We start from the raw sequence: 57,671 nt of genomic DNA, 5'->3' as shown, positions 1-57,671 counted from the left end.
CAGCCCGGACACCAGTACGTGGGCCGTTCCCGGGAGCCGTCACCCTGGTCGGCCTCGCGGACCGGGGTCCGGCAGCGAAGACAGGGGCGGGGGGCTCGGCCGTACACGAACAGGTCCTGACCGCGCAGGCCGGTCGTGCTGCGTACCGGTCGCTCGCGGTTGGCCTCCAGGAGCTTCCTGGCGAGCGCGGGCAGAGTCGCCGCGCGGTCGGGGAGCAGCGCGCCCACCGGGAGCCAGGGGGTGGCGCCGAGCAGGAAGCAGAGCTCGCTCTTGTAGACGTTGCCGATGCCGGCCAGATTGCGCTGATCGAGCAGGGCCTCGCCGAGCGGGCGGCCGGGATCGGCGAGAAGGTTGCTCAGGGCCAGTCCGGGGTCCCAGTCAGGGCCCAGCAGATCGGGGCCGAGATGGCCGACCACCCGGGGCTCGTCGGCCGTGCGGAGCAGATCGAGGACCGGGAGGCGGTACCCCACCGCGGTGCGGTCCTCGGTGCCGAGGATCGCGCGGATCTGGTGAGCCGGGCCGCCGCGCCAGCGCTGGCCGCTCCCGTAGACCTTCCACGAGCCGTCCATCCGCAGATGCGAGTGCAGCGTCAGGCCACCCTCGATACGCGTGAGCAGGTGTTTGCCCCGGGGGGTGACGTCCAGGACCGTGCGTCCGGTGAGGTCGGCCGTGGCATACCTCGGCACCCGGAGATCACTGCGGGTCAGCACGCTGCCCGCGAGCGCCTCGTGCAGCCGCCTCGCGGCCTGCCAGACCGTGTCACCCTCGGGCATGAGGCCCTCCCGTCTGCACCGTGCCGGTCATGCTCTGAGCCGCAGTCCGCGCGGGGTCGCGATGAAACCGGCACCCTCCAGGAGGGCGCCCAGCGGGGAGGTCAGGGACGCGGCGCCGTTGACCCGCTCCACCGTGACCGTGCCGAGGGCACCGGCGCGCGCGGCGGCCGCCAGGGACTCGGCGGCGGCCCGCAGGCGGGGATCGTCGGCCGGTGCGCCCTCCGGGTCGGCGGGCCAGGCCAGCAACGTCTTGCCGCCACGCTCCATGTAGAGCGTCAGCTCGCCGTCCACCAGCACGACCAGCGAGCCCGCCTTGCGCCCCGGCTTGTGCCCGGCCCCGGTCGGCGGCTCCGGCCACGGGAGAGCGGCTCCATAGGCGTTGGCCGGGTCGGCCGCGGCGAGGACGACGGATCGCGTGTCGCTCCGGGTGCCGACGGCCGGGGTGCGGCTACGCCGGTCGCCATGGCCCTGCGGGGTGGCGGGACCGCCGTCACCCGGTGAGGTGAAGTCGCGGGGCGAGACATAGTCACCGGGGACGGCCGGGAAGGGGGAGTCGGGCGGCCCGAAGTAGTCGCCGTCGGCCGGGTCGAAGCCTGCTGGGCCGCCGTTCCCGAAGCCCGCCGGGTCGGCACCGGTGAAGCCCGGGGACGGGCCCGCGCCCCGCTCGCGGGCGTTGGACACCGCGCGCAGACGGTCCACGGCGCCGTCCATCGCGAACTGGGCCGCGCCGAGGCCCTCCACCACGTACCCGCGCCGCGCCTGGCCGAGTTCCTCGAAGGCGGACAGGATGCGGTACACCCCCGAGAAGCCGCCCTCGACGCCCTCCGCGGCCACGGCTCCCCGGGTCACCACTCCGTGCCGGTCGAGGAGCGTGCGCGCCAGCGCGTGTGCGCGCACGGTGGGATCCGGCTCCTGCCGGGGAAGCAGGGACCAGCGGCCCGCGACGGTCGGCGGGCCGGTGCGCGATGCCGGACGGGCGGCCGCAGTCAGGGAGCCGTAACGCCCCCGCGGCACCGCCCGCTTGGCGCGATGGGCCGTGGCGCCCGCCGTACGACCGGAACCCAGCAGCGAACGCATCGGCGCGAGGGTGTCGTTGGTGAGCCGGCCGGACCAGGCCAGGTCCCAGACCGCGTCGGCCAGTTGGGGATCGGTGGCCTCGGGGTGGGTGGTGGCCCGGACGTGGTCGGCGATCTGCCGGAAGAACAGGCCGTAGCCGCCGGAGAGCGCGTCCAGGACCGACTGGTGGAGGGCGGTCAGCTCCAGGGGGTGGGGCGGCGGCAGGAGCAGGGGCGCCGCGTCGGCCAGATAGAGCCCCACCCAGCCGTCCTTGCCGGGCAGCGCGCCCGCCCCGGCCCACACCACCTCGCCCGCGGCGGTCAGCTCGTCGAGCATCGCCGGGGTGTAGTCCGCCACCCGTGACGGCAGGACCAGCTTCTCCAGGGCCGACGCGGGCACGGACGCGCCCTGTACCTGCTCCACGGCGCGCACCAGTCCGTCGACGCCACGCAGACCGTGCCCCTTGCCGATGTGCTGCCACTGCGGCAGGAACTGCGCCAGCGCCGGCGGCGGCACCGGCTCCAGCTCGTGCCGCAGCGCCGCCAGCGAACGCCGGCGCAGCCGGCGCAGCACGGTCGCGTCGCACCACTCCTGACCGATTCCCGCCGGGTGGAACTCGCCCTGTACGACCCGTCCGCCCGCGGCGAGCCGGTGCAGCGCGCCGTCGGTCACCGCCGCGCCCAGTCCGAATCGGGCGGCCGCGGCCGCCGAGGTGAACGGGCCGTGCGTGCGGGCGAAACGGGCGAGGAGGTCACCGAGGGGATCCTTGACGGGCTCGGTGAAGGCCTCGGGGACGCCGACGGGCAGCGCCGTGCCCAGGGCGTCACGCAGTCGGCCCGCGTCCTCGATCGCCGCCCAGTGGTCGGCGCCGGCGATCCGCACCCGGATGGCCCGGCGGGCGGCGGCCAACTCCCCGGCCCAGCCCGGCTCGGCGCCCCGCTCGGCCAGTTCGGCCTCCGTGAGCGGGCCCAGCAGCCGCAGCAGGTCGGCGACGCCCTCGACGTCCTTGACGCGGCGGTCCTCGGTCAGCCACTGGAGCTCCCGCTCCAGCTCGGCCAGTACCTCCGCGTCGAGCAGCTCGCGCAGCTCCGCCTGTCCCAGCAGTTCGGCCAGCAGCCGTGAGTCCAGGGAGAGCGCGGCGGCACGGCGCTCGGCGAGCGGCGAGTCGCCCTCGTACAGGAACTGGGCCACGTAGCCGAACAGGAGCGAGCGCGCGAACGGGGACGGCTCGGGCGTGGTGACCTCGACCAGTCGCACCTTCCGGGACTCGACATCACCCATCAGCTCCACCAGGCCGGGGACGTCGAAGACGTCCTGGAGGCACTCGCGCACCGCCTCCAGCACGATGGGGAACGAACCGAAGTCGCTCGCCACCTGGAGCAGTTGGGCGGCCCGCTGGCGTTGTTGCCACAACGGGGTGCGCTTTCCGGGGCTGCGCCGCGGCAGCAGCAGCGCGCGGGCCGCGCACTCACGGAACCGGGACGCGAACAGCGCCGAACCGCCGACCTGCTCGGTGACCATCTGGTCCACCTCGCCCTTGTCGAACGTGACATCCGCCGCCCCGACCGGGGCCCGCTCGCCGTCGTACTCGGCGCCGGGCCTCCCCGGATCCTGGTCCAGCAGGTCGAGGCTCATCAGGTCGGCGTCCGGCAGCCGCAGCACGATGCCGTCGTCGGCGTGCATGACCTGGGCGTCCATGCCGTACCGCTCGGACAGCCGGGCGCCCAGGGCGAGCGCCCACGGGGCGTGGACCTGCGCGCCGAAGGGAGAGTGCACGACCACCCGCCAGTCGCCCAGCTCGTCGCGGAAGCGCTCCACGACGATCGTGCGGTCGTCCGGGACATGACCACAGGCCTCGCGCTGCTCGTCCAGATAGGACAGGACGTTGTCCGCGGCCCAGGCGTCGAGTCCCGCGGTCAGCAGCCGCAGCCGCGCGTCGTCCTTCGACAGCGAGCCGACCTCGCGCAGGAACGCCCCCACCGCGCGCCCCAGTTCCAGCGGGCGGCCGAGCTGGTCGCCCTTCCAGAACGGCAGCCGCCCGGGCACCCCGGGCGCGGGGGAGACCAGAACACGGTCGCGTGTGATGTCCTCGATGCGCCAGGAACTGGTGCCCAGGGTGAAGACGTCGCCGACCCGGGACTCGTAGACCATCTCCTCGTCGAGTTCGCCGACGCGGCCGCCGCCCTTCTTCGGATCCGCTCCGGCCAGGAACACCCCGAACAGGCCGCGGTCCGGGATCGTGCCGCCGGAGGTGACGGCGAGGCGCTGCGCCCCCGGCCGACCGGTGATCGTCCCCGTCACCCGGTCCCACACCACGCGCGGGCGCAGCTCGGCGAACGCGTCCGAGGGGTAGCGGCCCGCGAGCATGTCGAGGACCGCCGTGAACGCCGACTCGGGCAGTGCGGCGAAGGGCGCGGCCCGGCGCACCGTGGCGAGCAGGTCGTCGAACTGCCAGGCGTCCAGCGCCGTCATCGCCACCAGCTGCTGCGCCAGGACGTCCAGCGGGTTGGCGGGCACCCGCAACGACTCGATGGAGCCGGAGCGCATACGCTCGGTGACCACGGCCGCCTGGACGAGGTCACCGCGGTACTTCGGGAAGACCACGCCCGTGGAGACCGCCCCCACCTGGTGTCCCGCGCGGCCGACCCGCTGGAGGCCGGAGGCCACCGACGGCGGGGACTCCACCTGCACGACCAGGTCCACCGCGCCCATGTCGATACCCAGCTCCAGGCTGGAGGTGGCCACCACGGCGGGCAGACGGCCGGCCTTCAGGTCCTCCTCGACCAGGGCGCGCTGCTCCTTGGAGACCGAGCCGTGGTGGGCACGGGCGATGACCGGCGGCGCGCCCCGCCCCGCGCCCGAGCCGCCCATCAGCTCGGCGGGCGAGTGATGCTCGTCCAACGGCTCGCCGGTGGCGCGCTCGTAGGCGATCTCGTTGAGCCGGTTGCACAGCCTCTCGGCGAGGCGGCGGGAGTTGGCGAACACGATCGTCGAGCGGTGGGCCTGGACCAGGTCCGTGATCCGCTCCTCGACATGCGGCCAGATCGACGGCCGTTCCGCGCCCTCCTGGCCGTCGGCCACCGGGGAGCCGCCCAGTTCGCCGAGATCCTCCACCGGGACGACGACGGAGAGATCGAACTCCTTGCCGGACGGCGGCTGGACAATCTCCACCCTGCGGTGGGGGGAGAGATAGCGGGCCACCTCGTCGACCGGGCGGACGGTCGCGGAGAGTCCGATGCGGCGAGCGGGTTTCGGCAGCAGCTCGTCCAGCCGCTCGAGGGACAGCGCCAGATGCGCGCCGCGCTTGGTGCCCGCGACCGCGTGCACCTCGTCCAGGATCACCGTCTCCACGCCGGTCAGCGCGTCGCGCGTGGCCGACGTCAGCATCAGGAACAGGGACTCCGGGGTGGTGATCAGGATGTCCGGTGGGCGGGTGGACAGGGCGCGGCGCTCGGCGGCCGGGGTGTCACCGGACCGGATGCCCACCTTGACCTCGGGTTCGGGCAGGCCCAGCCGCACCGACTCCTGCCGGATACCGGTGAGCGGGCTGCGCAGATTGCGCTCGACGTCCACCGCGAGCGCCTTCAGCGGTGACACGTACAGCACACGGCAGCGCTTCCTCGGGTCGGCCGGCGGGGGAGCCGAGGCGAGCCGGTCCAGCGCGGCGAGGAACGCGGCCAGTGTCTTCCCGGAGCCGGTCGGCGCCACCACCAGCACGTCCGAACCCTCACCGATGGCTTGCCACGCGCCCGCCTGGGCCGCGGTGGGCGCGGAGAACGCCCCCGTGAACCAGCCGCGGGTCGCGGGGGAGAAGCCGTCGAGGGCCCGATGCGCGGAGCTGACCATGCGTCCATCCTGCACCCGGACACTGACAATCCCGCCGACCTGCGAGGACTCGGTCCGCTCCGGGAGGGGGCGCGGGGTGGCCGGTACCGCGGACCACCAGGCGTCGGCCTCCCGCGCCTCCCCGTATCACCCCACGAACCGGCCGTACGCCCTGAGTGTGCGCAGGGCCTCGATCGTCGCCATGGGGCGGGTCTCCAGGACCGTGCCGGGCGCCCACGGGCGCCGGTGCACCGGCCAGCCGCCGTCCTCACGCTGCTCCCCGGCGAGGAAGTCCAGGGAACGCGCCATCTCCTCGTCCGTGAACCACGCGCGCGCGAGCGAACGAGGTGTTCTCGCGAAGTCGTGCGGGAAGCGGTGCTCGCCCAGGGCGTATCCGGGCGCGACCGGGTAGTCCTCGAGCATTCCGGGGTCCAGAGCCGCGATCCGCTGCTCACGGACCATGCGGCCCAGCCGGTCCGCGGAGGCCTCCGCGCGCGGGCGGTCGGGCACCGAGTCCAGGAAGGCCACGGCGGCCTCGATCTCGTAGGGGTGGGACTTCTCCAGGGCGTCCACGGCCTGCCAGCAGAAGTCGGTGGCCCGGAACAGCCAGGCGTGCCACACGTCGTTGCGGTGCAGCAGGCCCACCACGGGCCCGGTGGCCAGCAGCTCGCTCGGCGGGGCGTCCACGATCGGCACGGACGGAGCCGCCGGATAGCCGCGCTGGCTGGGGTCGACCGCCGGCAGGGCGCCGTCCGCGGTGGACACGGACGTCAGATAGCGGCACACCCGCTCCACCCGCTGCCCCCCGCACCGCCCGATGGCGTCCAGGACGCGCAACGCGTGCCCGGTGTGCGGCGGCTGGCTCACCGGTCCGCGCAGATCGGGGTCGAGCGCGTGGCCGTATCCGCCGTCGTCATTGCGGTAGGCGTCCAGCGCGACCTCCACCGGCTCGGCGCCACCGTTCAGGAAGTGGAAGGCGAACAGGCGCTGTTCCAGCACGCGCGCGGTGAGCCAGACGAACTGTTCGGCGCGGAAGAGCGGGGAGCGCGCCGTGGACGGGTCGAGGAGTGGGCGGGGGAGTGGGGAAGCTCCTGTTTCGGGCATGCGTCAGACCGTAGGACGGAAAGCGGTCTCGGCAAGCGGTCCCCGGGCAGGGCCCACCCCCAGGAGCGGGATACTGGTGTCATGCGGTTGACGGTCTTCTGGCAGCGGATGGCGGAACACTTCGGTCCGGGGTACGCCGACACCTTCGCGCGCGACCACGTGATGACGGAGCTCGGCGGGCGCACGGTGCACGGGGCGCTGGACGCCGGCTGGGATGCCAAGGACGTGTGGCGCGTGGTCTGCGCCGTCATGAACGTGCCCGGGGAAAAGCACTGAACGGCCGCGAGGAGGCACGGGGGCGGCGCGCCGTCGGCGGCGTGGGCGAGACTTGCCCCGTGGCACCCACTGACGACACCGGGCAGACAGCCCCGCACACATCCCCGTTCGGTACGACGCCGCCCGCCCGGCCCCCGGCCGACGGCGCCGCCGGGCCGGTCGCGCGCATGCCGCGCTGGCTGCCGCGTGCCATGGTGCTCGCGCTCGCCCTCATCGCCTGCTTCCAGCTCGGCAGCTGGGCCTTCCACCAGCTGACCGGTCTGCTGATCAACATCCTCATCGCGCTCTTCCTGGCCCTCGCGATAGAGCCCGCGGTCAGCTGGATGGCCGCCCGGGGAATGCGCAGGGGGTTCGCCACCTTCCTGGTCTTCCTCGGCCTGGTGGTCGTGACTGCCGGGTTCGTCACCCTGCTCGGCTCGATGCTCGCGGGCCAGATCATCAAGATGATCGAGGGATTCCCCGGCTATCTCGACGCGTTGATCAACTGGGTCAACCAGAGGTTCCACACCGACTTCAGGCGTGTGGACGTCCAGGAGGGACTGCTCCACTCCGACTGGCTGCGCAAGTACGCGCAGACCAGCGCCGCGGGCGTGCTCGACGTCTCCGCCCAGGTGCTCGGCGGCCTGTTCCGGCTGCTGACGATCACGCTGTTCTCGTTCTACTTCGCGGCCGACGGGCCGCGGCTGCGCCGCACCGTGTGCTCCGTGCTGCCGCCCGCCCGGCAGGCCGAGGTGCTGCGCGCGTGGGAGATCGCCGTCGACAAGACCGGCGGCTACCTCTACTCGCGCGGGCTCATGGCTCTCGTTTCCGGAGCCGCGCACTACATCCTGCTCCAGGCGCTGGGCGTGCCGTACGCGCCCGTGCTGGGTGTCTGGGTGGGCCTGGTCTCGCAGTTCATCCCCACCATCGGCACGTACCTGGCGGGCGCGCTGCCCATGCTGATCGCGTTCACGGTCAACCCCTGGTACGCGGTGTGGGTGCTGGTCTTCGTGGTCATCTACCAGCAGTTCGAGAACTATGTGCTTCAGCCGAAGCTGACCTCCAAGACCGTCGACATCCACCCGGCGGTCGCCTTCGGATCGGTCATCGCGGGCACCGCGTTGCTCGGTGCCGTCGGCGCCCTCATCGCCATTCCCGCGGTCGCCACGCTGCAGGCGTTCCTGGGCGCGTATGTGAAGCGGTACGACGTGACCGACGACCCCCGGGTGCACGGTCACCGCACACCCGCGGCGGGCGGACCCGGCCCGTTCGCCCGCGTGCGGAGACTGTGGACCGCCCGGCCCGGGACCGGCGAGCCCGTCGCGGCGGCCCCGGAGGAGAGCACTTCCTGAGCGGGGGCCGCGGGCAGCGCTTGACACGAAAATCGAACATCTATTCTCATTGGGGTTCGGGCGAGGCTCTCGGACGGGATTTCGGCACGCTTTGGGTGGAAAAGTACCCGAGTTATCCACAGGCCGGACCGGCGTCGGGGCGCATTGTCAGTGGCAGGCGTTAGCGTCTTTGACGTGAAGCGATCGACACAAGCAAACCGGGTGGAACCCATGGCAGGAACCGACCGCGAGAAGGCGCTCGACGCCGCGCTCGCACAGATTGAACGGCAGTTCGGCAAGGGCGCGGTCATGCGCATGGGCGAGCGCTCGCTGGAGCCCATCGAGGTCATTCCGACCGGGTCGACCGCGCTCGACGTGGCACTCGGTGTCGGCGGCCTGCCGCGCGGCCGCGTCGTGGAGGTCTACGGCCCGGAGTCCTCCGGCAAGACGACCCTGACCCTGCACGCCGTGGCCAACGCGCAGAAGGCCGGTGGCCAGGTCGCGTTCGTGGACGCGGAGCACGCCCTCGACCCCGAGTACGCGCGCAAGCTCGGCGTCGACATCGACAACCTCATCCTCTCCCAGCCCGACAACGGCGAGCAGGCCCTGGAGATCGTGGACATGCTGGTCCGCTCCGGAGCCCTCGACCTCATCGTCATCGACTCCGTCGCCGCGCTCGTCCCGCGCGCGGAGATCGAGGGCGAGATGGGTGACAGCCACGTCGGTCTCCAGGCCCGCCTGATGAGCCAGGCCCTGCGCAAGATCACCAGCGCGCTCAACCAGTCGAAGACGACCGCGATCTTCATCAACCAGCTCCGCGAGAAGATCGGCGTGATGTTCGGCTCCCCGGAGACCACGACCGGTGGCCGGGCCCTGAAGTTCTACGCCTCGGTGCGCATCGACATCCGCCGCATCGAGACCCTGAAGGACGGCACGGACGCGGTCGGCAACCGCACCCGCTGCAAGGTCGTGAAGAACAAGGTCGCGCCGCCCTTCAAGCAGGCCGAGTTCGACATCCTCTACGGCCAGGGCATCAGCCGTGAGGGCGGCCTGATCGACATGGGTGTGGAGCACGGCTTCGTCCGCAAGGCCGGCGCCTGGTACACGTACGAGGGTGACCAGCTCGGCCAGGGCAAGGAGAACGCGCGCAACTTCCTCAAGGACAACCCCGACCTGGCCAACGAGATCGAGAAGAAGATCAAGGAGAAGCTGGGCGTCGGAGTGCGGCCCGAGGAGCCCTCCGCCGTGCCGGGAGCCGACGCGGTGACCGAGGCCGGTCCGGACGCCGACAAGCCGGTGGCCGCCCCGGCGGCCGGAAAGACCACCAAGCCCAAGGCCGCCGCGGCCAAGAGCTGACCCGTGACACGCCGAACCGACTGGGCCGAGTACGCGCAGTCCGTCGCTCCGCGCGAGCGAGGGGACAGAGACGGCGCGGCTCCCGCCCGGACGGGCGACAGCAGGGGGGACGGAGCGTACGGGGGAGATGAGGGTTCCCTCTCCTCGTCGAGGGCCGAGAAGGGGGAGCACCCGGGGGACCCGGTTGAGCGGGCGCGGGCGATCTGTCTGCGCCTGCTCACCGGGACCCCGCGCACGCGGAAGCAGCTGGCGGACGCCCTGCGCAAGCGGGAGATCCCCGACGACGTGGCGGAGGAGGTGCTGTCACGGTTCGAGGAAGTCGGTCTGATCAACGACGGGGCGTTCGCCGACGCCTGGGTGGAGTCCCGGCATCACGGCCGGGGGCTGGCCCGGCGCGCGCTCGCGCGGGAGCTGCTGACCAAGGGCGTGGAGTCGACGCTGATCGACGAGGCCGTCGCCCAGCTCGACTCCGAGCAGGAGGAGGCGACCGCCCGCGAACTCGTCGCCCGCAAGCTGCGCTCCACCCGCGGTCTCGACCGAGACAAGCGGATACGACGTCTCGCGGGGATGCTCGCCCGCAAGGGTTACCCCGAGGGCATGGCCCTCCGCGTGGTCCGGCAGGCATTGGAGAAGGAGGGCGAGGACACGGAGTTCCTCGACGGCGAGGAGTTCTGACCGTCCTTGCCGTGGCTTGAGCCTGGCCGACTACCCCTGGCGCCGGCTTCTCCCCGGCTGGACCGCACCCTGCTGACCGCGCTCGGCGGCCGGGGCGTCGACCGGCAGTCCTGCCGCCCTCCAGGCCTGGAAGCCGCCGGTCAGGTCCGTGGCCCGGCGCAGACCGAGCCGATGCAGGGACTCCGCGGCCAGGCTGGAGGCATAACCCTCGTTGCAGATCACCACGACCCGCAGATCATGACCGGTGGCCTCGGGCACGCGGTGGCTGCCGTGGGGATCCAGGCGCCATTCCAGCTCGTTGCGTTCGATGACGAGCGCGCCGGGGATCAGTCCGTCCCGCTCACGCAGGGCCGCGTAACGGATGTCGACGAGCAGGGCCTCGCCTGCCTCGGCCGCGGCGTGGGCCTCGCGCGGCTCGACGCGTGAGTAGCCGTCGCGTACCCGTTCCAGCAGTTCGTCGATCCCCACCGGACGCCCTTCCGGGCGCTGTTCCGCCCCGCTCACTGCCAGTCCTGCGGATGCTCGACCTGCTCCAGGCGCAGCGTCGGTCCGGTTCGGCTGTAGCGGCGGATCTGCGGAAGGGGCGGGTAGTAGGCATGGACGGAGATCGCGTGGAGGCCGGCGGACTCGTTGAGCACCTCGTGAACGTGGTGCCGGCCGAATGAACGGCCCTCCCCGGCCGGCAGACGGCGTGCGTGGTCCACGTCGTCGGCGAGTTCCAGGGTCTTCCAGCCGTCGGTGGGCAGCCGCGCGGTGAGCGAGTTCTCCTTGAGCTCGCCGGACGCGGTGAGGAAGGCGCCGACCGAGTCGGCGTGGTCGTGCCAGCCGGTGCCGGTGCCGGGCGGCCAGCCGATCAGCCAGGCCTCGCTGCCACCGGGACCTTCCAGCCGAACCCAGGTGCGGCCCTCCGGGTCCAGCGGGAGCGAGGCGATCAGCTCGGTGTCGGCGGCCGTCCGCCGTACGAAGTCGAGAAGGTCCGCCTGAGTGGGCGCGGCACCGGCCCGCGCGGTGAGGGGAGCGGCGGGAAGGGAGGGAGAGACAGACACGTGAACCGTCCTGATGAGGTGCGTTCGCTGAGACGGCGCGCGGTACGCGAGAGGGCGGGGCGCGACGGGGGAGAGCGAGATGAATCCGGCGGCGCGACGTCAGCGCGGCGGATTCAGTGATGCGATGTCAGCAGGACGAGCGACACACGCAGCCCGCATAGCGGACGAGGTCCATATGGACCCTCCGCCACAGGAGCACATCGGTGTCGGCCATGATCCGGAGTACACCATGCTGGTGCGAACCGGTCAATCAGTGGTCAGCATGTGGACCGGAGGCCGGCTCCGGACGCGGTCAGCGCACGCGGGAGCCCGCCCCGGCGGCGGCCTCTTCCTGCTCGCTCTCCCGCGCCTCCTCGGTCCTCTGCCCCTTCTCCGCCTTCTCCGTCTGCTCGCCCTCCTCGTCGGTCTCCCCGTCCTCGGGCTTCTCCGCCGTCCCCGGTGCCGACACCTTGCCCAGCGCCGCCTCCGCCGCCGTGTACAGATCGGCCGGCCGGACCCCGCCCAGCGCGGTGACCAGATGGCCGTCGGGTCGCACGAGCAGCACGGCGTGCGCCGGAGCGCCCGGATACTCCTCGGCCACCAGCAACTCGGCGGGGTGCGGCAGCGCCGTCACCGCGGCGGCCAGCCGCGGCATGATCCCGGCGGTCATCCAGTGCTTGCGGTCCCACACGGCCGTACCCGGCGCGACCAGAACGACCAGCAGCGCACCGCGCCCGAGCCGGTCGCGCAGCCGCACGAAAGAGCCGTCCTCCGCCGTGATCCGCACATCGGCCACCGGCGCTCCCACCGGCGTGCCGACGGGTACCTCGCCGTCCACGTGCCGGGGCGCGAGCGGCGAGTCGGCATACGTCCCCGGGGCGCCCAGGGCGCCGCGCCCCAGGTGGCCGTCCGCGTGCAGGGTGTCGTGGCCCCGGGCCGCGCCGGGGACGTACGACCGCAGGCCGCCGCTCCCGCGCAGTACCGGCAGGGCCTGGTCGGCGGCGCGCAGGCGGCTCGCGATCACCGCGCGCCGCTCCGTCTGATAGCTGTCGAGCAGCCCCTCGTGCGGGCCGTGGTGCCAGGCCAGCGCCAGCTTCCAGGCCAGGTTGTCGGCATCCCTGAGTCCCTCGTCCAGCCCCTGGGTGCCCAGTGCGCCGAGCAGGTGCGCCGCGTCCCCGGCGAGGAAGACGCGCCCGGCCCGCCAGCGGCGGGCGAGACGGTGGTGCACCGTGTGGACTCCGGTGTCGAGGAGTTCGTACGCCGGTGCCGGGCCGTCCGTCCAGCCCGCGAGGGTCTCGCGGATCCGGGCCACCAGCAGGTCGGGCGTGACCAGGTCCTTGCCGGGCGGCAGCAGCCAGTCCAGGCGCCACACCCCGTCCGGGAGGGGGCGAGCGGTCACCTCTCCCGCCGAGGACCCGGACGTCCGCCATGGCGGCGTCCGGTGGAGCAACGCCTGACCGGGGCGTGGAAGTTCGGTGCGCAGCGCGGCGACGGCGTGCCGCTCCACAGCGGTGCGGCCGGGGAAGCGGATGTCCTGGAGTTTGCGCACGGTCGAGCGGGGTCCGTCGCAGCCGACCAGGTAACTGCCGCGCCACCAGGTTCCCTTGGGGCCGCGGGTGTGCGCGGTGACGCCGGAGTGCTCCTGCTCGATCATGTCGAGGCGGCTGTCCGTGGCGATCCGGGCCAGCGGCTCGTCGTCGAGGGCGGCGCGCAGGGCGCGGGTGATGGCGTGCTGCGTGAGGTGCAGCGGGGCGGGATCGTCTTCGCCGAAAGAAGTCTCGCTCATCACCTGCTTGCGCCGCAGTGACCGCCATCCGGCCCATCTCACGCCGTGGTCGTCGAGCGCGTCCCCGGTCAGCCGCGTCAGCAGGGCGGCCGTGTCCTCGCGCAGTACGACGGTGCGTGCCGGGCGTGGTTCCTCGTGGCCCGGTCCTTCGTCCAGAACGACGGTGGGGACCTCCTGGCGGCCCAGGGCCAGGGCGAGCGCGAGCCCGACGGGCCCCGCTCCGACGATGATCACCGGGTCCACGGCGTGACTCCCCCTGCCCGTGGCTGTGCCCGGACGGACATGGGTGAACCAGAAGCTGGGGCAGGGTGCACGATCACAGAACGTATGCAACCCATTGGAGGGGTTTGCGTCAAGTGACCGAGGCGGTGGCGATCACGCCACCGCCTCGGTGTCACGCGGGCGACTTGACCGACTGTCAGGCCTCGGTGCCGGTCGCGTAGGAGCCACCCACCTCGGCCGGGTTCATCCCCCCGGCGTCGTCGGCGGCGAGGACCGCGCCCGTGCTCCGCTTGCTGCGGCGCAGCCTGCGCTCCAGCCAGCTCGCGAAGCTGGTGAGGACGAAGTTCAGCAGGATGAAGATGACAGCCACGACGATGAAGCTGGGGATCACGTTGGCGTAGTTGGCGGCCAGCGTGCTGCGGTTGTTGAGCAGTTCCGTGAAGCCGAGCATCACGCCGCCCAGCGCGGTGTCCTTCACGATGACCACCAACTGGCTGACGATGGCCGGAAGCATGGCCGTGACCGCCTGCGGGAGCAGGATGCCGGTCATCGTCTGGCCCTTGCGCAGACCGATCGCCTTCGCGGCCTCCGTCTGCCCCTTGGGCAGCGCGAGGATGCCGGCCCGGACGATCTCGGCGAGCACCGACGCGTTGTAGAGCACCAGTCCGGTGACGACGGCGTACAGCGGCCGGTCCTCACTGGTCACGTCCGTGGAACGGACGTAGAACTCGTTGGCGAACAGCATCAGCAGCAGGACCGGGATCGAGCGGAAGAACTCGACCACGACGCCGGCCGGTATGCGGACCCATCGGTGGTCGGACATACGCGCGATGCCGAAGAAGGCGCCCAGGGGCAGCGCGATGACCATGGCCAGCGCGGCGGCCTTCAGGGTGTCGCCGAGGCCCGGCAGCAGATAGGTCGTCCACGCCTCGGACGTGGTGAACGGCTGCCACAGGGCCCACTCCAGCTGGCCCTTGTCGTCCATGGTCTGCCACACCCACCACAGCAGCAGGGCGAGCAGGAGCACGAACACCACCGAGAGGACGGTGTTGCGCAGCCTGGCCCGGGGGCCGGGGGTGTCGTAGAGAACGGAGCTCATCGCTTCACCGCCAGTCGCTTGCCCAGCCAGCCGAGGATGAGGCCGGTGGGAAGGGTCAGAACCACGAACCCGAAGGCGAAGACCGCGCCGATGGCCAGCGTCTGCGCCTCGTTCTCGATCATGGACTTCATCAGGTAGGCGGCCTCGGCCACACCGATCGCGGAGGCCACCGTGGTGTTCTTGGTCAGGGCGATCAGCACGTTGGCCAGCGGGGCGATGACCGCGCGGTATGCCTGGGGCAGCACGATGAGCCGGAGGGTCTGGCTGAAGTTCAGGCCGATCGCGCGGGCGGCCTCGGCCTGTCCCATCGGCACGGTGTTGATGCCGGAGCGCAGCGCCTCGCACACGAAGGCCGCGTGGTAGGCGATCAGACCGAGCAGCGCCAGCCGGAAGCCCTGCACCTTGAAGTCGGAGGCGCCCAGCGTCACGCCGAAGATGTCGGCGAGGCCGAGCGAGCTGAAGAGAATGATGACCGTCAGGGGGATGTTCCGGACGATGTTGACGTAGGCGGTACCGAACCCGCGCATCAGCGGGACCGGGCTGACTCGCATCGCGGTCAGCAAGGTGCCCCAGACCAGGGAGCCGACGGCGGAGAGGACGGTGAGTTTCACCGTCATCCAGAACGCCCCCAGGACGTCATAACCTTGAAGAAAATCAAACACGATGTCCCGCGCTTCCGGGTGTGTGGCGTATGAGGAGGGCATGGCGTGCCGCCGCCGTGGTCGCGGCGGGACGGCGGCACGCCATGGAAGCCCTGCGGAGCCGGGTTCGGCCCTACTTGACGATCTGGCCGGTCTTCGGCGCGGGCTCGTTCTTGTAGTTGGCCGGGCCGAAGTTCTTGTCGACCGCCTTCTTCCAGGAGCCGTCGCTGACCATCGACTCAAGAGCCTTGTTGATCTTGTCGAGGGTCGCGGTGTCACCCTTCTTCACACCGACGCCGTAGTTCTCGTTGCTGAGCTTGAGCCCGGCGAGCTTGAACTGGCCCTTGTACTTGTCCTGCGCGGCGAAGCCCGCGAGGATCGAGTCGTCGGTGGTGACGGCGTCCACGGCACCGCTCTGGAGGGCGGCGATGCACTCCGAGTAGCCGCCGAGCTCCTTCAGGTTGGACTTCGGGGCGATCGTCTTGTGGATGTTCTGCGCGGACGTCGAGCCGACCACGGAACACAGGTTCTTTCCGTTGAGGTCCGTGCCCTTGCTGATGTCCGAGTCCTTCTTGACCAGAAGGTCCTGGTGGGCCAGCAGGTACGGGCCGGCGAAGTCCACCTTCTTCTTGCGCTCGTCGTTGATCGAGTAGGTGGCCGCGATGAACTTCACGTCGCCCCGCGCGAGGGCGTTCTCGCGGTCGGCGCTCTTCGTCTGCACGAACTCGATCTGGTCCGGCTTGTAGCCCAGCTTGCCGGCGATGTAGGTCGCCACGTCCACGTCGAAGCCGGAGAAGGAACCGTCCGGCTTCTGGAGGCCGAGTCCGGGCTGGTCGTACTTGATGCCGACCTTGATCTTGCCGCCGCCGGACGAGCTGCTGTCGTCCTTCTTGTCCGAACCGCACGCGGTGACGGCCAGGGACAGAGCGACGACCACGGCCGAGGCGGCGGTGACCTTGCGGAGCTTCATGATGAACATCCTTTTGTCTGGTGAGAAGAAGCGGCCGTTGGGTCCATGACCCAGGTCGTCCGGTAGCGCGGGGCGGGCACCGTCAGTGGTGAAGGATCTTCGAGAGGAAGTCCTTCGCCCGGTCGCTGCGCGGATTGCTGAAGAACTGCTCGGGCGCAGCCTCTTCGACGATCCGGCCGTCGGCCATGAAGACCACCCGGTTTGCAGCCGATCGTGCGAAACCCATCTCGTGGGTGACGACGACCATCGTCATCCCGTCCCGGGCGAGCTGCTGCATGACTTCGAGGACCTCGTTGATCATCTCGGGGTCCAGGGCCGAGGTCGGCTCGTCGAAGAGCATGACCTTCGGGCTCATGGCCAGCGCGCGTGCGATGGCGACACGCTGCTGCTGGCCGCCGGACAGCTGCGCCGGGTACTTGTCGGCCTGGGTGCCCACGCCGACCCGGTCGAGCAGGGCGCGGGCCTTCTCCTCGGCCTGCTTCTTGTCCGTCCTGCGGACCTTGACCTGGCCCAGCATCACGTTCTCCAGCACGGTCTTGTGCGCGAAGAGGTTGAAGGACTGGAAGACCATTCCGACGTCCGCCCGCAGCCGGGCCAGCTCCTTGCCCTCCTGGGGCAGGGGCTTTCCATCGATCGTGATGGTGCCGGAGTCGATGGTCTCCAGGCGGTTGATGGTGCGGCACAGGGTCGACTTACCGGACCCGGAGGGTCCGATGACCACGACGACCTCGCCGCGGGTGATCGTCAGGTCGATGTCCTGGAGCACATGCAACGCGCCGAAGTGCTTGTTGACGCTCTTCAGGGCGACCAGGTCGCCGGATGCGGCCACGTCTTCCTTGGCCACCGATACTTCGGTCATCGCTCTAGGGCTCCGTCCTCCTCGGTTTCGGTGGACAGTAGTGATGCTCGGTGACCAGCGTCATCACATCTGAGGGGAATCTGAGCATCACGATCCGATAGCATTCGGACACGTGTCGTAGCTCCTGTCGCCTGTGCGTATATCGGGCGGGTAACGGTAGTGCCGGGCAACCGGATCCCTCTTGACGCCGTCCTTACTCATCGGCGTGACTTCCATGGTGCGCCCGCGCCCGCGTGCGATCTACAAGCCGTACGAGAACCACGACCGTGTGACCGCTGAACCGGAGGGGGCCGGCATGAGACTGTTGCTCGTCGAAGACGACAACCATGTCGCGGCCGCGCTGTCCGCGGTCCTCGCGCGGCACGGCTTCGCGGTCACCCACGCGCGCAACGGCGAGGAGGCGCTGCGGGCGCTCGTCCCGGAGGGCCCCGGCTTCGGCGTGATCCTCCTCGACCTCGGCCTGCCCGACCAGGACGGATACGAGGTCTGCGGCAAGATCCGCAAGCGCACCAGCACTCCGGTGATCATGGTTACCGCCCGCTCCGACGTGCGCTCCCGCATCCACGGCCTCAACCTCGGCGCCGACGACTACGTGGTGAAGCCGTACGACACCGGCGAGCTGCTCGCCCGTATCCACGCCGTCAGCCGGCGCACCGCGCACGAGGACGGCGCACCGGCCGCCGAGGACGCGCTGCGGCTCGGTCCCGTGCGCATCGAACTGCCCACCCGGCAGGTCAGCGTCGACGGTTCGGTGGTCCAGCTGACCCGCAAGGAGTTCGACCTTCTCGCGCTGCTCGCGCAGCGCCCCGGAGTCGTCTTCCGCCGGGAACAGATCATCAGCGAGGTCTGGCGCACCAGCTGGGAGGGGACGGGACGCACCCTCGAGGTGCACGTCGCCTCGCTGCGCGCCAAGCTGCGCATGCCCGCGCTGATCGAGACCGTACGCGGCGTCGGCTACCGGCTCGTCGCCCCGGCCGTGTAGCGGGGACGAGTGCGTACACGTCTGCTGCCGCTGCTCATCGTCCTGATGGCGGCCGTGCTGCTCGCGTTGGGCCTCCCGCTCGCGGTCAGCGTGGCGGCGGCCGAGCAGCAGAAAGTGGTGGTCGACCGGATCGACGACACCGCGCGGTTCGCGGCACTCGCCCAGTTCGTCGCCGACAGGACATCCGGGTCGACATTCTCGTCGGAGCACGTGTCCGGGGACGAGCGCGAGGAGACGCTGCGCCGCGAGCTGGCCAGCTACTACGGCGTCTACGGCATTCGGGCGGGAGTCTTCTACCGCAACGGCGCGGCGATGGCCAACGCGCCCGACACCTGGTTCCTGCCGAAGACGGGCGAGCTGCGGGAGGCCTTCGGCGAGGCCCTGCTCAGCCGGCGCAGTCACGACCCCGCGCAGGTGTGGCCCTGGCAGCGAAGCCGGCTGATCGTCGCGTCCCCGGTGATCCGGGACGGTGACGTGGTGGCGGTCGTGGTCACCGATTCGCCCACCGGGCCGATGCGTTCGCGGACCCTGCGCGGCTGGGTGTTCATCGCTGCCGGCGAGTTCGCCGCGATGCTGCTGGCCGTGGGCGCCGCGCTGCGGCTGACCGGCTGGGTGCTCAAGCCCGTGCGCGTCCTGGACGCCACCACCCACGACATCGCCACCGGGCGGCTCAAGTCGCGTGTCGCGGTGGCCGGCGGCCCGCCGGAACTGCGCAGGCTCGCCCGGTCGTTCAACGAGATGGCGGACAACGTCGAGGATGTGCTGGAACAGCAGCGCGCCTTCGTCGCCGACGCCTCGCACCAACTGCGCAACCCGCTTTCCGCGCTGTTGCTGCGCATCGAACTGCTCGCCCTCGAAATGCCCGAGGGCAACGAGGAGATCGCCTCGGTGCGCACCGAGGGGAAGCGCCTCGCGCAGGTTCTGGACGACCTGCTCGACCTGGCGCTGGCCGAGCACGCCGAGGCGGACCTGCGGCTGACGGACGTGGGCGGGCTCGCCGCCGAGCGGGTGGCCGCCTGGTCACCGGCGGCCCGGGCCAAGGGGGTCCGGCTGACCGGTCAGTGTCCGCCGACCACTGCCTGGGCCGACCCGGTCACCCTCTCCAGCGCACTGGACGCGGTGATCGACAACGCGGTGAAGTTCACCCCCGAGAACGGCACGGTCACCGTGACCGTCGCCGCCGGGCGCGTGACCTCGCAGGTCGTGGTGACCGACACCGGCCCCGGTCTGACCGACGAGGAACTCGCCCGCGTCGGCGACCGTTTCTGGCGCAGTGGTCGCCACCAGAACGTCAAGGGATCCGGCCTCGGCCTCTCCATCACCCGCGCCCTGCTCACCGCCGGCGGCGGCTCACTCGACTGCGCCCACCACGAACCCCACGGCCTGAAGGTGACGGTCACGGTGCCCCGGAACGAGTCGGGAGCCTCCCTGCCGGGTCACTAGGGCGTGTCCGAGGCGTTCGGCCGCTACGGCTTCACCGAGAGGTAGTAGCGCCGCGCGCCCTCGTGCAGCCTGAGCGGGTCGGTGTAGATGGCGGTGCGGAGGTCCACCAGCTGCGCCGAGTGGACGTGGGCGCCGATGTCGTCGCGGCTCTTGATGACGGTCCGGGTCACCCACTCGATGATCCGGGGATCCATGTCGTCGCGGGTCATCAGCAGGTTGGACACCGCGAGGGTCGGCACCGAGGTCCCCTGCTGCACGGCCGGGTAGGCGGACTCGGGCATGCTGGTGCCCCGGTAGTAGCGCGTCTGGTTCCCGTCGGCGTGCAGCTTGGTGACGAGAGCGCCGTCGATCGGAATGAACCGGAATTCGAAGGTCCGGGTCAGCTCGGACAGACCGTTCGTGGGCAGGCCGCCCGACCAGAAGAACGCGTCGATGTCGCCGTTCTTGAGATGGTCGGGCCCGGTGTCGATGCCGTCTGACACCGGCGTGATGTCCTTCTGGGGATTGATGCCCGCGGCTTTGAGAAGCCGGGTCGCTATCAGCCGCACCCCCGAGTTGGGCAGCCCCACGGCGACCCGCTTGTGCCTCAGGTCGGAGACCGTCGTGACGTCCGAGCCGCGCGGCACGATGAGCTGCACATAGTCGTCGTACAGCCGGGCCACACCGCGCAGCCCTTCGGCGCCGCTCCCGTGCTGGAGCTGGTACGCCTGCACCGCGTCGGCCGCCGCGATGGTGAAGTCCGCCTCCCCGGTGGCCACCCGTCGCACGTTTTCCTGCGAACCGGCGCTGTGCAGCAGCTTCACCTCCAGGCCCGGCATGTCCCTGCTGAGCTCGGTGCGCAGCCGCTCGCCGTACTCCTGGTAGACCCCGCTCGGTGTGCCGGTGCTGAAGACGATCGTGCCGCTCGGAGGGTCCTCGCCGAGCGGCAGCAGCCACCACAGGAGCAGCCCGAAGGCCACAAAACCGGCGGCCGCTCCCTGGAGCGCCCGGCGTCTGCTGATATGCGGGAACACCTGGGGCATGCGCGCGATCCTGCCAGTCGCCCGCGGTCCTGACCAGGGCGGGGCTCCCCGACGGGCGCGTTGGTCGGTGGTGACGGGGGCCCAGGACGGGGGCGTCACCGGTGGTGAGCGGGGCCGAGATCGCCGCGCGGGGCGTTGTCGGTGGTGACCGCTAGAGTCCTCACATGAGCGACTCCTCGCCCGCGGGCCTCGTCCGCGAGTTCCACCACACCTTCGGTCTCGACGCCCGCAGCAGACCGACGGAGGTGTCCCCCGAGCTGGCCGCGCATCGCGGGGAGCTGCTGGCCGAGGAGGCCGCGGAGGTCGCCGAGGTCGCCGTCACCGGCCCACTGGACCGGCTCGCCCACGAGCTGGCCGACGTGGTCTACGTGGCCTACGGCACGGCACTCGTCCACGGCATCGACCTGGACGCGGTGATCGCTGAGGTGCATCGGTCCAACATGAGCAAGCTCGGCCCCGGGGGCAAGGTCGCCCGCCGGGCCGACGGCAAGGTACTCAAGGGCGAGCACTACGAGGCGCCGGACGTGTCGACCGTCCTGCGCCGTCAGGGGTGGGCCCCCGACGGCGCCTGACGTCGGCCGACGCCGACCGGCGTCACCTCAGAGGGAGCCGCTCGCGAGTTTCCACTCACGGTGCAGCGTGCCCAGGGGGACGCTGCGCTGGAAGACGGGGGTGCCGAAGATGGACAGCTGGAATCGGAGCGTGCCCGACAGGTCCACGCCGCCGTACAGACCCCACGAGAGGGATGTCTTCGCCCCCGGGGTGTTCGACGAGGCGTTGACCGAACCGGAGGCCTCCCCGCGCAGGTACGGCGCCAGGTCGGCGGTGACGCCCACGGCGCCGTAGAGGCCGACCGAGGCTTCGGCGCCGAGTGCCGCCTTCACGTTTCCGGCGGCGGTGAGCGAAGTGCGTACCGGCGTGCCCGTCATGTCGGAGGAGCTCACCGGCGTCCAGCCCCGGCCCGCGCCGAAGGTGCCGCCCGCCTTGAAGTCGCCCTTGACGTTCTGCTCGACGTCGATGGTGACCTTGCCGTCGGCGCTGATCTGGAAGTAGCAGGTCAGGTCGAGGTTGATGACGACCGGGACGGGCCCGACCTGAAGCACCGGGTCGGCGTGCAGCTTGGCGAACGGGATCCGCAGCGGCTTGAGGGAGGCGGCGGCGTGGCCCTTGACGGACCAGCCGGAGGTCCAGTCGCCGGACACGCCCAGGTAGGCGGAGCCGGGCGTGGCGGCGGTGCCTGTTCCGCCGTAGGTGAAGTCGACCTGCGGGGCGACCTGGACGAAGCCGGAGACCGCGGCCGCCGCCGAGACCGGGGCGCCCTCGGGCGTGGGCACCTCGGCGGAGACGTCCAGGCGCAGGCTGCCCAGCGGCACCGTGGCGCCCTTGGGGCCGATGTGCACGTCCCCGGTCTTCGACCAGGACACCTTGACGTCGGGCAGCAGCTTGCGGATGTCGAAGGAGGACGGGTCGACCGGCACGGTGCCCTTGGCCGTGCTGTCGCCGAGCACGGAGTTGAGGGCAGCGGGCTCGGTCTGGACCTCTGTGCCCTTGTCGGTCTCGCCGATCACCTTGGTGACCTTGGCGAGCAGACCGTGCGGTGCGCCGGGCGCCGGGGCGCTGGCGATGACGTCACCGACGGCGGCCTCGCGCGGGGTGGCGGAGGCGCTCGGGGAGGGCGAGGCGGGAGAGGAGGGGCTCGCGGAAGCGGTCGCGGAGGGTCGTGCGGTGGGTGAACCCGGCCGACTCTTCTCGGAGATGACGGCCCGTCGGGTCCTGCTGTCGTACGAACTGACCGTCAGCGTGGTCTTGTGGGCCGGCTTGCCCGAGCCGGCCGGGCCCGTCGCAGCTGTCGCCGCGGCCTCGGGGGCGGCGGCGACGGTGAGCGGGCGGTCCGCCTCGGTCGTCGTTCCGCTGTCCTGGCTCCCGGCCTGGCGGCTCTGGCCGGCGTCAGGCTGCTCGGCCTGCGGCGCGGACGTGGAGCAGCCGGCGGCGAAGAGGAGGGCGGTCACGGCGAAGGCGGGCAAGAGGGCATGCGTGTGCCCCGTGCGTCTGCGCAAGGTGATTCCTGAGGGGTGGGGGGTGGCAAGGAGGCACCGGCGGACGGCGCGCGAGGCTCCGTACTGGCCGGTAACTCGGTGGCGAGCCATGAGCATGCCACGGCTGTGCACATAGGACTCTCACAATCCGCCCACAGTCCAACGTGACCTCAGACACGTCGAGTTCCGCCCCCGGCGAGCACCGGCGGCCGTGTCCACCGGTCCATGGCCGGAAGTCGTCGCCCGCGGATCGGCGGCCCCTAAGGTCGAAAGCGCTGACGATCAAGGTGAAGAGACGGCAGGGACGAGACGAAGGGGGCCCGACCGCCGTGGCGGACAAGCGGGTGGTGATTGTGACCGGTGCGGGGACGGGCATCGGGGAGGCGACCGCCCGGCTGCTCGCCGAGGGAGGCCACCACGTGGTCGCCACCGGACGGCGGACCGAGCCCCTGAGGCGCCTCGCGGCGGAGACCGGGGCGCTCGCGTATCCGTCCGACGTCGGTGACCCCGAGGCGGCCGAGGGACTCGTCCGGGCGGCCCTGGCCGCGTACGGACGGCTCGACGGGGTGGTGCTGAACGCGGGCATCGGGCGTGGCGGAACCGTGGCGGACATGTCGCTCAAGGAGTGGGACGACGTCATGCGCACCAACGTCACCGGCCCGCTCCTCCTGCTGCGCGCGGCCATCCCGCACCTGCTGGAGAACAGGGGTGCGGTGGTCGCCGTGGCGTCGGTGTCCGCGCTGCGCAACGGCACCAGCAACGCGCCGTACGCCACGTCCAAGGCGGCCCTGCTCCAGCTCTGCCGGTCCGTCGCCGTGGACTACGGACGTCAGGGCGTGCGGGCCAACATCGTGTGCCCCGGCTGGGTGCGCACCGAGATGGCCGACCGGCGCATGACACGCTTCGCCGAGGAGACGGGCCTGCCGGCCGGGGACGTGGACGCCGCCTACGCGGAGGCGACCAGGCCGCTGCCCACCGGCCGGCCGGGCTTGCCACGGGAGGTGGCGGAGGCGGTCGGCTGGCTGCTTTCCCCCGCGGCGTCCTACGTCAACGGCGCGGTTCTCACCGTCGACGGCGGGACGACGGCCCTCGACCCGGGAACGCTCGCGTTCGACTTCCACATCACGCCGCGCGACGACGGGACGGCCCGCGAGGACCGCTGAGAGCGCCGGTCCGCCTCGCGCGGACTGCGTCCACCACGGACCGCCTACCCTTGTGGCATGACCAGCAGCAGCGACCGGAGCCCCGTGGTGGACGTAGAAGCACCCAAGACCTACGAAGTTCGTACCTACGGGTGCCAGATGAACGTCCACGACTCGGAGCGATTGTCCGGCCTGCTCGAGGGGGCCGGGTACGTGCGCGCCCCCGAGGGTTCGGACGGGGACGCGGATGTCGTCGTCTTCAACACCTGCGCCGTCCGGGAGAACGCCGACAACCGGCTGTACGGCAACCTCGGCCGCCTCGCCCCGAAGAAGGTGTCCCGCCCCGGCATGCAGATCGCCGTCGGCGGCTGCCTCGCGCAGAAGGACCGCGACACGATCGTGAAGCGGGCGCCCTGGGTGGACGTCGTCTTCGGCACCCACAACATCGGCAAGCTGCCCGTCCTGCTGGAGCGCGCCCGCGTCCAGGAGGAGGCACAGGTCGAGATCGCCGAGTCCCTGGAGGCGTTCCCCTCCACGCTGCCCACCCGGCGCGAGAGCGCCTACGCGGCCTGGGTCTCCATCTCCGTCGGCTGCAACAACACCTGCACCTTCTGCATCGTCCCGGCCCTGCGTGGCAAGGAGAAGGACCGCCGCACCGGCGACATCCTCGCCGAGATCGAGGCGCTCGTCGGCGAGGGCGTCTCCGAGATCACGCTGCTCGGCCAGAACGTCAACGCCTACGGCTCCGACATCGGCGACCGCGAGGCCTTCAGCAAACTGCTGCGTGCCTGCGGGGCCATCGAGGGACTGGAGCGGGTCCGCTTCACCTCCCCGCACCCGCGCGACTTCACCGACGACGTGATCGCGGCGATGGCCGAGACGCCGAACGTGATGCCGCAGCTCCACATGCCGCTCCAGTCCGGCTCGGACTCCGTCCTGAAGGCGATGCGCCGCTCCTACCGGCAGGAGCGCTTCCTCGGGATCATCGAGAAGGTGCGGGCCGCCATCCCGCACGCCGCGATCACCACCGACATCATCGTGGGCTTCCCGGGCGAGACGGAGGAGGACTTCGAGCAGACCCTGCACGCCGTCCGCGAGGCCCGCTTCGCGCAGGCCTTCACCTTCCAGTACTCCAAGCGGCCCGGCACCCCGGCCGCCACCATGGAGAACCAGATCCCCAAGGAGGTCGTGCAGGCGCGCTACGAGCGTCTCGTCGCCCTCCAGGAGGAGATCTCCTGGGAGGAGAACAAGAAGCAGGTCGGCCGCACCCTGGAGCTGATGGTCGCCGAAGGCGAGGGCCGCAAGGACGGCGCCACGCACCGCCTGTCCGGTCGCGCCCCCGACAACCGCCTGGTCCACTTCACCAAGCCGGAGCAGGAGGTCCGCCCCGGCGACGTGGTCACCGTCGAGATCACCTATGCCGCCCCGCACCACCTCCTCGCCGAGGGCGCCGTCCTGGACGTGCGCCGCACGCGCGCGGGTGACGCGTGGGAGAAGCGCAACGCGGCCGAGGCGGCGAAGCCGGCGGGTGTGATGCTCGGCCTGCCGAAGATCGGCGTGCCCGCCCCGCTGCCCGCCGCGACGGGCGGCTGCGGCTGACACCCCCGCTCGGCGCGAGGACGGCGCCGGCTCGACGCGAGAACGACCCCGGCTCGGCGCGAGGACGGCGCCGGGCGGCCTGAATCTCCCGGGGGCCGACGACGGGGGCTGACGCCGTGGCGCGTACGGCTTACGCTGCCGGTCGTGCTTGTCGCTGCCGCAGTCTGCCCCTGCCCGCCGCTCCTCGTCCCGGATGTGGCCGCGGGCGCCGCGCCCGAGCTGGACGACGCGCGCACCGCGTCTGTGGACGCCCTCGGAGTACTCGCGGCCGCCCGCCCCGACCGGCTGGTGGTCGTCGGGCCCGCCGACGGGGTCGGGCACGGCCCGCATCCGCAGGGCGCCCGTGGTTCCTTCCGCGGCTTCGGCGTCGCCCTCGACGTCCGCCTTGGACCGGAGCGGGCTCCGCGGCTCGGGCCGGAGCGGGACCCGTCGCCGGAGCGCGAACTGCCGCTCTCCCTCGCCGTGGCCGCGTGGCTGCTGGCGCGGACCGGCTGGGCGGATGCCCCCATCGAGGGCCTCGGCGTGCCGGAGACGCTCGCGCCGGAGCGATGTGCCGAGACCGGCGGAGAGATCCGGTCACGGGCCGCGCGGGTGGCGCTGCTCGTGATGGGCGACGCCAGCGCCTGCCGCACGGTCAAGGCGCCCGGCTATCTCGACGAGCGGGCAGCCCCCTTCGACGCACGCGTCGCCGGCGCCCTGGCCTCGGCGGACGTGGCTGCCCTGGGCTCCCTCGACGCCGCCCTGGCCCACGAGCTGCGGGCGTCAGGACGCGCCCCCTGGCAGGTACTCGCCGCCGCGGCCGAGGGCGCGGACCTCACCGGCACGCTGCTGTACGAGGATGCGCCGTACGGCGTCGGGTACCTGGTCGCCGCCTGGTCGTAGACCGCTGCCGCCGGGTCAGCATTCCGGTGGCGTCTTCGACGGTCAGGAGGCCGGTGGCGTCTCGGACCGCGTCGTCGTCGTGCCGTCGGTGGGTGTCATCGGGTCCATGGGCGGCTGAGCCGTGCCCTTGTGCGCGAGCCGGTCCATCGCGTCCTTGGCCTTGTCCGTACCCGTGTGGATCTTGTCGCTGTACTTGCCCTTGGTCTTCTCGTCGACGACCTTCGCGGCCCTGTCCAGACCGTGCTGAAGCTTGTCGATCTTGTCCTCGTGCTGGTGCGCGAGGTCCGACACCTTGTCCCTGGCCGGGCCGAGCCTGGCCTTCAGGTTGTCCAAGAGATGCATGGTCCACCTTCCCTCACCGGTCAGTCGTACGCCGATACAGACCAAATGCGACCATATCCACTTCCTCTCCTTCATACGGTACTCGCGTTCGCCGAACACCTTGGGGGAGCGGCCGTCGCGTTTGCGAGACTGGTGCGGTGAGCAGCGCATCCTCCGCCCCCCGAGTCATCGCCGTCGTCGGTCCCACCGCGGCCGGCAAGTCCGATCTGGGTGTCTTCCTCGCCCAGCGGCTGGGCGGCGAGGTCGTCAACGCCGACTCGATGCAGCTCTACCGCGGGATGGACATCGGCACCGCCAAGCTGACGCCGCAGGAGCGTGCCGGTGTCCCGCACCACCTGCTGGACGTCTGGGACGTGACCGTCGCGGCATCGGTCGCCGAGTACCAGAAACTCGCCCGCGCGCGGATCGACGATCTGCTGTCCCGGGGGCTCTGGCCGATCCTCGTCGGCGGCTCGGGCCTGTACGTCCGCGGAGCCGTCGACAACCTGGAGTTCCCCGGCACCGACCCGGAGGTCCGGGCGCGGCTGGAGGAGGAGCTCGCGCTGCGCGGCTCCGGGGCGTTGCACGCGCGTCTCGCCGCCGCCGACCCCGCGGCCGCGCGCGCCATCCTGCCCGGCAACGGCCGCCGTATCGTCCGGGCCCTGGAGGTCATCGAGATCACCGGCCGGCCCTTCACCGCCAACCTCCCGGGGCACGACTCCGTGTACGACACCATCCAGATCGGTGTCGACGTGGCGCGCCCCGAACTCGACGAGCGCATCGCGCTGCGCGTCGACCGGATGTGGGACGCCGGCCTGGTGGACGAGGTACGCGCACTGGAGGCGCGGGGCCTGCGCGAGGGGCGTACGGCGTCACGTGCGCTCGGCTACCAGCAGGTGCTCGCGGCGCTGTCCGGGGAGTGCGCCGAAGACGAGGCACGGGCCGAGACCGTACGCGCCACCAAACGCTTCGCGCGCCGTCAGGATTCATGGTTCAGGCGCGATCCGCGGGTGCACTGGCTGAGTGGGGCCGCCGCGGACCGCGCGGAACTTCCGCACCTCGCTCTGGCGTTGATCGAACGACCGGTCACAGCCTGATCACGTCATGGCATCGGGATGCTCGGGCGGTCATCGAGGCCTCCGGTGCCGTGCCATCATCGAGCTTCGATCGACCAAGTGGAGTCCAAGTTGGGAGGGCGCGTGGCGATGGAAGCCGCCCCTCGCGACACCGCACAAGCGTCACAGGACACCGACTACGTGGGCATCGGCGGAACCGGACCGGAGCCCGAGGGTCGGCTGAGTTCCGACGGACCCGACGACGAGCTCGGCGGAGTCACCGACGACGGCCCGGCGCCCGGTGAGATGTTCCCCGGCGGCCCGGAGGTCGAGGTCGAGCTGCGCCCGCAGCGCCGGCTGCGCATCTGGCAGCTCGCGCCCATCGTGGGCCTGGCCGCGGTCGGCTCGCTCATGTTCGCCTTCCCGCTGGCCTTCGACTTCGGCGACAGCGGCGCGGTCATCGCCATGCTGGGCCTCCTGATCTGCTCCTGCGCCGCGGGCTGGGGCATGATGGCCGCCCGCCGCGTCGGACACACCTGGCCGGGACTGCCCTCACGGGGCTCCGGGCGCCGCGCCGACTGGCGGGTCGCCCTCGGATACGCCCTGCTGGTGGCCGTGGTCGTAGTACTCGCCGTGTGGCGCGTGGCCCGGCTGCGCTGACCTCCCCGGGTGCGGACGCCGGGACCTCTCATGGCCGTACCCGACCGTCCACCGGCGCTGTCGTACCGACGCCGTACGATCGAGGCATGAGCACGCGGATCGCCTTCCTCAAGGGTCACGGCACGGAGAACGACTTCGTGATCGTCCCGGACCCCGAGAACGCCATCGAGCTGACCCCCGCCGCCGTGGCCGCCCTGTGCGACCGGCGCGCCGGCATCGGCGGCGACGGGGTGCTGCACGTCGTGCGCTCCGCCGCCCACCCGGAGGCCGCGTCGATGGCGGCCGACGCGGAGTGGTTCATGGACTACAGGAACAGCGACGGCTCGATCGCCGAGATGTGCGGCAACGGCAGCCGGCTGTTCGCGCGCTACCTCCAGCACACCGGGCAGGTGACCGAGGGGGACATCGCGATCGCCACGCGCGCGGGCGTCAAGAACGTCCACATCGCCAAGGACGGAGACGTCACCATCGGCATGGGCCGTGCGCGCCTGCCCGAAGGGGACGTCACCGTGAGCGTCGGCGAGCGCAGCTGGCCCGCGCGCAACGTGAACATGGGCAACCCGCACGCCGTCGCCTTCGTGGACGACCTCGACCACGCCGGGAAGCTGCTCGACCCCCCGCCGTTCAGCCCTGCCGCCGCCTACCCCGAGGGGGTCAACGTCGAGTTCGTGGTGGACCGCGGCCCCCGGCACGTCGCGATGCGCGTGCACGAACGCGGCTCCGGCGAGACCCGGTCCTGCGGCACGGGCGCGTGCGCGGTCGCCGTGGCCACCGCGCGCCGGGACGGCGCCGACCCGTCCGTCACCGGCGTCCCTGCGACGTACACCGTGGACGTCCCCGGCGGACGCCTCGTCATCACCGAAGGGCCGGACGGCGAGATCGAGATGACCGGCCCCGCCGTGATCGTCGCCGAAGGCGAGATCGACGCCGAGTGGCTGGAAAGCGTCTCCGGCTGACCGCGCAAACCGCACTCCCGCACGGCACGCACGCGCGTATTCCGTGGAAGTGGGCCCGCCGACCAGCGGAAACCACGGCAGACCGCCGATCGCCTGGCCAAAATCCGTAAACCTCCGCATCATCGCTCGAATGGGTGATCCGTTTCACGCTCGGCGAGAGGCGGTCAGCCGGGCGTGATGGGCTCGGTAGCATCAAGCACCGGCACGGACGGGGGAACGTCGCCATCCCTGAGCCGCGCACACCCCGGGCTCCGTCCGCCGGTCCACGAGCCGGAGGTGCCCATGAGTGCGGAGGCAACGAACCCTGCGACGCCCGGTCCTGTAGCCCCTACAGCGGCCCGCAGAAAGGCGCGCCCCCGGATCGACCTGCGCCGACTCGGCCGGGTCGCCCTCCTCGGCACCACCGGCCGCGACCGGTTGCCGGATGCCATCGGCCATGTCGCCGAGGCCCACCGCGCCCACCATCCCGACGCCGACCTCGAACTGCTGCGCCGTGCCTACGTCCTGGCCGAGTCCTCGCACCGAGGCCAGACCCGCAAGAGCGGCGAGCCGTACATCACCCACCCGCTCGCGGTGACACTGATCCTCGCCGAACTCGGCGCCGAGACCACCACCCTGACCGCGTCCCTGCTCCACGACACCGTGGAGGACACCGATCTGACGCTGGACCAGGTGGGGGAGGAGTTCGGCGCGGAGGTGCGCTATCTCGTCGACGGCGTCACCAAGCTGGAGAAGGTCGACTACGGAGCCGCCGCCGAGCCCGAGACCTTCCGCAAGATGCTCGTCGCCACCGGCAGCGACGTCCGTGTGATGTCGATCAAACTCGCCGACCGGCTGCACAACATGCGCACCCTCGGCGTGATGCGCCCCGAGAAACAGGCCCGCATCGCGAAGGTGACCCGCGACGTCCTCATCCCGCTCGCCGAACGCCTCGGCGTACAGGCCCTCAAGACCGAACTGGAGGACCTGGTCTTCGCGATCCTCCACCCGGAGGAGTACGAGCACACCCGCGAGCTGATCGCGGCCAACGCGGTACGCCCGGACGACCCGCTCGCGGGGATCGCCGACGAGGTCCGCGCGGTGCTGCGCGACGCCGACATCCAGGCCGAAGTCCTCATCCGCCCGCGCCACTTCGTCTCCGTCCACCGGGTGGCCCGCAAACGCGGCGAGATGCGCGGCGCCGACTTCGGCCGACTCCTGGTCCTCGTGGGGGAGGACGCCGACTGCTACGCCGTCCTCGGCGAACTGCACACCTGTATGACGCCGGTCGTCTCCGAGTTCAAGGACTTCATCGCCGTACCGAAGTTCAACCTGTACCAGTCGCTGCACACCGCCGTGGCCCGCGGCGACGGCCAGGTCGCCGAAGTACTCATCCGCACCCACCAGATGCACAAGGTGGCCGAAGCGGGCGTCGTCGCGCTCGGCAATCCCTACGCCCCTCCCGCGGAGGAACAGTCTCCGCACGACGGCGAGCGCGCCGACCCGACCAGGCCCGGCTGGCTCTCCCGGCTCCTCGACTGGCAGCAGGCCGCCCCCGACCCCGACACCTTCTGGTCGACCCTGCGCGAGGACCTCGCCCAGGACCGTGAGATCACCGTCTTCCGGCCCGACGGCGGCACGCTCGGCCTGCCCGAGGGCGCCAGCTGTGTGGACGCCGCCTACGCCCAGTACGGCGAGGACGCGCACGCCTGCATCGGCGCCCGCGTCAACGGTCGCCTCGCTACCCTGAGCACGGTCCTCAGGGACGGCGACACCGTTCAGCCCCTCATGGGCCAGGACCCCGCCTCCGAACCGTCCAGGGAGTGGCTGGAGCACGCCCACACCGCGGCCGCGCGCATCGCCATCCAGCGATGGCTGGCCGCGCACCCCGAGGACGAGACTGCGGGCCCGCACGGCGGCACGCAGGAGGCCGCCCCCCGCACCGGACCCGCGGCCCGCCCGTCCGGCTCCCGCCGCGCCGCGGACGTCCTCATGGACCGCCCGCAGAGCGCCGTGCGTCTCGCCGGGTGCTGCACCCCCGTCCCCTCGGACAGGATCACCGGCTTCGCCGTGCGCGGCGGAGTGGTGACCGTGCACCGCGTGGAGTGCGCCACGGTGGCGCGCATGACGAGTGCGGGGCGCCCCGAGGTCACCGTGCGCTGGGGCGACACCACCGAGTGCCGGGTGACCCTGGTCGCCGAATCGTTCGGCCGCCCCCACCTGCTCGCCGACCTCACCGAGGCGATCGCCCAGGAAGGCGCCGAAATCGTCTCCGCGACCGTCGAACCACCGAGCCAGCAGCGGGTACGCCACACCTACACCCTCCAACTCCCCGACGCGGCCCACCTCCCGGCCCTCATGCGGGCCATGCGCGACGTACCCGGTGTGTACGACGTCAGCCGCGCACAGCACCAGGTCCCGGAGGCCCCCTGAGCGAGACCCCGGGCTCCCCCTGAGGAACCTGCCGGGCAACACGTTCGGGTGGGCCGGTCGCGCGCCGCCGCCACGGCCCACGCGCGCGCTGGTAGCGGTGGTGCATGCTGCTCACTCCGCGCACCCGGGCACCCCGCCCGAAGAACCCGGGGGTCTCCCGGCACCGCACGGCGGCCCTCCTCGCCTCCGCCGCCTCCGTATGCCTGCTCGCCGCGAGCGCTCCCGCCGCCCCGCTGGGCGTCGGCGACCAGCTCTTTCCGTACCTCGGCAACCCGGGATACGACGTCGAGTCGTACGACCTCTCCCTCGTCTATCCCGGCAGCAACGACAAGCCCCTCCAGGCCGTCACCACCATCACCGCCCGGGCGACCGCCGACCTGGACAGCCTCAACCTCGACTTCGCGCGCGGCAAGGTCGACTCCGTCGAGGTCGACGGCCTGCCCGCCGCCTTCACCAGCGCCGGTGACGACCTGGTCGTCACCCCCAAGATCCCGCTGCCCAAGGGCTCCCCGATGCGGATCACCGTCCGGCACACCAGCGACCCCATGCCCGTCAAGGGCCAGGACGGCGGCTGGGTGCGCACCGCCGACGGCCTCGTCATGGCCAACCAGGCCGACGCCGCCCACCTGGTCTTCCCGTGCAACGACCATCCGTCCGACAAGGCGATGTTCACCATCCGGATCACCGCCCCCGACGGCTACACGGCCGTGGCCAACGGACTGCCGGTCACCACCTCCACCCGGACCGCCGACTCGACCACCTGGACCTACCGGACCCAGCACCCCATGGCCACCGAGCTGGCCCAGGTGTCCATCGGCCGCTCCGCCGTGCCGCACCGCACCGGACCCCACGGCCTGCCGATGCGTGACGTCGTGCCCGAGGCCGACAGCAAGGTCCTCGAACCCTGGCTCGCCAGGACTCCCGACCAGATCGCCTGGCTGGAGAGCAAGATCGGCAGCTACCCGTTCGAGACCTACGGCGTGCTCATCGCCCAGGCCGCCACCGGCTTCGAACTGGAGACACAGACGCTCTCCCTCTTCGAGAAGAACCTGTTCACCCAGACCGGTTACCCCGCCTGGTACGTCGAGTCCGTCATGGTGCACGAGCTGTCCCACCAGTGGTTCGGCGACAGTGTCAGCCCGCGCTCCTGGTCCGACCTGTGGCTCAACGAGGGACACGCCACCTGGTACGAGGCCATGTACGCGCAGGAGAAGGGCAACAGACCCATGGTGGACCGCTTGAAGGCGGCCTACGGCGCCTCCGACCGCTGGCGTGACTCCGGCGGCCCGCCCGCCGCGCCCAAGCCGCCCAAACCCGGTCAGAAGATCAGCATCTTCCGGCCCAACGTCTACGACGGAGCGGCGCTGGTGCTCTACGCACTGCAGCAGGAGATCGGAAAGGACGCCTTCGAGCAGGTGGAGCGGGCCTGGGTGAGCGAGCACCGGGACAGCAGCGCGAGCACCGCCGACTACGTGGCTCTGGCGTCCCGGATCGCCGGGCGCGACCTCGGCGCGTTCTTGCACGACTGGCTCTACGGCGCGAAGACGCCCCCGATGCCCGGCCACCCCGACTGGAAGCAGACCCCGCCGCCCCCGCTCCCGGCCCCGCGGCCAACGGCCACGGCCACCCCGCCCAGGAGCCACGCGCCGCACGACCGGACGCGGTGAACGTGGCCGGACCCGGTGAATAAGGCGGTGACGAGATGTGACGTGCCGTGCGACCATCTTCGGGTCGGCACGGCACGGGACCCGGGAATCTCCCGAGGGCCTCGGGCGTTGTAAAAGTGGATGCCGAACGGAACCCTCATCGACGTAAGGACCCAATGACCTCCTCTTCTTCCCCTTCCCAGGACTCCAAGCGCCTCGCGAACGCCTATGCCGAAGGTCTTCGGGCCGATGCCCTGATGGAAGAGGACGTCGCCTGGAGCCACGAGATCGACGGTGAGCGGGACGGCGAACAGTTCGACCGCTCCGATCGCGCGGCCCTGCGTCGTGTCGCGGGCCTCTCCACTGAGCTGGAGGACGTCACCGAGGTCGAGTACCGCCAGCTGCGTCTGGAGCGGGTCGTCCTCGTCGGCGTCTGGACCTCGGGGACCGTCCAGGACGCGGACAACTCCCTCGCCGAGCTCGCCGCCCTTGCCGAGACCGCGGGCGCAGTCGTGCTCGACGGTGTCACCCAGCGCCGGGACAAGCCCGACGCGGCGACCTACATCGGCTCCGGCAAGGCCCTGGAGCTGCGCGACATGGTCGTCGAGACCGGGGCGGACACCGTCATCTGCGACGGTGAGCTGAGCCCCGGCCAGCTGATCCACCTCGAAGACGTCGTCAAGGTCAAGGTCATCGACCGTACGGCCCTGATTCTGGACATCTTCGCCCAGCACGCCAAGTCCAGAGAGGGCAAGGCGCAGGTCGCGCTCGCCCAGATGCAGTACATGCTGCCCAGGCTCCGTGGCTGGGGTCAGTCGCTGTCCCGGCAGATGGGCGGCGGCAAGGGCGGTGGCCTCGCCACCCGCGGTCCCGGTGAGACCAAGATCGAGACGGACCGGCGACGGATCCGCGAGAAGATGGCGAAGATGCGCCGGGAGATCGCGGAGATGAAGACCGGCCGTGAGATCAAGCGCCAGGAGCGCAAGCGCAACAAGGTGCCGTCCGTCGCCATCGCGGGCTACACCAACGCGGGCAAGTCCTCCCTGCTCAACCGCCTCACCGGCGCCGGCGTCCTGGTCGAGAACGCCCTGTTCGCGACCCTGGACCCGACCGTCCGCCGGGCGGAGACCCCGAGCGGTCGGCTGTACACCCTGGCGGACACCGTCGGATTCGTACGACACCTGCCGCACCATCTGGTCGAGGCGTTTCGCTCCACCATGGAGGAGGTCGGCGACTCCGACCTCATCCTGCACGTGGTCGACGGCTCACACCCGGTGCCGGAGGAGCAGCTGGCCGCCGTGCGCGAGGTGATCCGCGACGTCGGCGCCACCGACGTGCCCGAGATCGTCGTGATCAACAAGGCCGACGCGGCCGATCCTCTGGTCCTCCAGCGGCTGCTGCGGATCGAGAAGCGCTCCATCGCGATCTCGGCCCGCACCGGGCTCGGCATCGACGAACTGCTCGCGCTGATCGACAACGACCTGCCGCGGCCGTCCGTCGAGATCGAGGCACTCGTGCCGTACACCCACGGCAAGCTGGTCGCCCGTGCCCATGCCGAGGGCGAGGTGCTCTCCGAGGAGCACACCGCGGACGGCACCCTCATCAAGGTGCGAGTGCACGAGGAACTGGCCGCGGACCTGGCGCCTTACACGCCCACGGCCGCGGCCTGACCCACCCGGCCCACCAGGCCGAAGAAGTCGAAGTACCGGAAGGCCCGCCCCTCGCTCTCAGCGGGGGCGGGCCTTCCGGTTCTTCCGGGGACGCCGTGGCTACCGCCCGGCGAACTTCTTGCTGACCGAGGTGTAGACACCCTTGGCCACGTCACCCAGTCGCGGACCCGCCAGCCAACCGGCGGTCACCGGGCCGATGGACGTGTTGGACACCAGCTCGGGCTTGCCGTCCGCGCCGGTCTCCACCCAGCCGCCACCGGACGCGCCACCGGTCATCGTGCAGCCGATCCGGTACATCGTCGGGTCCGAGTCGTTCAGCGACAGCCGTCCCGGCTTGTCCTTGCACTGGTACAGCGACTGGCCGTCGAACGGCGGAGCCGCCGGATAACCGGTCGCGGTGAGGCTGCTGACCTTGGGCACGGCCGGGGCGCCGAAGTTCACCGGCAGAGCCGAACCGACCGTCTCCTCCAGGGACTTGCCCCCGTTGCCCTGCTCCGGCGTCACATGGATCACGGAGTAGTCGTACGAGGCGCCGTCGCCGCCCGTCTCACCGCCCTGATCGATCCACTGCTGCGAGGTCTTCGCCCCGTTGGCCCACCAGACCCCGTACGGCGCCACCTGTTGCCTCGTGGCCGACTGCAACTCCTCGGCCTTCATGCCCTTGTCGTTGTACGACGGCACGAACACGATGTTGCGGTACCAGCCGCCCTTCTTGCCGGCGTGCACACAGTGGCCCGCCGTCCAGATGAGGTTGGACTTGCCCGGGTGGGCCGGGTCCTTCACGACCGTCGCCGAGCAGACCATCTTGCCCTCGGGCGAGTCGAAGAACACCTTCCCGGCGGTGGCCGCGTGCGTGTGGTACGACGGCTGCACCGCCCGCGCCTTGACCGGCGCCGGCGTCGGGTCCGTCACGCCCTGGTCACCGGAGATGTCGTTCTCGTCGACACCCTTGTCCGGGTCGTTCGCGTCCCGCATGCGGTCCGGATCCCACAGCCCCTTGATGATCGGGTTGATGAAGTCGTTGGCCTCGCGCAGCCAGTCGTCCTTGTTCCAGTTCTTCCAGGCGCCGTTCTTCCACTTGTCGACGTCGATCCCGTGCTCTTTGAGCTTGTTCCTGATGTCGTCCGGGATCTGGATCTTTCCGTCGTCCGCGCTGGTCGCGGAGGCGGTGGGGTCGCCGTCCGCCTTGGCGTCGCCGTCGCAGGCGGTGGTGGTGAAGGCCAGTGCCGAGGCGAGGGCGACGGCCGCCAGCACGGGGGAGGCTCTGCGCGGCGAGCCACTCCCTCGGCGCACGGTGAAGGACGGCCGTATGGATCGCATGTCTTGACTCCCCCTGAGGTAAAGGAACTGGACGCCGTGACAGTGGTACGAGCATGAACCACGAGGGGTTCACGCCGGTGCCGCCGACGCCCCGGAACGGCATCACACACTATGCGCTCGGTATGGGGGACTTCCGATGGAACGGCAACGGTTCCATCACGGCAAGGATCTTGAGGTAAACCCGTAACCAGCTGGGCGGTTCGGGGTTGTAGCGGTGGGGGGACCGCTGCCCGCGTCCGGTCCCCGCGGATCAACTCGCCCTGGACAGCGGGAGAACAGCGAGCCGTGGCCGTGACCGAGTCGGTGACCGGGGTGACCTCCGGAGGTGCGCGTGCCGCGCACGAGGGGATCCTGAGGCGCCAGTCCGCGCGCGAGTCGTCGGCGCGCACCTATGCGCGCGCCCTGCCCATCGTGCCGGTGCGGGCGCGCGGACTGACCATCGAGGGCGCCGACGGACGCCGCTACCTCGACTGTCTCTCCGGTGCCGGCACCCTCGCCCTCGGCCACAATCACCCCGTCGTCCTGGAAGCCATCCGGAAGGTCCTCGACTCGGGCGCCCCGCTCTCCGTCCTCGACCTCGCGACCCCGGTGAAGGACGCGTTCATCACCGAACTGTTCCGCACACTGCCACCCGGTCTCGCCGACCGCGCCCGCGTCCAGTTCTGCGGACCGGCCGGCACGGACGCGGTCGAGGCCGCGTTCAAGCTGGCGCGCGCCGCCACCGGGCGCAGCGGAATCATGGCCTTCACGGGCGCCTACCACGGGATGACCGCCGGAGCCCTGGCCGCGTCCGGTGGCGCCGGCGACGTACAGGTCGCCCGCCTCCCGTATCCCCAGGACTACCGCTGCCCCTTCGGCGTCGGCGGCCCCCGTGGCGCCGATCTCGCCGCCCGCTGGACCGAGTCGGTCCTGGACGACCCCAAGTCCGGCGTGCCCCTCCCCGCCGGGATGATCCTGGAACCCGTCCAGGGCGAGGGCGGCGTGATTCCCGCCCCCGACGCCTGGCTGCGGCGAATGCGGCAGATCACCGCCGACCGGTCCGTGCCACTGATCGCCGACGAGATCCAGACCGGAGTCGGACGCACCGGCGCGTTCTGGGCCGTGGAGCACAGCGGCATCACCCCCGATGTGATGGTCCTGTCCAAGGCCATCGGCGGCAGCCTGCCGCTGGCCGTCGTCGTCTACCGTGAGGAACTCGACGTCTGGGAACCCGGCACCCACGCGGGCACCTTCCGCGGCAACCAGCTCGCCATGGCAGCCGGTACGGCCACCCTCGCCTACGTCCGGGAGAACGGCCTCGCCGACCGCGCCGCCCGCCTCGGCCACCACCTGCTGACCCAACTCCAGAAGCTCCAGGCGGAGTTTCCGTGCATCGGCGACGTCCGGGGAAGGGGACTGATGCTCGGCGTCGAGCTGGTGGACCCGGAGCGGGAACCGACCGGCGCGGCAGCCGGCCCGGGGCGGGGCGGGGCGGGCTTCGGCGACGCGGGTTCGAACAGGGTGAACCCACACGCGGCGGATCCGGTGAGGGCGCATTCCGTGACGGCACGGGCGACGGCCGGGCGCTCCGCGACGGACTCCGCCAAGGAGTACCTGGCGAGGGCCGAGTTCACGGCGGGGACATCCACGGGCGGAGGCTTGCCCGGTCCCCTGGAAGGCACCGGAGGGCCGCTCCCAGGGCTGGACTCCGGCCTTGCTCCTCGACCTGCCGCTCCCGAACTCGCCGCCGCGGTCCAGCGGGAGTGCCTGCGCCGTGGCCTGATCGTGGAACTCGGCGGACGCCACTCCAGTGTCGTGCGCCTCCTACCGCCCCTGACCATCAGCGACGAACAGGCGGCCGCCGTCCTCGACCGTCTCTCCGACGCGGTGGCAGCCGTGGCCAACGGCACCGCCGACCGGGTCTGCTCACCCCGACGCCCCGGCGACCCGACCGGACCGGCGAGGTAGGACCCACAGGACCGGTCCACCCCACCGGGCTGACCGGCCGGACCACCGAGCCAGGAGACTCCGGCCCCGTGCGTCCGCTTCCGAAGCCCGGTCCACCGCGGCACACGCCGGGGCCAACCGTGCGGTCTCCGCACCGGTGGTCCGGTGGTCCAACGCCCTCACCGAACCGAACGCCCGAAGGAACCTCCTTGAACCCCCACCTCACCTCCGATCACCAGTCCCACCTGCCCGACCACCTTCCCTGCGGGGCCCGGACCCCCGAGGACCACCCGGCTCCCCCCGGCGACCACCCCGCTCTCCCCGGCGGCCACCCGGCTCCCTCCGGCGCCGGTCCGGATCCTGACGGTGACCTCGTCCGCGGCGAGGAGAAGACCCTGCCCACGGCGACGTCCGAGCCGCTGCCCAAGCAGAAGCAGCGTGCGCCCGAGCCGGAGTCGCCGGCCGACTCGACCGCCGACATCCTGGAGCACCCCGACCCGTACACCGCGGCCCAGGCCGCCGCCATCGAGAACCTCCTCCGCTGCTGGGTACGCGAGACCAACCTCGCCATGCCCGACGCCGGCCCCCTGCGCATCCCGCTGCCCGCCAGCGGTACCTCGCTGACCGTCACGGTCCACCACAGATCCCCGACGGGCTGGCACCGCTTCGGGCTCCCGCGCCTGGCCGGCACCCCCGTGGAAGTTCCGCCACTGGACGCGCTCACCCTCGCGGCCGTGCTCACCCGAGAGACACCCCGCAGGGCCGATGCCGTGGACACCGTCGCGGCAGGCACCCAGAGCGCCGACGCCGGAGACCTCGTCGCCCGGGTCGCGGACTCCGTCCGTCGTACCGTCACCTTCATCAGTGACCGGCGCGAGCGGCCCGCCGACGGCACCGACCTGTTCCTCGCAGCCGAGCAGGCACTCCTGCTCGGTCACCCGTTCCACCCGACCCCGAAGAGCCGCGAGGGACTGACCGACACGGAAGCCCGCCTCTACTCACCAGAACTGCGCGGCTCCTTCCCCTTGCACTGGATGGCTGTCGCCCCGTCCGTACTCGCATCCGACTCGGCCTGGACCGAACGAGGCCGCCCGGTGCCGGCCCAACTGCTCACCGCACGGATCGCCGGATCTGGATCCGCACTCCCCGACGGCTACGCAGCCCTGCCCCTGCACCCCTGGCAGTCACGCGAGGTCCGACACCGCGCCGACACCGCCGCCATGCTCGACTCCGGGCTGCTCCGTGACCTCGGCCCCCACGGATCTGCCTGGCACCCCACCTCCTCCGTCCGCACCGTCCACCAATCCGGCGCCCCCGCCATGCTCAAACTGTCACTGGGCGTCCGCATCACCAACTCCCGCCGCGAGAACCTCCGCAAGGAACTGCACCGGGGAGTCGAGGTGCACCGCCTGCTGCGGGCCGGGCTGTCCACCGCATGGCGAGCGGAGCACCCCGGCTTCGACATCGTCCGCGACCCGGCCTGGCTCGCCGTGGACGGTCCGGACGGCCGACCTGTGCCAGGACTCGACGTCATGATCCGGCACAATCCGTTCGCACCGTCCGACGACGTCGCCTGCGTCGCCGGTCTCGTCTCACCCCGGCCACACACCGGCCCGGCCCTGACCGACGACCAGGCCGCCGCGACCTCGCGGACGGGGCCGACGGCCCTGCGGTCCCGCCTCGCCCACGTCGTCACACGCCTCGCCGAGCGGACCGGCCGACCTCGTGACGCCGTCGCGGCCGAGTGGTTCCTCCGCTACCTCCACCAGATCGTGCGTCCCGTGCTGTGGCTGGACGCCGAAGCCGGTATCGCTCTGGAGGCACACCAGCAGAACACCCTGCTGGTGCTGGACGCCGACGGCTGGCCCGCGGGTGGCCGCTACCGGGACAACCAGGGCTACTACTTCCGCGAGTCCCGGCGCGCCGAACTCGACGCCCGACTGCCCGGCATCGGCGAGCACAGTGACACCTTCGTCTCCGACGAGGTCACCGACGAACGCTTCGCCTACTACCTCGCAGTCAACAACGTGCTCGGCCTGATCGGCGCGTTCGGCTCCCAGCGCCTCGCCGACGAGCAGCTGTTGCTCGCCGCGTTCCGCCGCTTCCTGGGCGACGTCGCCTCGGGGCCCTCCGCGATGCGCACCTCCCTCCCGGCACGGCTGCTCGACTCACCCGTCCTGCGCTGCAAGGCCAATCTGCTGACCCGGTTGCAAGGCCTCGACGAACTCGTCGGACCCGTCGACACCCAGTCCGTCTACGTCACCATCGCCAACCCCCTGCACTCCTGAACCGCATCACGCCTCCTTCATCCACTCCCGAGGACATGACCCCCCTCGTTTCCTGAGAGGAGCCCGCCGTGCCTCCCATCGACGCGAGCGCAGACGCCGGCACCATCCCTGTCCACGCCTCACCCGCCGGTCCCGGTGCTGGTCCCCCCGGACCCGGGATGGACAGCGAGGACACCCTCGAACTGCGCCTGCCCGACGAACTCCTCTCCTTGCTCGCAGAAGAGGTGACCGGCCCCAAGAGCCGACTCGGGGGAACGGCGCCGGGGTCCGTTCCTGCCGGGCGCCGGCCGGCCCCGGCCGAGATGTGGCCAGCACCTGCCCGTGACCGGATCGCCGTGGCGGACCGCCCGTCGTCCACGGCCACGAACGACGACCTGCTGGACCATGTCGCCGAATGGGGCCCGCGTGCCACACCCGCAGGACTGTTCCATCTGCTCCCGGTCCGTCTCGACCGCGACCTTCCGCTCATCAACGCATGGATGAACGATCCCGCCGTGGCCGCATTCTGGGAACTGGCGGGTTCCCCCACCCGCACCGAGGAGCACGTGCGCACCCAGCTCACCGGCGACGGCCGTAGCGTCCCCTGCGTCGGCGTGCTGGACGGCACCCCGATGAGTTACTGGGAGATCTACCGGGCGGACTTGGACCCGATCGCCCGTCACTGTCCCATCCGTCCGCACGACACCGGTCTCCACCTCCTCATCGGCAGCGTCGCCGACCGTGGGCGAGGGTTGGGTTCCGTCCTGCTCAGAGTTGTCGCCGACCTTGTCCTCGACCGCCGCCCCGCCTGTGCGCGCGTCATCGCGGAGCCCGACCTGCGCAACACCCCCTCCGTAGCCGCTTTCCTGAACGCGGGTTTCCGGTTCGGCGCCGAGATCGACCTGCCCGCCAAGCGGGCGGCTCTCCTGATCCGGGACCGGTCCCTGCCCTGTCATTGATGACACCATGTGTTCGAGCGCTCACATGTTGTACGAACGGCGGGCTGTCGTTGTTCCCGGCTCGCTCACAAGTTTTTCTTCGACCTTGCCCGACTGCGCCCCGGCTTCGTCCGTTCGGTGTCCTCGGGCTCCGTCCCACCCTTGCCGGGCAACAGCCGCCGACTTGTACGCATGGCCGGGCGCCGTACCAGCGCCCAGTCAGGCAGCCCGGCCTCGTCCCGTCCCATTCCAGCCGAGGAGCCTCACGGTCGTGCGCCCGTACCCGGTCCCTCCTCTCGCCCCAGCCCCGACCTCGGCTCTGGCCCCGGACCTGATCCCACCCCGGGGCACAGCCTTCGTCACACGTTTGTCAGTGCCGGGCCGTAGGGTGGTCGCGCTATGACGAAGCCCTCTCTCCCCGAACTCCTGCATGCCGCCGTCACAGCCGTCGGCGGTACGGAGCGCCCCGGTCAGGTGACGATGGCCGAAGCGGTCGCCGAAGCGATCGACGACGGATCCCACCTGCTGGTCCAGGCCGGTACCGGCACCGGAAAGTCACTCGGCTACCTCGTGCCCGCACTCGCACACGGGGAGCGGGTCGTCGTGGCGACGGCCACCCTGGCGCTGCAGCGGCAGCTCGTGGAGCGCGACCTTCCGCGCACGGTCGACGCGCTGCACCCCCTGCTGCGTCGCCGCCCCGAGATCGCGATGCTCAAGGGCAGGTCGAACTACCTGTGCCTGCATCGCCTGCACGAGGGAATGCCCCAGGACGAGGAGGAGGGCCTCTTCGACCAGTTCGAGGCGGCCGCGCCCACCAGCAAGCTGGGTCAGGACCTGCTGCGGCTGCGGGACTGGTCGGACGAGACCGAGAACGGCGATCGGGACGACCTCACGCCCGGCGTCTCCGACCGCGCCTGGGCTCAGGTGTCGGTGTCTTCCCGCGAGTGCCTGGGCGCCTCCAAGTGCGCGTACGGTGCCGAGTGCTTCGCCGAGATGGCCCGTGAGCGCGCCAAGCTGGCGGAGGTCGTCGTCACCAACCACGCCCTTCTGGCGATCGACGCCATCGAGGGTGCGCCGGTGCTGCCGCAGCACGAGGTGCTGATCGTGGACGAGGCCCACGAACTGGTCTCGCGCGTCACCGGCGTCGCGACCGGGGAACTCACGCCAGGACAGGTCAACCGGGCGGTGCGCCGAGCGGCGAAGCTCGTCGACGAGAAGGCCGCCGACCAGCTTCAGACCGCGGCCGAGGGTTTCGAGAGGCTGATGGAGCTGGCGCTGCCGGGCCGTCTGGAGGAGATCCCCGAGGATCTCGGCTACGCCCTGATGGCCCTGCGGGACGCCGCACGCGCGGTCGTCTCCGGTATCGGGGCCACGCGTGACAAGTCGGTGCAGGACGAGGACGCGGTCCGCAAACAGGCGCTGGCGTCGGTAGAGTCGGTTCACGACGTGGCGGAACGGATCGTGAACGGATCCGAGTACGACGTCGTCTGGTACGAGCGGCACGATCGGTTCGGTGCTTCACTGCGGGTCGCACCCATGTCGGTTTCCGGTCTTCTCAGGGAGAAGCTCTTCGCGGACCGTTCCGTCGTCCTCACCTCCGCGACGCTCAAGCTCGGCGGTGACTTCAACGGGGTGGGTGCCTCCCTCGGGCTGGCCCCCGAGGGCACGGAGGGCGACGACCTGCCGCAGTGGAAGGGCGTCGACGTCGGCTCGCCCTTCGACTACCCCAAGCAGGGGATTCTGTACGTCGCCAGGCATCTGTCACGTCCCGCCCGCGACGGCGACCGCGCCGACATGCTCAACGAGTTGACCGAACTCATCCAGGCGGCGGGTGGCCGGACCCTCGGCCTGTTCTCCTCGATGCGGGCTGCTCAGCAGGCCGCTGAGGAGTTGCGCTCCCGGATCCCTGAGTTCCCGATCCTGCTCCAGGGCGAGGAGACGCTCGGAGAACTGATCAAGAACTTCGCGGCGGATCCGAAGACCTGTCTCTTCGGCACCCTTTCGCTGTGGCAGGGCGTCGATGTGCCCGGCTCCAGCTGTCAGCTGGTCGTCATGGACAAGATCCCGTTCCCGCGTCCCGACGATCCGCTGATGAGTGCCCGGCAGAGGGCAGTGGAGGACGCGGGTGGAAACGGCTTCATGGCCGTTGCGGCCACCCATGCGGCGCTGCTCATGGCCCAGGGCGCCGGCCGTCTGGTGCGGGCCTCCGGCGATCGCGGTGTGGTCGCCGTACTGGACCAGCGGCTGGCCACAGCGCGCTACGGCGGCTACCTCAAGGCGTCGCTTCCCGATTTCTGGTACACGACGGACCGGAATCAAGTCCGCCGCTCGTTGGCCGCGATCGACGCGGTGGCGCAGCAGACGGAAGCGCAGTGACCGCAGGCCTGCCCCGGCAACGGGGCAGGCCTGCGGTCTTGAGCATCTCTGCGCCATCGAGCGGCTCGGTTCCCACACGGGGAGGGCATTGGAGGCGGAAAGGCAGGACCCCGGGACCGGCGCAGGGGTCCCGGGGCCCGGTCAGGGGGTGAGCCTGTTGGGCTCGCCCGCCGCGGCCGTCACACGCGGCGCAGTACAGCGACGACCTTGCCCAGGATGGTCGCGTCGTCACCGGGGATCGGCTCGTAGGCGGAGTTGTGCGGGAGAAGCCATACGTGGCCGTCTTCCCGCTTGAAGCGCTTGACGGTCGCCTCGCCGTCAAGCATTGCGGCCACGATGTCGCCGTTCTCGGCCACCGGCTGGCGGCGGACGGTGACCCAGTCACCGTCGCAGATCGCAGCTTCGATCATGGAGTCGCCGACGACCTTCAGAACGAACAGCTCACCGTCACCGACCAACTGGCGGGGGAGAGGGAAGACGTCCTCGACCGACTCCTCGGCGAGGATGGGTCCGCCTGCGGCGATACGGCCGACCAGTGGGACGTACGAAGCGGCGGGCTTGCCGGCGGTGTCCGTGGGCTGCACCGTCACCGCCTGGTCGGAGCCACGGACCTCGTACGCGCGCGGGCGGTGCGGGTCGCGGCGCAGGAAGCCCTTCCGCTCCAGTGCCATCAGCTGATGCGCGACCGAGGAGGTGCTGGACAGGCCGACGGCCTGGCCGATCTCCCGCATGGACGGTGGGTAGCCGCGACGCTGCACGGAGTCCCGGATCACTTCGATCACCCGGCGCTGCCGGTCGGTGAGCCCGGAACTGTCCGCCCGGATGCCTGGAGGTCGGCCCGGGAGGGAGCGCTTGTGCCCCTCGGGATTCGTGGCTTCGTTCATCGCGTGCACCGGGTCCAGTCGGCCCTGGGAGCGGTCCTGGGTGGTGATGGTGGCGCTGTCGGCGGTGGTGGTCACGTCGGCCCCTCTCGATGGTCTCCCTGCTGCACAACGGTAGTTGCTTTCGAAAGGTTGCGCCAAACACACGTTCGAGTGAAAAACCGCGGTTCACCTGACGTAATTGCGTGTCTGGGTGTATGGCTAACGCGGTGCCTGGCGAGCGAAAGGTTTCATTGTCGTACTCTTCGCCGCCGGGCCGATGGCTTCGTGGGCCGCCGCCCAAGTCTGCCATCCGGAACCTCGTCGACCGGTATCCGGTCCCCTTCCGTGTCGGAGTACCCGCGCACCCTCCGTACCGCGCGCGTCCTCCGCGCCGCCCACGCTATCCCCGCCGCCGTCGCAGCGGTACGCATGCGCGCGTGTGTGTTCCGTGAGGGGCGCGGTCGCCCGTTGCGGGGATTCCTCCGCGTGCGACACGCGCTTGTGCTCAATGTGGCTGCTACTCCCTACATCTAGTGGTTGGATTGCTACAGCGGCCCACAAGTTGTGGTCCCCTGTGTCCGCGGTGGCTTCGAGATCGCCTATGCTTGGGGCTGCTTCGCGGGACTCCTGAGGTCTCGCGGCGCAGTTCAGTCTGCTGTGAGGAGGGTTGGAGAACATGCACTGCCCCTTCTGCAGGCACCCCGACAGTCGTGTGGTCGACAGTCGTACGACCGATGACGGCACGTCGATCCGCAGGCGCCGCCAGTGCCCCGACTGCTCCCGTCGATTCACGACAGTGGAGACGTGCTCGCTGATGGTGGTGAAGCGGTCCGGGGTCACCGAGCCGTTCAGCCGCGCCAAGGTCATCAACGGTGTGCGCAAGGCATGCCAGGGACGGCCCGTCACCGAGGACGCGCTGGCCCAGCTCGGCCAGCGGGTCGAGGAAGCGGTGCGAGCCACCGGGAGTGCCGAGCTGACCACCCACGACGTGGGGCTGGCCATACTCGGCCCATTGCAGGAGCTCGACGTCGTCGCCTATCTGCGATTCGCCTCCGTCTACCGAGCGTTCGACTCGCTCGACGACTTCGAGGCAGCCATCGCCGAGCTCAGGCAGACGACGCGTGGTCCCGCCGCGCGCGACGAGGACGCGGGAGCGGGGAGCCGGGAGGACGATCGCGGGCTCGGCGGGACCGGCCAGGTCCCCGTGCCCGCCCACGCCGCCGACTGACCGACGGACCCGAGCCGTGCGCAGGTCACGGAACCGGGTGGACGGCGGCGAGCGAAGACCTGTTGCGGGTGGCAGCTGAGGGTGCCCGCAACACATGACAGAACACCGTGTCACGGGAACATCGTGGCACTTCAGGGCGTTTTAGCCCGTACAGGGAGGCGGCATGACAGAGACGGCGAGCGGTCCGGCACGAGGTTCCCGAGCCAAGGGATCCAAGGCCGGCAAAGGGCTGCGTGTCGAGCGCATTCACACCACCCCCGGCGTGCACCCGTATGACGAGGTGAACTGGGAGCGCCGTGACGTCGTCATGACCAACTGGCGCGACGGCTCGGTCAATTTCGAGCAGCGTGGCGTCGAGTTCCCCGACTTCTGGTCGGTGAACGCGGTCAACATCGTTACCAGCAAGTACTTCCGGGGAGCTGTCGGCACCCCGCAGCGCGAGGTCAGCCTCAAGCAGCTGATCGACCGCATCGTGAAGACGTACCGGAAGGCCGGCGAGGACCACAAGTACTTCTCCTCGCCCGCCGACGCCGAGATCTTCGAGCACGAACTGGCGTACGCCCTCCTCCACCAGATCTTCAGCTTCAACAGCCCCGTGTGGTTCAACGTGGGCACCCCGCAGCCCCAGCAGGTCTCCGCCTGCTTCATCCTGTCCGTCGACGACTCCATGGAGTCGATCCTCGACTGGTACAAGGAAGAGGGCATGATCTTCAAGGGCGGTTCCGGCGCCGGCCTGAACCTCTCCCGCATCCGCTCCTCCAAGGAGCTGCTCTCCTCCGGCGGCAACGCCTCCGGACCCGTCTCCTTCATGCGCGGCGCCGACGCCTCGGCCGGAACGATCAAGTCCGGTGGCGCCACCCGCCGCGCCGCCAAGATGGTCATCCTCGACGTCGACCACCCGGACATCGAGGACTTCATCGAGACCAAGGTGAAGGAGGAGGAGAAGATCCGCGCCCTGCGTGACGCGGGCTTCGACATGGACCTGGGCGGCGACGACATCACGTCCGTCCAGTACCAGAACGCCAACAACTCGGTCCGTGTGAACGACGAGTTCATGAAGGCCGTCGAGCGGGGCGGCAAGTTCGGCCTCCGCGCGCGGATGACCGGCGAGGTCATCGAGGATGTCGACGCCAAGGCCCTGTTCCGCAAGATGGCCGAGGCCGCCTGGGCCTGTGCCGACCCGGGCATTCAGTACGACGACACGATCAACCACTGGCACACGTGCCCCGAGTCCGGCCGCATCAACGGCTCGAACCCGTGCAGCGAGTACATGCACCTGGACAACACGTCCTGCAACCTCGCCTCGCTGAACCTGATGAAGTTCCTCAAGGACGACGGCAAGGGCAACCAGTCCTTCGACGTCGAACGCTTCGCCAAGGTCGTCGAGCTCGTCATCACCGCGATGGACATCTCCATCTGCTTCGCCGACTTCCCGACCCAGAAGATCGGCGAGAACACGCGCGCCTTCCGCCAGCTCGGCATCGGCTACGCCAACCTCGGCGCTCTGCTGATGGCGACCGGCCACGCGTACGACTCGGACGGTGGCCGTGCCCTCGCCGGGGCCATCACCTCGCTGATGACCGGCACGTCGTACCGCCGCTCCACCGAACTCGCCGCGGTCGTCGGCCCGTACGACGGTTACGCCCGCAACGCCGACGCCCACAAGCGCGTCATGAAGCAGCATGCCGACGCCAATGGCAAGGCCGTCCGCATGGACGACCTCGACAGCCCGATCTGGGCCGCCGCCACGGAGGCCTGGCAGGACGTGGTTCGCCTCGGCGAGCAGAACGGCTTCCGTAACGCCCAGGCGTCCGTGATCGCGCCGACCGGCACCATCGGCCTGGCGATGTCCTGCGACACCACCGGCCTGGAGCCGGACCTCGCGCTGGTCAAGTTCAAGAAGCTCGTCGGCGGCGGCTCGATGCAGATCGTCAACGGCACGGTCCCGCAGGCCCTGCGCCGCCTGGGCTACCAGGAGGAGCAGATCGAGGCGATCGTCGCCCACATCGCCGAGCACGGCAATGTGATCGACGCCCCCGGCCTCAAGCCGCAGCACTACGAGGTCTTCGACTGCGCCATGGGCGAGCGCACCATTTCCCCGATGGGCCACGTCCGCATGATGGCCGCGATCCAGCCGTGGATCTCCGGAGCCCTGTCCAAGACGGTCAACATGCCTGAGACGGCGACCGTCGAGGAGGTCGAGGAGATCTACTTCGAGGCCTGGAAGATGGGCGTCAAGGCTCTCGCGATCTACCGCGACAACTGCAAGGTCGGCCAGCCGCTCTCGGCCAAGAAGAAGGACGACGACAAGAAGTCGCAGGCCAAGGCCGAAGAGGCCGCCGCCAAGGTCGAGAAGGTCGTCGAGTACCGCCCGGTCCGCAAGCGCCTGCCCAAGGGACGTCCCGGCATCACCACGTCCTTCACGGTCGGCGGCGCCGAGGGCTACATGACCGCCAACTCGTACCCGGACGACGGTCTCGGCGAGGTCTTCCTGAAGATGTCCAAGCAGGGGTCCACCCTCGCGGGCATGATGGACGCCTTCTCCATCGCGGTCTCGGTCGGCCTCCAGTACGGCGTGCCGCTGGAGACGTACGTCTCGAAGTTCACAAACATGCGCTTCGAGCCTGCCGGCATGACGGACGACCCGGACGTGCGGATGGCGCAGTCGATCGTCGACTACATCTTCCGCCGCCTCGCGCTGGACTTCCTGCCCTTCGAAACGCGCTCCGCGCTCGGCATCCACTCCGCCGATGAACGTCAGCGCCACCTGGAGACGGGTTCGTACGAGGCCGGCGAGGACGACGTAGACGTCGAGGGCCTTGCCCAGTCGGCGCCGCGCCAGACGGATCTCAAGGCCGTCGCGGCCCCGAAGCCCGAGCCCGAGGCGGCGGCCAAGCCCGCTCCCCAGCAGGCCCACACCAGCGCCGAGCTGGTGGAGATGCAGCTGGGCATTCAGGCCGACGCCCCGCTCTGCTTCTCCTGCGGCACGAGGATGCAGCGAGCCGGCTCCTGCTACATCTGCGAGGGTTGCGGCTCGACCAGCGGTTGCAGCTGAGGGTGGGCGCAACTGCGTCGGATACGACATCCGACGCAGTGCGCGCACGTAGCTGAGCGGCGGCTGACAAACGACAAAGGGGACCGGCTCGAAGCCGGTCCCCTTTTGTCGGCGGGGCGCCGTCCATGGAGGCTCATGCCCGCCAGGTGAGTGCGCTCCGGCAGGGCGCGTCCGTCAGGGCTGGCGTGCCCTGCCCATGTGCCGCGCGAAGGACGCCGGATCGTCCTCGAAGCCGTGTACGCCCGCGTGGAAGACCCAGCCGCCGGACTCGTCACGCACGAACTCCGCGACCGTCGCAGCCGTCGCTCCCAGCACCGAGCCGAAGTCGTCCTCGGTCAGCACGTTGTAGCCCTCGCGGATACGCACGGACGGGTTCCGTACGTTCACGAAGGTACGGTCCGTCTCCTGCTGCTGGATGACGATGCCCACCACCACGCGCGCGTAGCGCCCGTCGAGCCGGTCGAGTTCGAGCGTCATGACCTCGTCCCAGCCGAAGCCCTTGCCGTCCTTGCTGTCCCGGTTGAGAAAGATCGTGCCGTCGGGCGAGCGGCTGTCGAAGTGCACCAGGTACGCCGGTGCTCCATACGCGTCCTCGGCCGTGTAGGGCCCGGCGACGATGTCCAGATCGGTGGGCGGCTGACCCGCCGGACTGGGGTCCCACTTCAGAGCGACCTCGACCTTGCGGATTCCCTTACTGAACCCGTTCACCAGGTGTCCCCTTCCCCCTCGGCAGCCTCTGCCCCAACTCCTTGGAAGTCAAGGCGCGTTGTCCATCGTGCCACGCCCGGGGAGAGCGCGCGCGAGTGATCTCTCCGGGAGCGTGACCGGCGCCACGTCCCTTGGCCTTACGATGGCGCGGTGCTGGTCAAGTGGACTCGCTGCACCGTGGTGGACCGCCGAGGCTTCGAGCGGGGGCAGCGAAAGTGGGCGGGGCTTCCGGGAGAGCCGGGATTTCGTGGACAGGGGGGTGGCTGGAGTCGGCACCGTCCGGGGGTGGCGCACACCTTCGCCTTCTGGGAGAGCCGTGCCTTCTACGACTCCTTCATGGCCCGTTCCCACGACCGGCTGGCCGCTGCCCAGTCCGGCACCTTCACGGACGCCCAGGTCAAGCTGTTCGAGTACCGGTTCGATGTGAAGACCGGCTTCGAGCCGCGCTTCACGGACTGCGACCTGATCCGCGTGGCCCTCTGTCGTGTCCACGAGGAGCGAGTCGAGCACTTCACGCTGATGCAGGAGAAGGTGTGGAACCCCGCCATGGCCGGTTCGCCGGGCATGATCCGGGGCATGTTCGGGGAAGCTCCGTCACACGAGTTCCTCGTCCTGTCGATGTGGCGGTCGGCCGCCGAACACGGCAAGTACCGCACCGAGCGGGTGGAGCGCCTCGCGCTTCGAGCCCAGACCGAGGCGGACATCGCCTTCCTGACCGGTGACATCGTGGAGCTGGAGCCGACCTGGACGGTTTGAGATTCGGACGCGGGGCATGTGTGCCCTCACACGCCCGGTGGAACAGAAATCGTGGAACAGAAATCATGTGACATATGCCGTATACAGCCCGTACGAGTATGGGATCAGCTCTCGGCCGATCTAGGGTTTTGGCATGGCAAGACCACGGCGCATCGTCCTTGTCCGGCACGGCGAGTCAACGGGCAATGTTGATGACTCCGTGTACGAGCGTGAGCCCGATCATGCTCTTGCACTGACCGGGCGGGGCCGGCGACAGGCGGAGGAGACCGGCAAGACGGTCCGGGAGGTGTTCGGGCGCGAGCGGGTGAGCGTCTACGTCTCCCCGTATCGCCGTACACACGAGACGTTCGGGGCCTTCCACCTCGATCCCGATCTCATACGGGTACGGGAGGAGCCCCGGCTCAGGGAGCAGGACTGGGGAAACTGGCAGGACCGCGACGACGTGCGCCTTCAGAAGGCCTACCGGGACGCGTACGGGCACTTCTTCTTCCGTTTCCCCCAGGGAGAGTCCGGTGCCGATGTGTACGACCGGGTCGGCGGCTTCCTGGAGAGCCTGTTCCGCAGCTTCGAGGACCCCGACCATCCGCCGAACGTGCTGCTCGTGACCCACGGACTGGCCATGCGGCTGTTCTGCATGCGCTGGTTCCACTGGACAGTCGCCGAATTCGAGTCGCTCGCGAATCCCGGGAACGGCGAGATGAGAATGCTCGTTCTCGGGGATGACGGCAAGTACACACTGGACCGGCCCTTCGAACGCTGGCGCGATCCCGTGCCGAACTGGATCCCCGGATAGAGTGGGCAGGCGATGACCGCAGACTTCTCACCTCCAGGACGCCTGGAACGCGCCCTGGCCAGCCTGGGTGGGCTCGCCGTGGGCGACGCGCTTGGCTCGCAGTTCTTCGTTCCGGCGAACTATCCGCTGCTGAAGCGCCGCGAGCTGCCGCCCGGCTCCTGGCAGTGGACGGACGACACGGAAATGGCCTGCTCCGTGGTCGCCGTCCTGGCCGCACACCACCGAATCGACCAGGACGCCCTCGCGCTCTCCTTCGCCGAGCGACACGACTTCGACCGGGGCTACGGCCCCGCCGTCAACCGGCTGCTGCGCCTCGTCCGGGAAGGTGGCGACTGGCGCGAGCTGGCTGCCGGCCTGTTCAACGGGATGGGTTCCTGGGGCAACGGCGCCGCGATGCGGATCGCCCCTCTGGGGGCCTGGTACGCCGACGACCCGGAGCAGGCGACCCACCAGGCGGAGATCTCCGCGTATCCCACCCACCAGCATCGTGAGGCAGTCGTCGGAGCCATGGCGGTCGCCGCGGCCGCGGCGCTGGCCGGCTCCCCGGACGGCCCGCCCGGGCCCGAGGCCCTGCTCGACGGCGTCGTCGCTCTGATCCCGAAGAGCGCGGTCGGCGCGGGGCTGCGGCGCGCTCGCGACATGCTCGACTACGCCGACGCCGGCACCGTCGCCGCCGTCCTGGGATGCGGGCGGCGTACGACCGCTCACGACACCGTTCCCTTCGCCCTCTGGTCGGCCGCCCGGTCCCTGGGCGACTACGAGACCGCGTTCTGGACGACCTCCCAGGTCGGCGGGGATGTGGACACCACCTGTGCCATCGTGGGCGGCGTGCTCGCCTCGGCGGCGGCCGGAACTCCGCCCGCCGCATGGCTGGAGCGGACGGAGTCGCTGCCGGGCTGGCTGGCTGCGGCGGGCTGACGGCCTCGGGTGCCGGTGGCGCCGACCCGCGACCCTTCGAAAACTCTCCGTATCGATCGGGAACTCTGTGTGACGGGCGGGCGTTGTCCGGGCAGAGATCGAGCGACGACTGGATTCGTGCGGGGAGAGTTCCGCATTTACAGGGGGTTGGTGGTGTGGTGCGTGCCGTTGTGGGTGCTGGTGGCGCTCCTCCCTGCGTTGGGGGCCGTGGTGCGAAGGGCCGGCCCGATGCCTTTGCCGCATGTCCCTCGGGCATGGTCCGGCCCTTCACGGTCTCGCGCGGACCCGGCGGTCGGCTCAGGCGATTCCAGGGCCCGCGGTGCCCGACAGGGCTTCGAGATCGCTCTTGCGGACCTTGATCACCAGCCACGCGGTGGCCAGCGCGAGCACCGCCATCGCGGCGGCCGGGATGAAGGCGGTCGAGATGCCGTGGGCGAGCACCTCGTGCCCCCAGGGCGCGGGCAGTTGGTGTGTCCTGGCGAATTCCGCCTTCTGCGCCGCCGAACCGTCGGCGAGGAACTTCGGCAGTTGTTCCGTCGCCTCGTCCTTGCTGGCCGTTCCGAAGACCGTCGTCAGAATGGACAGTCCCAACGAACCACCCACCTGCTGCGTGGCGTTGAGCAGTCCGGAGGCGGCGCCCGCCTCGTGCTGGGCGACTCCGGAGACTGCTGTCACGGTGGCCGTCACGAAGTTCAGGCCCATGCCGAAGCCGAACACCACCATCGGGCCGAGTACTCCGCCGAGGTAGGAACTGTCGGGCTTGATGAACGCCTGCCAGGTGAGCCCGACGACGACGAGCGCCGAGCCGGTCACCATGAACGGCTTGGGGCCGAACCTGGGGAGGAACTGCTGCGACAGGCCGGCGCCGACCGCGATCGCCGCCGTCACGGGCAGGAAGGCGAGCCCTGCCTTGATCGGGCTGTAGCCGAGCACGTTCTGCACGAACAGCACGATGTAGAAGAACATGCCGAACATCGCGGCAGCCAGGCTCAGCATGATCACATAGGTACCGGAGCGGTTGCGGTCCGCGAACATCTTCAGCGGGGTGATCGGCTCCCTGGCCCGCGTCTCGATCAGTACGAAGGCCACGAGGAGCACGGCGGCGGCACCGAAGGACCCGAGGGTCATGGTGTCGCGCCAGCCGTCCTCCGAGGCGCGGATGAAGCCGTACACGAGCGAGGCCATGCCCGCGGTGGAGGTCAGCGCGCCCGCGATGTCGAAGCGCCCGGGGTGCCGTTCGGACTCGCTGATGTAGAGCGGGGTGAGCGCGGCTATCAACAGGCCGATGGGCACGTTGACGAAGAGCACCCAGCGCCAGTCGAGCCAGTCGGTGAGCATGCCGCCCGCGAGCAGGCCGATGGCGCCACCTCCCGCCGACACGCCGGCGAAGACGCCGAACGCCCGGTTCCGCTCCGGGCCTTCGGGGAACGTGGTGGTGATGAGCGCGAGCGACGCCGGCGACGCGATCGCGCCACCCATGCCCTGGAGAGCGCGTGCGGCGAGCAACTGCCAGGGCTCCTGGGCGAGACCGCCGAGCAGGGAGGCGAAGGTGAACAGCAGGATGCCGGTCACGAACACCCGGCGGCGGCCGAGGATGTCACCGGCTCGCGCCCCGAGCAGGAGCAGGCCTCCGAAGGTCAGCGTGTAGGCGCTGACCACCCACGTGAGGTCCGTGGTGCTGAACTTGAGCGCTTCTTGAATGTGCGGGAGAGCGATGTTCACAATCGTCGCGTCGAGTACCACCATGAGTTGGCAGGCCGCGATGACGGTGAGCGCGATGCCGGGGTGTCCCTCCCGGCGCGCTGCTCCGGGCTTGCCTTTCCGTACCAGCTGAGAGGTTGTCACTGTGGATCCCCCACGAAGGTGTTAGTGAACGCAGACGTTCACTGCCCGTCAAAGGTAGTGAGTCCCCAACAGGGAACGCAAGCGTTCACTTAACTTGCCGTCGCGTGCCGCGTCCCCCGCTGTCGTCGCGCGATCGGTCCGATGTCCCGGAGTCCCCACTCCCTCTTGCTCGCTGGAGAAACTCAGATGGATACCTCGCGCTGGGCGGCCGCTCCTGCCCCGACGGCCTCCCTGCGTCGGCGCGGCGCCGTGCTCGAACGCGCGATCCTGGACGCCGCGCTGGAGCAGCTCGGCACGGTCGGCTGGAACGGCCTCACGATGGAGGGTGTCGCCGCGGGTGCCCAGACCGGCAAGGCGGCCGTCTATCGCCGCTGGCCGTCGAAGGAGGATCTCGTCGCCGACGCGCTTCAGGCGGCACTGCCCCGGCTGGAGGGGGCGCCCGACCTGGGTGCCGTGCGCGAGGACCTGCTGGCGCTCTGCCGTCAGGCGCGTGCAGCCATGTTCTCCCTCCCCGGTTCTGCTCTTCGCGCCGTGATTCACGAATGCGATCAGTCTCAAGCCGGGCGCTTCCATGGTGTGATCTTCGACGGTGTTGTCGAGCCGACCATCAAGCTGTTGCGTGAGGTCATTACCCGTGGAATAGGGCGCGGTGAGGTCCGGCCTGATGCCGCGAACGGCTACGTCTTCGACGCCATCCCGGCGATGATGATGTACCGGTCAAAGATGTGCGGCAGTGAATGGAGTGATCGGGATCTCGAAGAGATGATCGACCTGCTGATGCTTCCACTGTTGCGGCCGGAAGGTGCCTGAGGAAGGGTGTGGCGGGCCTCGGCGGCGGCGGGGGAACCGGGGTGTCGCGCGATGATCCCGGCGGCGTACGCTTAGGGCGCCATGCCGTACGAACCACCTACTCACACCGTCGAGCGCTCCCTGCGTGCCACGACCGGAGCGAAGGTCATTGCCGGTGTCGACGAGGTGGGGCGCGGCGCCTGGGCCGGGCCCGTCACCGTCTGCGCGGCGGTCACCGGACTCCGTCGCCCGCCCGAGGGCCTCACCGACTCCAAACTGCTCAGCGTCAAGCGCCGCACGGTGCTGGCGGAGGAGCTGTTGACGTGGGTGACCACCCATGCGCTGGGGCATGCCTCGCCGGAGGAGATCGACGATCTGGGGATGACGGCAGCGTTGCGGCTTGCGGCGGTGCGCGCCCTGGAGGCACTGCCGGTCCGCCCCGACGCGGTGATCCTGGACGGGAAACACGACTACCTCGGCACCCCGTGGAAGGTTCGTACGGTGATCAAGGGCGACCGCTCCTGCGTGGCGGTGGCGGCGGCTTCGGTGATCGCCAAGGTTCAGCGCGACAAAATGATGGCCGAACTGGGTGTCGACCATGCAGACTTCGGTTTTGCGGACAACGCCGGGTATCCGTCGCCCGTCCACAAGGCCGCACTGGAGGAGCGGGGACCCACCCCGCATCACCGGTTGTCGTGGGCGTATCTTGATGCGCTGCCCCAGTGGCGGCACCTCAAGAAGGTCCGCAGCTCGGCGGATGGAAGCGTTCCGGAGATCGAGGGTCAACTCGGCTTCGATTTCTGACGCCTCTGCTCGCACTGTTGTGCCACCCGGTCGCGTGCATCGCGCCAATGTTTGATAAATATCAGCTCATGCCTCTCATTCCCGAGGAGCCTCCGATTCACGAGAGTGCCCAGGGTCCCAGCGTCACTCCGGCCAGTGGCCGTATCGCGCCGACCCCTCGCCCCGTACCCGGCCCCCGCCCCGCGGCTCCGTCGCGTCCCGGTCGTCCCGGCCCTCTCCGGCCGGCGCCGCCGGTGCAACGCGCACCGCGCGACGTGGCCGTGAACAAGCCGACCCCATCGGGTCCGGCCGCTCCCGCCGCGGCTGCGGCGACCCCGCAGATCCAGCTGATCCCGGCTTCGGCCGAGGGTGCCCTCGACGCCGCCGAGGAGGCAGTGGACCTGCTCCTGGAGTCGGGCCGTACCCCCGGTGACGTACTGGTGATCACCACCGGTGAACGGCACCCGTGGGCCGACCACGAACTGTCCTTCGGCGAGGCCTCCTACTGGGCCCAGCACGACGCGGGCGACGACGTCTTCTACGCGGATGCCTCCGTGGCCTCGCGTGCGACGTCCCGTGCCGTCGTCGTGGTCGCCGTCAACGGCGGGCCTGCCTCCGCTGCCCTGACCACCCTGCCGCTGGCCCACTCTCGTGCCGGTGCCCTGCTGATCGTCTGCGGTGACCCGCAGCAGATCAACTCGGTGCTGGGCGCGGGCGTCTGAGCCCTGTCCGCCGTCTCCGGAAGCACCGGGGGCGACGTATGGGTGCGGTCATGGCACCTGCACGGCGGGACCTCTGTCGTGCCCGGATTCCGGCCGTGGCCGCGCTTCGCCAGGTGATGGCGTCCGGCCTACGGCTGCTGGAGGGCACGGGCAGAGGTACTGCGGGATGCTCTCGGGCACAGTCCGGGTGCGGCCGTGCGTCGTTCTGGCCGCTGGTCCGTCCCGGCCTGCGGATCCGCTGGGACGGGGGCCGTTTTCCGGGGACGGTGTCGGCGGCCCGGCGTCGACGACGGCGCCGGTGAAGCGGGTGGCGCTTCGGCCGTCGTCAGCGAGCCGCCGCGCGGCGCAGGACGTCCGACATGGCGCCGCCGGTGCGGGGTGACGGGGGTGGGACATCCATGGCGCCCCAGGGCTCGGGAGGTGAGTCCGTGCTCGGCCGACGGCCCCCACGGCCCTCGCCGAGCACCTGCCAGCCGTCCCGCGTCAGCGTGATGTAGGCCCCGCAGCGCAGGCCGTGCAACGTGCATGCGTCACGCAGTCCCCACATCCACGCGCCGTCCTCCTCCGTCCACCGCGCGTCCCCCTCGCGGCAGTAGAGGAGCACGGCCGTACGCACGGGTGTGCGCCGCCGGAGGTCGTGCGGAATCACCAGGCGCAGCTGGGCCAACAGCGCGTTGCGGAACATCCAGCCGTCGGCCGGCGCGGCGCGGCGGACGAACGAGGCGCTCGCCAGCAGCCGTTCCTCCGGATCGAGAACGGCGACGATCGCGGTCGCCACTCCGGGCCGGTGCCGTGTGTGCAGTCCGCTGACAACCTCGCGGGGATTGCGCAGCAGCGGGATGCCGGCGGCGGCCCACTCGGCGGGTTCGAGCAGGCGACTGGCGGAAGCGGCGGATGCGGACGTCGGCATCGAGGCCGCCGAGGACGGAGCGAATCCGAAGGTCACGGTCCTCCCTTCGGCTACGCGCCCACACTGCGGGCGGGGTCGGATTCGGGGGACGCGCACCGCAGCGAAGCCCAACCGGATCACGAGCGAGCCGTGCGGGGAGCGGATCTCAATTCTTCCTGTCGAACTTGGATGCGGCAACGAGCAATTGGGGCCACCGGCTGTTATCCGATGATGCGTGGCTTATATCCCTACCCTCGGGGGAGCCTGATCATCCGTGTGCGTTCGAGTACAGCACGTCCGCGCGCGACGGGTGACGTCTGGTCCGCGGTCGGCCTGGGACCGGCTGATCAGTAGTGCGGTCGAGATTCGCACGGCGACGCAGTTCGCCGCCACGAGAGCTCCCGGAGCTGCTTGTCCGGCAGAATGTGAGCCCTGAGCGAACGTCGTGTCACGTTGAGTGAAGTGGCTGATTGTGCGTGCGATCAGGTTGCATGGGGGCATGGACGATCTGAAGCTGCGCGCCGAGGCCGATGCCATCCTCGCGGAGCTGGTCGGCGACCCCGCCGGTTCGGCGCGACTGCGGGAGGACCAGTGGCAGGCGGTGGCGGCCCTGGTCGAGGAGCGCCGACGAGCGCTGGTGGTGCAGCGCACCGGCTGGGGCAAGTCGGCGGTGTACTTCGTCGCGACGGCCC

Annotated in this window: 48 protein-coding genes (2 of these 48 cut by a window edge); 29 read left to right on the top strand and 19 right to left on the bottom strand. The window is 70.6% G+C overall.

The window, feature by feature from the left end; all coding sequences use genetic code 11:
- The 3 genes from ACIPK3_RS26645 to ACIPK3_RS26635 form a co-directional block, all read right to left on the bottom strand.
- A protein-coding gene (locus ACIPK3_RS26645) for an Fpg/Nei family DNA glycosylase (protein WP_402573569.1) crosses the window boundary here: on the bottom strand, window positions 1-773 show its 5' portion. Its footprint begins 70 nt before the window's first position; 773 of the gene's 843 nt are visible here — the first part of the coding sequence; it begins with the start codon at window positions 771-773; the stop codon falls past the left edge of the window.
- Between the two features lie 27 nt (window positions 774-800).
- Window positions 801-5,675: an ATP-dependent helicase gene (locus ACIPK3_RS26640; RefSeq protein ID WP_402573567.1), complete on the bottom strand. Its 4,875-nt coding sequence runs from the start codon at window positions 5,673-5,675 to the stop codon at window positions 801-803.
- 126 nt (window positions 5,676-5,801) lie between these two features.
- Window positions 5,802-6,758 (bottom strand): hypothetical protein, encoded by a 957-nt coding sequence (locus tag ACIPK3_RS26635; RefSeq protein WP_402573565.1) that lies wholly within the window; start codon window positions 6,756-6,758, stop codon window positions 5,802-5,804.
- Between the two features lie 81 nt (window positions 6,759-6,839).
- Between ACIPK3_RS26635 and ACIPK3_RS26630 the strand changes: the two genes are divergently transcribed.
- The 4 genes from ACIPK3_RS26630 (at window position 6,840) to recX (ending at window position 10,375) form a co-directional block, all read left to right on the top strand.
- Window positions 6,840-7,034 carry a DUF3046 domain-containing protein gene (locus ACIPK3_RS26630; protein ID WP_402573563.1) on the top strand — a complete coding sequence of 65 codons (195 nt, stop codon included), beginning with the start codon at window positions 6,840-6,842 and terminating at the stop codon, window positions 7,032-7,034.
- 59 nt (window positions 7,035-7,093) lie between these two features.
- Window positions 7,094-8,365: an AI-2E family transporter gene (locus ACIPK3_RS26625; RefSeq protein ID WP_402573561.1), complete on the top strand. Its 1,272-nt coding sequence runs from the start codon at window positions 7,094-7,096 to the stop codon at window positions 8,363-8,365.
- A 210-nt stretch (window positions 8,366-8,575) separates the two neighbouring features.
- Complete coding sequence (recA, locus tag ACIPK3_RS26620) at window positions 8,576-9,700, top strand: recombinase RecA (protein WP_402573559.1); 1,125 nt, start codon at window positions 8,576-8,578, stop codon at window positions 9,698-9,700.
- A 3-nt stretch (window positions 9,701-9,703) separates the two neighbouring features.
- A complete protein-coding gene (gene recX, locus ACIPK3_RS26615; protein ID WP_402573557.1) occupies window positions 9,704-10,375 on the top strand; it encodes a recombination regulator RecX in 672 nt (223 codons plus the stop codon).
- Between the two features lie 30 nt (window positions 10,376-10,405).
- Here the strand turns inward: recX and ACIPK3_RS26610 are convergent, their stop codons facing one another.
- From ACIPK3_RS26610 to ACIPK3_RS26575, 8 genes are all read right to left on the bottom strand, one after another.
- On the bottom strand, window positions 10,406-10,885 hold the full coding sequence (locus ACIPK3_RS26610) for a rhodanese-like domain-containing protein (protein WP_402573607.1): 480 nt from the start codon (window positions 10,883-10,885) through the stop codon (window positions 10,406-10,408).
- Window positions 10,876-11,421, bottom strand: coding sequence for a cysteine dioxygenase (locus tag ACIPK3_RS26605; protein ID WP_402573555.1), 546 nt, complete (start codon window positions 11,419-11,421; stop codon window positions 10,876-10,878). The genes ACIPK3_RS26610 and ACIPK3_RS26605 overlap by 10 nt, the downstream gene beginning before the upstream one ends.
- 127 nt (window positions 11,422-11,548) lie before the next feature.
- Complete coding sequence (locus ACIPK3_RS26600) at window positions 11,549-11,635, bottom strand: putative leader peptide (RefSeq protein ID WP_402573605.1); 87 nt, start codon at window positions 11,633-11,635, stop codon at window positions 11,549-11,551.
- 78 nt (window positions 11,636-11,713) lie between these two features.
- On the bottom strand, window positions 11,714-13,429 hold the full coding sequence (locus tag ACIPK3_RS26595; RefSeq protein ID WP_402573553.1) for an FAD-dependent monooxygenase: 1,716 nt from the start codon (window positions 13,427-13,429) through the stop codon (window positions 11,714-11,716).
- A gap of 175 nt (window positions 13,430-13,604) precedes the next feature.
- On the bottom strand, window positions 13,605-14,507 hold the full coding sequence (locus ACIPK3_RS26590; protein ID WP_402573551.1) for an amino acid ABC transporter permease: 903 nt from the start codon (window positions 14,505-14,507) through the stop codon (window positions 13,605-13,607).
- Window positions 14,504-15,169: an amino acid ABC transporter permease gene (locus tag ACIPK3_RS26585; protein ID WP_402573549.1), complete on the bottom strand. Its 666-nt coding sequence runs from the start codon at window positions 15,167-15,169 to the stop codon at window positions 14,504-14,506. The genes ACIPK3_RS26590 and ACIPK3_RS26585 overlap by 4 nt, the downstream gene beginning before the upstream one ends.
- 112 nt (window positions 15,170-15,281) lie before the next feature.
- Complete coding sequence (locus ACIPK3_RS26580; protein WP_402573548.1) at window positions 15,282-16,118, bottom strand: glutamate ABC transporter substrate-binding protein; 837 nt, start codon at window positions 16,116-16,118, stop codon at window positions 15,282-15,284.
- An 82-nt stretch (window positions 16,119-16,200) separates the two neighbouring features.
- The gene (locus tag ACIPK3_RS26575; protein ID WP_402573546.1) at window positions 16,201-16,977 is read right to left on the bottom strand and encodes an amino acid ABC transporter ATP-binding protein; all 777 of its coding nucleotides are present in this window, start codon (window positions 16,975-16,977) and stop codon (window positions 16,201-16,203) included.
- 295 nt (window positions 16,978-17,272) lie between these two features.
- Between ACIPK3_RS26575 and ACIPK3_RS26570 the strand changes: the two genes are divergently transcribed.
- Entirely contained in the window at window positions 17,273-17,959 is a 687-nt protein-coding gene (locus ACIPK3_RS26570) for a response regulator transcription factor (protein WP_402573544.1), read from the top strand.
- A 9-nt stretch (window positions 17,960-17,968) separates the two neighbouring features.
- Window positions 17,969-19,402 (top strand): ATP-binding protein, encoded by a 1,434-nt coding sequence (locus ACIPK3_RS26565; protein WP_402573542.1) that lies wholly within the window; start codon window positions 17,969-17,971, stop codon window positions 19,400-19,402.
- Between the two features lie 23 nt (window positions 19,403-19,425).
- Here ACIPK3_RS26565 and ACIPK3_RS26560 read toward each other — a convergent pair whose 3' ends face one another.
- Window positions 19,426-20,424 (bottom strand): TAXI family TRAP transporter solute-binding subunit, encoded by a 999-nt coding sequence (locus tag ACIPK3_RS26560; RefSeq protein ID WP_402573540.1) that lies wholly within the window; start codon window positions 20,422-20,424, stop codon window positions 19,426-19,428.
- Between the two features lie 164 nt (window positions 20,425-20,588).
- Here ACIPK3_RS26560 and ACIPK3_RS26555 point away from each other — a divergent pair, with 164 nt between their 5' ends.
- Window positions 20,589-20,996 (top strand): MazG nucleotide pyrophosphohydrolase domain-containing protein, encoded by a 408-nt coding sequence (locus ACIPK3_RS26555; RefSeq protein ID WP_402573538.1) that lies wholly within the window; start codon window positions 20,589-20,591, stop codon window positions 20,994-20,996.
- Window positions 20,997-21,023: 27 nt separating this feature from the next.
- Here ACIPK3_RS26555 and ACIPK3_RS26550 read toward each other — a convergent pair whose 3' ends face one another.
- Window positions 21,024-22,481, bottom strand: a complete 1,458-nt coding sequence (locus tag ACIPK3_RS26550) for a hypothetical protein (RefSeq protein WP_402573536.1) — start codon at window positions 22,479-22,481, stop codon at window positions 21,024-21,026.
- A gap of 308 nt (window positions 22,482-22,789) precedes the next feature.
- Here ACIPK3_RS26550 and ACIPK3_RS26545 point away from each other — a divergent pair, with 308 nt between their 5' ends.
- From ACIPK3_RS26545 to ACIPK3_RS26535, 3 genes are all read left to right on the top strand, one after another.
- The gene (locus ACIPK3_RS26545; protein ID WP_402573534.1) at window positions 22,790-23,623 is read left to right on the top strand and encodes an SDR family NAD(P)-dependent oxidoreductase; all 834 of its coding nucleotides are present in this window, start codon (window positions 22,790-22,792) and stop codon (window positions 23,621-23,623) included.
- 57 nt (window positions 23,624-23,680) lie between these two features.
- A complete protein-coding gene (gene miaB, locus ACIPK3_RS26540; RefSeq protein WP_402573532.1) occupies window positions 23,681-25,201 on the top strand; it encodes a tRNA (N6-isopentenyl adenosine(37)-C2)-methylthiotransferase MiaB in 1,521 nt (506 codons plus the stop codon).
- A 144-nt stretch (window positions 25,202-25,345) separates the two neighbouring features.
- Entirely contained in the window at window positions 25,346-26,083 is a 738-nt protein-coding gene (locus ACIPK3_RS26535) for a class III extradiol dioxygenase subunit B-like domain-containing protein (protein WP_402573530.1), read from the top strand.
- Between the two features lie 42 nt (window positions 26,084-26,125).
- Here the strand turns inward: ACIPK3_RS26535 and ACIPK3_RS26530 are convergent, their stop codons facing one another.
- Window positions 26,126-26,425, bottom strand: coding sequence for an antitoxin (locus ACIPK3_RS26530; protein WP_402573528.1), 300 nt, complete (start codon window positions 26,423-26,425; stop codon window positions 26,126-26,128).
- Between the two features lie 137 nt (window positions 26,426-26,562).
- Here ACIPK3_RS26530 and miaA point away from each other — a divergent pair, with 137 nt between their 5' ends.
- The 6 genes from miaA to hflX all read left to right on the top strand — a co-directional run bounded on the left by miaA (window position 26,563) and on the right by hflX (window position 34,803).
- The gene (gene miaA, locus ACIPK3_RS26525) at window positions 26,563-27,501 is read left to right on the top strand and encodes a tRNA (adenosine(37)-N6)-dimethylallyltransferase MiaA (protein ID WP_402573526.1); all 939 of its coding nucleotides are present in this window, start codon (window positions 26,563-26,565) and stop codon (window positions 27,499-27,501) included.
- Window positions 27,502-27,609: 108 nt separating this feature from the next.
- Window positions 27,610-28,119 carry a hypothetical protein gene (locus ACIPK3_RS26520; RefSeq protein WP_402573603.1) on the top strand — a complete coding sequence of 170 codons (510 nt, stop codon included), beginning with the start codon at window positions 27,610-27,612 and terminating at the stop codon, window positions 28,117-28,119.
- A gap of 86 nt (window positions 28,120-28,205) precedes the next feature.
- Complete coding sequence (gene dapF / locus ACIPK3_RS26515; RefSeq protein ID WP_402573524.1) at window positions 28,206-29,075, top strand: diaminopimelate epimerase; 870 nt, start codon at window positions 28,206-28,208, stop codon at window positions 29,073-29,075.
- Between the two features lie 282 nt (window positions 29,076-29,357).
- Window positions 29,358-31,487, top strand: coding sequence for a RelA/SpoT family protein (locus tag ACIPK3_RS26510; protein ID WP_402573522.1), 2,130 nt, complete (start codon window positions 29,358-29,360; stop codon window positions 31,485-31,487).
- 104 nt (window positions 31,488-31,591) lie between these two features.
- Window positions 31,592-33,154 (top strand): M1 family metallopeptidase, encoded by a 1,563-nt coding sequence (locus ACIPK3_RS26505; protein ID WP_402573521.1) that lies wholly within the window; start codon window positions 31,592-31,594, stop codon window positions 33,152-33,154.
- Between the two features lie 155 nt (window positions 33,155-33,309).
- The gene (gene hflX / locus ACIPK3_RS26500; RefSeq protein ID WP_402573519.1) at window positions 33,310-34,803 is read left to right on the top strand and encodes a GTPase HflX; all 1,494 of its coding nucleotides are present in this window, start codon (window positions 33,310-33,312) and stop codon (window positions 34,801-34,803) included.
- 99 nt (window positions 34,804-34,902) lie between these two features.
- Here the strand turns inward: hflX and ACIPK3_RS26495 are convergent, their stop codons facing one another.
- Window positions 34,903-36,123, bottom strand: a complete 1,221-nt coding sequence (locus ACIPK3_RS26495) for a trypsin-like serine peptidase (RefSeq protein WP_402573517.1) — start codon at window positions 36,121-36,123, stop codon at window positions 34,903-34,905.
- 285 nt (window positions 36,124-36,408) lie between these two features.
- Here ACIPK3_RS26495 and ACIPK3_RS26490 point away from each other — a divergent pair, with 285 nt between their 5' ends.
- The 4 genes from ACIPK3_RS26490 to ACIPK3_RS26475 all read left to right on the top strand — a co-directional run bounded on the left by ACIPK3_RS26490 (window position 36,409) and on the right by ACIPK3_RS26475 (window position 43,630).
- A complete protein-coding gene (locus ACIPK3_RS26490) occupies window positions 36,409-38,070 on the top strand; it encodes a diaminobutyrate--2-oxoglutarate transaminase family protein (protein WP_402573515.1) in 1,662 nt (553 codons plus the stop codon).
- 398 nt (window positions 38,071-38,468) lie between these two features.
- Complete coding sequence (locus ACIPK3_RS26485) at window positions 38,469-40,337, top strand: IucA/IucC family protein (RefSeq protein ID WP_402573601.1); 1,869 nt, start codon at window positions 38,469-38,471, stop codon at window positions 40,335-40,337.
- A gap of 68 nt (window positions 40,338-40,405) precedes the next feature.
- Window positions 40,406-41,275, top strand: a complete 870-nt coding sequence (locus tag ACIPK3_RS26480; protein ID WP_402573513.1) for a GNAT family N-acetyltransferase — start codon at window positions 40,406-40,408, stop codon at window positions 41,273-41,275.
- A 378-nt stretch (window positions 41,276-41,653) separates the two neighbouring features.
- Entirely contained in the window at window positions 41,654-43,630 is a 1,977-nt protein-coding gene (locus tag ACIPK3_RS26475) for an ATP-dependent DNA helicase (RefSeq protein WP_402573511.1), read from the top strand.
- Window positions 43,631-43,809: 179 nt separating this feature from the next.
- On the opposite strand, the gene lexA is transcribed toward ACIPK3_RS26475, so the two are convergent.
- Window positions 43,810-44,589 carry a transcriptional repressor LexA gene (lexA, locus tag ACIPK3_RS26470; protein ID WP_402573510.1) on the bottom strand — a complete coding sequence of 260 codons (780 nt, stop codon included), beginning with the start codon at window positions 44,587-44,589 and terminating at the stop codon, window positions 43,810-43,812.
- A gap of 580 nt (window positions 44,590-45,169) precedes the next feature.
- Between lexA and nrdR the strand changes: the two genes are divergently transcribed.
- Together nrdR and ACIPK3_RS26460 are read left to right on the top strand one after the other, a co-directional pair.
- Entirely contained in the window at window positions 45,170-45,721 is a 552-nt protein-coding gene (gene nrdR / locus ACIPK3_RS26465; RefSeq protein WP_402573508.1) for a transcriptional regulator NrdR, read from the top strand.
- 163 nt (window positions 45,722-45,884) lie between these two features.
- The gene (locus ACIPK3_RS26460; RefSeq protein ID WP_402573506.1) at window positions 45,885-48,776 is read left to right on the top strand and encodes a vitamin B12-dependent ribonucleotide reductase; all 2,892 of its coding nucleotides are present in this window, start codon (window positions 45,885-45,887) and stop codon (window positions 48,774-48,776) included.
- Window positions 48,777-48,950: 174 nt separating this feature from the next.
- On the opposite strand, the gene ACIPK3_RS26455 is transcribed toward ACIPK3_RS26460, so the two are convergent.
- A complete protein-coding gene (locus ACIPK3_RS26455) occupies window positions 48,951-49,484 on the bottom strand; it encodes a TerD family protein (RefSeq protein ID WP_402573504.1) in 534 nt (177 codons plus the stop codon).
- Window positions 49,485-49,634: 150 nt separating this feature from the next.
- Between ACIPK3_RS26455 and ACIPK3_RS26450 the strand changes: the two genes are divergently transcribed.
- The 3 genes from ACIPK3_RS26450 (at window position 49,635) to ACIPK3_RS26440 (ending at window position 51,951) form a co-directional block, all read left to right on the top strand.
- Entirely contained in the window at window positions 49,635-50,240 is a 606-nt protein-coding gene (locus ACIPK3_RS26450; RefSeq protein WP_402573503.1) for a YdbC family protein, read from the top strand.
- 133 nt (window positions 50,241-50,373) lie between these two features.
- A complete protein-coding gene (locus ACIPK3_RS26445; protein ID WP_402573501.1) occupies window positions 50,374-51,033 on the top strand; it encodes a histidine phosphatase family protein in 660 nt (219 codons plus the stop codon).
- A 12-nt stretch (window positions 51,034-51,045) separates the two neighbouring features.
- Entirely contained in the window at window positions 51,046-51,951 is a 906-nt protein-coding gene (locus ACIPK3_RS26440) for an ADP-ribosylglycohydrolase family protein (protein ID WP_402573499.1), read from the top strand.
- A gap of 297 nt (window positions 51,952-52,248) precedes the next feature.
- On the opposite strand, the gene ACIPK3_RS26435 is transcribed toward ACIPK3_RS26440, so the two are convergent.
- Entirely contained in the window at window positions 52,249-53,796 is a 1,548-nt protein-coding gene (locus ACIPK3_RS26435; RefSeq protein ID WP_402573497.1) for an MFS transporter, read from the bottom strand.
- A 186-nt stretch (window positions 53,797-53,982) separates the two neighbouring features.
- Here ACIPK3_RS26435 and ACIPK3_RS26430 point away from each other — a divergent pair, with 186 nt between their 5' ends.
- From ACIPK3_RS26430 to ACIPK3_RS26420, 3 genes are all read left to right on the top strand, one after another.
- On the top strand, window positions 53,983-54,606 hold the full coding sequence (locus ACIPK3_RS26430) for a TetR/AcrR family transcriptional regulator (protein WP_402573495.1): 624 nt from the start codon (window positions 53,983-53,985) through the stop codon (window positions 54,604-54,606).
- 81 nt (window positions 54,607-54,687) lie between these two features.
- On the top strand, window positions 54,688-55,389 hold the full coding sequence (locus ACIPK3_RS26425; RefSeq protein WP_402573493.1) for a ribonuclease HII: 702 nt from the start codon (window positions 54,688-54,690) through the stop codon (window positions 55,387-55,389).
- Between the two features lie 68 nt (window positions 55,390-55,457).
- Window positions 55,458-56,090: a hypothetical protein gene (locus ACIPK3_RS26420; RefSeq protein ID WP_402573492.1), complete on the top strand. Its 633-nt coding sequence runs from the start codon at window positions 55,458-55,460 to the stop codon at window positions 56,088-56,090.
- 325 nt (window positions 56,091-56,415) lie between these two features.
- Here the strand turns inward: ACIPK3_RS26420 and ACIPK3_RS26415 are convergent, their stop codons facing one another.
- Window positions 56,416-57,036 carry a hypothetical protein gene (locus ACIPK3_RS26415; protein ID WP_402573490.1) on the bottom strand — a complete coding sequence of 207 codons (621 nt, stop codon included), beginning with the start codon at window positions 57,034-57,036 and terminating at the stop codon, window positions 56,416-56,418.
- A 442-nt stretch (window positions 57,037-57,478) separates the two neighbouring features.
- Here ACIPK3_RS26415 and ACIPK3_RS26410 point away from each other — a divergent pair, with 442 nt between their 5' ends.
- Window positions 57,479-57,671, top strand: the 5' end (the start) of a protein-coding gene (locus ACIPK3_RS26410; RefSeq protein ID WP_402573488.1) for a RecQ family ATP-dependent DNA helicase. Its footprint extends 1,967 nt past the window's final position; 193 of the gene's 2,160 nt are visible here — the first part of the coding sequence; it begins with the start codon at window positions 57,479-57,481; its stop codon lies beyond the right edge, outside the window.

Source organism: Streptomyces sp. NPDC086787, assembly GCF_044745865.1.
In the GTDB taxonomy this organism is placed as follows: domain Bacteria; phylum Actinomycetota; class Actinomycetes; order Streptomycetales; family Streptomycetaceae; genus Streptomyces.
Note: the sequence above shows the minus strand (reverse complement) of the source record. Positions and strands in the feature narration are given on the sequence as shown.

Coding starts and splice junctions, on each gene's coding strand:
- dapF (WP_402573524.1), top strand. CDS start 28,206: ATGAGCACGCGGATCGCCTTCCTCAAGGGTCACGGCACGGAGAACGAC.
- ACIPK3_RS26440 (WP_402573499.1), top strand. CDS start 51,046: ATGACCGCAGACTTCTCACCTCCAGGACGCCTGGAACGCGCCCTGGCC.
- ACIPK3_RS26570 (WP_402573544.1), top strand. CDS start 17,273: ATGAGACTGTTGCTCGTCGAAGACGACAACCATGTCGCGGCCGCGCTG.
- ACIPK3_RS26420 (WP_402573492.1), top strand. CDS start 55,458: ATGCCTCTCATTCCCGAGGAGCCTCCGATTCACGAGAGTGCCCAGGGT.
- ACIPK3_RS26630 (WP_402573563.1), top strand. CDS start 6,840: ATGCGGTTGACGGTCTTCTGGCAGCGGATGGCGGAACACTTCGGTCCG.
- ACIPK3_RS26495 (WP_402573517.1), bottom strand. CDS start 36,123: ATGCGATCCATACGGCCGTCCTTCACCGTGCGCCGAGGGAGTGGCTCG.
- ACIPK3_RS26640 (WP_402573567.1), bottom strand. CDS start 5,675: ATGGTCAGCTCCGCGCATCGGGCCCTCGACGGCTTCTCCCCCGCGACC.
- ACIPK3_RS26600 (WP_402573605.1), bottom strand. CDS start 11,635: ATGGCCGACACCGATGTGCTCCTGTGGCGGAGGGTCCATATGGACCTC.
- ACIPK3_RS26430 (WP_402573495.1), top strand. CDS start 53,983: ATGGATACCTCGCGCTGGGCGGCCGCTCCTGCCCCGACGGCCTCCCTG.
- ACIPK3_RS26445 (WP_402573501.1), top strand. CDS start 50,374: ATGGCAAGACCACGGCGCATCGTCCTTGTCCGGCACGGCGAGTCAACG.
- ACIPK3_RS26530 (WP_402573528.1), bottom strand. CDS start 26,425: ATGCATCTCTTGGACAACCTGAAGGCCAGGCTCGGCCCGGCCAGGGAC.
- hflX (WP_402573519.1), top strand. CDS start 33,310: ATGACCTCCTCTTCTTCCCCTTCCCAGGACTCCAAGCGCCTCGCGAAC.
- ACIPK3_RS26425 (WP_402573493.1), top strand. CDS start 54,688: ATGCCGTACGAACCACCTACTCACACCGTCGAGCGCTCCCTGCGTGCC.
- ACIPK3_RS26580 (WP_402573548.1), bottom strand. CDS start 16,118: ATGAAGCTCCGCAAGGTCACCGCCGCCTCGGCCGTGGTCGTCGCTCTG.
- ACIPK3_RS26520 (WP_402573603.1), top strand. CDS start 27,610: ATGGAAGCCGCCCCTCGCGACACCGCACAAGCGTCACAGGACACCGAC.
- ACIPK3_RS26590 (WP_402573551.1), bottom strand. CDS start 14,507: ATGAGCTCCGTTCTCTACGACACCCCCGGCCCCCGGGCCAGGCTGCGC.
- ACIPK3_RS26635 (WP_402573565.1), bottom strand. CDS start 6,758: ATGCCCGAAACAGGAGCTTCCCCACTCCCCCGCCCACTCCTCGACCCG.
- ACIPK3_RS26475 (WP_402573511.1), top strand. CDS start 41,654: ATGACGAAGCCCTCTCTCCCCGAACTCCTGCATGCCGCCGTCACAGCC.
- nrdR (WP_402573508.1), top strand. CDS start 45,170: ATGCACTGCCCCTTCTGCAGGCACCCCGACAGTCGTGTGGTCGACAGT.
- ACIPK3_RS26460 (WP_402573506.1), top strand. CDS start 45,885: ATGACAGAGACGGCGAGCGGTCCGGCACGAGGTTCCCGAGCCAAGGGA.
- ACIPK3_RS26575 (WP_402573546.1), bottom strand. CDS start 16,977: ATGACCGAAGTATCGGTGGCCAAGGAAGACGTGGCCGCATCCGGCGAC.
- ACIPK3_RS26505 (WP_402573521.1), top strand. CDS start 31,592: ATGCTGCTCACTCCGCGCACCCGGGCACCCCGCCCGAAGAACCCGGGG.
- miaB (WP_402573532.1), top strand. CDS start 23,681: ATGACCAGCAGCAGCGACCGGAGCCCCGTGGTGGACGTAGAAGCACCC.
- recA (WP_402573559.1), top strand. CDS start 8,576: ATGGCAGGAACCGACCGCGAGAAGGCGCTCGACGCCGCGCTCGCACAG.
- ACIPK3_RS26510 (WP_402573522.1), top strand. CDS start 29,358: ATGAGTGCGGAGGCAACGAACCCTGCGACGCCCGGTCCTGTAGCCCCT.
- ACIPK3_RS26555 (WP_402573538.1), top strand. CDS start 20,589: ATGAGCGACTCCTCGCCCGCGGGCCTCGTCCGCGAGTTCCACCACACC.
- ACIPK3_RS26560 (WP_402573540.1), bottom strand. CDS start 20,424: ATGCCCCAGGTGTTCCCGCATATCAGCAGACGCCGGGCGCTCCAGGGA.